The sequence below is a fragment of the Hymenobacter seoulensis genome (assembly GCF_054780535.1).
In genome coordinates, this window is the sequence record NZ_BAAGWD010000005.1 from 1 (window position 1) to 56,592 (window position 56,592).

Genomic DNA, 56,592 nt, shown 5'->3' on the forward strand with positions numbered 1-56,592 from the left:
GGTAGTCCTCAATGGGAAAGGGTTCGCCGTCTACGTTGGGAAAATGGGCATGCATGTCGTACAGTCCGGGCATGACGAATTTGCCTGGCGCATCAATCACTACCGTGCCCTTGGGAAACTTTTGCTTGGTGCGCCCAACGGCCACGATCTTACCATTGCTGATCAGGACATTGGTGTTGGATACGATTGATCCCGATTGTACATCCACCACGTTCACACCCCGGAAGGCATAGCTTCTTTCCGCCTTTTTCAAGGATTGGCTATTGCCCACCATGGAAAAAAGGCAGAGCAATAGCAAATAACAGTACTTCATTGTCAAAGCGCGTTTGGGGAGTAGGATGGAGCTTAAATAAAAATGAGTCAGTGAGTTGCAGTCGGAGTTTCTAGGCTCCAGGCTACCGTATGGTTGATGGCTATCAACCTCTCACTGACTCGCAGGGGCAAGGTATTCAGTTGCTGCTGCCGGTGCAACGGCGTCGGCGCTTGTAGTTTGCGGTACGTCTTCCATGCCTTACGCTACGTCTGCCGTAGGGCTATCAGGGGCCAGTCCGGCCCCCGCAGCGCTGGGTCGTCGAGCGTACCATTGCCTGGCTGGCCTGTTTTCGCCGCTTAGCCGTCGACTACACCCCTTGCAGTCATGTCACTTGGCTGCTAGTCGCCACCATAGCCTTGGGTTTACATCTCCGCCCCTAATTCCCCCATACGCTCTTAGGGGCGGGGCCCCCGCCTTTTTGCCGGGACCGCTGGTTCTTTCAAAGTAGTGGCCTTAACAGTCCTGGTCTGCGCTGGCGCTGCCTGCTTGTTTTCGGGCACCTGCCGCTGCTGCCGCTCGTGGGCCGCGGGTCGGATCTCAATGCAGGCCCTGGCCGCGTTGACCTGCGCCGTGCCGTCAAACGGCCGGCCGTCGTGGCCGCTGACCATGCCCGCCAGCGCCACGGCTTTGCCCTCGCGCAGGTCGTGGCTTTGCTCGGGGCTGAGCGGCACGCCGGCAATGGTGTCGCGCAGGCTCACCTTGCTTTCCGGGAGCACTACTACCTGGTTCATGGCCGGGTCCACGGCCACGAAACCATTATACGCCCGGCCCTGCGCATCTTTCAGGCCGCGGACCAGCCCCGCGTTGCCTGCCCGCTCCAGGTTTTCGCGCTGCTCCGGCGTCAGCCGGCGGCCCCCGATCTCGTTGGGGATGATTAAGTTAGCCTGGGGTAGCTCCAGCTGAAGGGTAACTGAGGTATCCGCCTCGCGGTGCAGCACCATCTTGGCGGCAAACCGGACCGGCTCCTGCCCCGGGGCTCCGGCCACCTCCAAGGGGAGCAGGTTTGTTTTCTGGCCTGAGAGCAGCTTTGTCAGCTGGCCGCTTTTCTCCAGGTGCTCGGCCGTCAGCCCGAGCGAGCCCAGCACCTGCTGGGGCAGGTCAGCTACGGCAAACGGTGGGGCCCCGGCAGCAGGTGGGGGCGCCAGGGGCGCAGCTATCCCGGGGGCGACGGCCGGCTTGCGGTCCTGCTTCTGCCCGGACGGCGGGGAGACGGCAGGGCTGGCCGGCTGGAGCAGGCGGGCCTGCAATTCCCGCCGGGTTTTCTCGTAGTCCACCTCCAGGCTCTGCCGCGTTTTAGGGCCGCCGTGGAGGTGGGCGTAGAAGTTTTTCAGAAAGGCCGAGGCCGGGTTGCCGCTGGACTCGATGTCGAACAGGCTTTTGCCCTCGCGCAGCACGTGCTCGCTGACCTGGCCCTGCAACTGGGCGAGCTGCCGCACCCGCTGCTGCGCGGCCGTCTGCTGCCCCTGCTCGGGCAGGGTGAGCGCGTGCTTGGGTACGGCGGCGAGCTGGGCGCTGAGGGCATCCCACTGCTTTACGCCGAAGGCTTGGGTTACGTGGGCGGCCGCCGGCACCACCCGGGCCTGCTGGTCGGGGCCGAGGCGGTCCCAGCGGCGGATCGTCTGCTCGTGCTGCTCCACCACTTCCAGGCCGTTACGCACTTGCTTGAGGCCCTGGAGGATGCTTTCCAGCTCCAGCAGCCGGTCACTGCCCGGGTCATAGCTTACAGGAAAGCGGCCCCGGAGCTGCCCCTCCCCTACCGACTCCCAGGTCAACGCCCCGACGGCGACGCCCGCATCTTTCAGCTCGCTCAGGTAGGCGCGCATCTCCAGCAGGGGAGCCACCTCCTCACCCCGCTGCTGCCAGCGGATTTCTACCTGCCCCACTTCGCCGGCCGCTGTGGCGACCGGCCCCACCCCTTCCAGCGGGGGCGCTACAGCCGTGGGGACCTGGTTGACGGATGGGATATCATCTTGCTTGGCCATGGAAAAAGAAGGGTTAGAAAGAACGCAAACCGAAAGTCGACGCGGCAAACCTATTCGCGGCCCCAATCCGACCAGCTGAAAGTTGACGGACGGTTGAAAACAACGGCTGAGTTACGCGCAGGCTACACGAACGGCCTCCCGACAAGCGCCGGCCCTCCCCGCCCGGGTCCGCCTTACTTTTCGGCCTTTTCCCGAATCAGGTGCTGCAGCAGGGGATCCTGCTTGATGCGCCGCAGCTCCCGCTGGCATAGCTCCTTGACGTCGGCTTTGATCTGGTTGAAGTTGGCTTTGATCAGCTGCTCGGCCTCATCCTGGACCGTGGCCGGGTTGATAAAGCTGGTGATGTCGGGAATGGGCAGCAGGGCGCCGGCCTCAGTAGCCACCCGCTGCCCATCTACCTGGATGCGGGCGTGAAACACCTTCTGGCTGATTTCCTCCCCGAAGTTGTCGGCCACCGCCCCCACGAAGGTGCCCTGGGTCAGGTTGGCAATCGTGCTGGGGGGGATCATGCTGTCCATCTGGGTGGAGAGGCCGGTGCTGGTCTCGCGCATGTTCATCGTCAGGCTCTGGCGCTGCTGCAGAATTTTGCCGAACCGCTCGCTTAGCCACTTGCCGCTGGTGCCGGCCACCTGCCCGCTGAAGACGTTGCCCACCGTGTTTTTAATGACTTCGGCTTCCCGCGGCCCGTAGTCGCGCTCGAGCTGGGAGAAGTCCTGAAAGCCCAGGCAGGTGGAGACCTTGTTGCTGCGGGCCGTGGCAATGAGGTTGTCCAGGCCCTTGAAATAGATGGTGGGCAGCTCGTCGATGATCAGCGAGCTTTTGCGCTTGCCCTTCTGGTTGACCAGCTTGACCAGGCGGGCGTTGTAGAGGCCCAGGGCGGCCCCGTAGATGGCCTGGCGCTCGGGGTTGTTGCCCACGCACAGGACCTTGGGCTCGGCGGGGTTGTTGATGTCCAGGGTAAAGTCGTTGCCCGACATCACCCAGTAGAGCTGGGGCGAGGCCAGGCGCGAGAGCGGGATGCGGGCCGAGGCAATCTGCCCCTCCAGCTGCTCGATGGCATCTTTCTGGTACGCCGATACGAAGGGCTTGACCAGGTTTTCAATCTCGGGGTAGGAGGCCAAGACCGGGAAAATCTCCTCGTAGTCCCGGCTCAGAAACTCAATCACGTGGGGGAAGGTGCAGTAGCGGCCCTTTTCAAACAGCTTAAGAAACCAGATGATGGCGGCTACGAAGTTGATGGGCGACTCCACGAAAAAGTCCCCCTGCTTTTGGATCCAGCTTTTATTGAGGTTGAGCATAATGGTGGAGGCCGACTCGTAGGCGTCCACGATGTCGGTCATCAGCTCCGGCAGCAGGGGGTTGCAGCGGTGGCTTTTGCGGGGGTTGTCGAAGTTGATGACGTAAAAGCCCACGGGCTGGTCAAACTTGTCCTGGTGGCGCAGCAAGGTGTTGTAGCAGATGCGGCTCAGGTCGTCAAACTTGTAGTCGTAGATGTACATGCAGAAGCCCTTCTGCAGGTGCTGGCGGATAAACTCAGTGATGATGGCAAACGATTTGCCCGAGCCGGGGGTGCCCAGCACCATGGTGGCCCGGAAGGGATTCACCACGTTCAGCCACCCTTGCCGTTTTTTGCCCCGCAGCCAGTACTCCGTGCGCAGGTTTACCGAAAACTCGTTTTCCAGCCGGCGCTCCTCCTGGGGAAAGCTCTCGTTGCCTTTGTTGAAAATATCCTCCAGCAGGGTGTGGTTGAACAGCCGGCTCAGCCAGGCGCCCGCGCTCAGCAGCAGCAGAAAGCCCGCCGTCAGCAGTCCGGCGTAGAGGGCCGTGGCCAGCCCGGCGGGCAGGGCCACGCGGCGCACCAGGTCCGCCCCGTACAGCACCGCCAGGCCCAGCCCGGCCGAGACCGCCACGGAGATGCCTTTTACCGTTTCATCTTTACGGCCCCGGGTGCCCAGGCAGCTCAATAGCAAAAAAACGACGGCCAGGGTTTTGCTGACCCAGCTGGCTTGAAACAGGAAAGTGTTCCTGGTGAAGCTTTCGAGCAGGCCCTGCACCACGGCCGGAGCCCAGCCCTGGGCCTTAAAATAGCCGAAGCAGTAGTAGTAGAGGTTCAGGGCCAGCAGCCCGATGGCCAGCAGGCGCATGAGCTCCATGATTTTACGGAGTCCCTTTTCGTCTTCCATTAGTTACAGCGCACGTTAGGTTGGGATTGCATCCGGCAACCTACCTGGGGCAGCGGACACCGCTGGGCACTTCTTGACCAGCAGCCGAAAGTCGGGGACGAGTGGCTGCCCCGGCACACGAGCGGGCCAACCCCCTCTCGCCGCCCGCTTAGTGCCGCGGCCCCTGCAGCAGCCAAGTCAGGCAGCCCGGGTGTGCCAAGCTATAAGCCCCCAAAATGTGGCGGGAAAAGCAGGGAGAATGTGGCTTCCGTCGCTATTTTGCGGTGTCATGCCAGCGTACCTTATTCGTTTTACTTCTTGATCAGCTATTCCGAAGACCAAGCCCAGGCTTTCGTCGCGGACGCGGGCACCTTGCAGCGCGGCAAGCAGTTGGCTCAACCCACCAAGTGGGCGAATCTGGGCCGTACGCAAGCGGCTACCTGGGGTGAGTGCGCCGGCAGCGGCTCCAAACCCTATTTGACCGGCATTGACCTGCGGGAGCCGGCGTTTAAGTGCTCCTGCCCGAGTCGGGTGTTTCCCTGCAAGCACGGAGCAGGGTTGCTGCTGTTGCTGGCCCGCCAGCCGGCCCTGTTTGCCGGCACCCAGCCACCCCCCTGGCTGGAAGAGTGGCTGGCTAAGCGGGTGCAGACGCAGGAAAAAAAGGCGGTAAAAGTAGCGTCTACTCCACCCGTTGCAGCGGAAAATCCGCGTAGCGCTGCCCCTGAGAACTTCGAGGGCAAGGTCAGTGAAGAGTCGGGCAGCGGGGTGTCGCCCGCCCGGCTAGCTCGGATGGAGCAAGGTATAAACGAGTTGGACACCTGGCTGCTCGACCTGGTGCGCCACGGGCTGGCGACGCTTGATCAGCAGCCCGCTAAATTTTGGGCAAACCAGGCGGCCCGTTTAGTTGACAACCAGCTGCCTGGTATAGCCGGCATTATCCGGGAGCTCGGCCTGCTGCGGCACGCGCACGCGGACTGGCCGCGCCGCCTGCTGGCCCGGCTCGGCGAGCTGTACTGGCTGGTGCGGGCCTTTCAGAATCGGGACCAGGTACCGGCTGCCACCCGCCATGAGCTTTTGCAGCAGGTAGGGGTAACGATCAAAAAAGAGGAGCTGGCCGCCTACTCCCCTCCCCAAACTGACCGCTGGCAGGTCCTAGGTCAGGTAACCTGGGAAGAGGACCGGCTCACGGCCCGGCGCAGCTGGCTGCACGGGCTGGCCAGTGGCCGCTACGCCCTGGTGCTGGAGTTTGCCTTCGGCAGCCAACCCTTTGCTACGCCCCTGGTGCCCAATGGCGTCTACAGCGGGCAGGTCCTGTATTACCCTGGCCCCCTTCCCCTCCGGGCCGCCCCGGTAACCTTGACTTTCGAAGCATCCGGCCCGGAAAGGGATGCTCCCCCGGCTCAGCGGATACCTCAGCTCCTGGATGACTACGCGGGCGCCCTGGCCCGCCAACCCTGGCTGCGTGAGTGGCCGGCCGCCCTCAGCCAGGTGGCGCCCGTACGGCAGCCCGATGGCAGCTGGGTGCTTCAGCACCCCAACGAAGCAGCGGCCCTCCCCCTGCGTTTTCTTCGGGAAGAGGCCCCCTGGGAGCTGTTGGCCCAAAGTGGAGGTCATGCCCTTACGCTGTTTGGTGAATGGGACGGCCAAGCCTTCCGTCCGCTGGGAAGCTGGCCGTGGAAGGCCAGCAGCGATGCGGCAGGGCAAGCGCTTGCCCCACCCACCGCTCTGGTCTCTGCTGCTTTCTCCTCCGCCGAGCAGCAAGGGCCTACTACAGAAGCCAGCCCGACAAGCGAAGCCCTGCCAGAAATCAGGTATCCGGCCTTTTCTCAGCTACTGCGCATTGGGCTGCTGGGCACTCGCCAGAGTGGGGAATCCGTTCCTTTACTTCCGGGAATAACTTCGCCAGCGGACAGCCCAGAGCAGCAGCTGCTGCTGGTAGCCGGAACCCTTGCTCTCCTGCACAAGGCCGGCTTTCAGCCCCCGCAGACGGCGGTATCAGTACCAGCTCCGGCCCCAGCCGAGAGCTGGGAGCCCCTGGGCCCCCTGGGCACCGAGCTATTCCGCACATTGCTGGAAACCAACCGCTACGGGGCGTTTCGCACCGACTATTGGACCCGGATGGGGCAGCACCAGCGCCTGGTTCCGCCGAGCTTGTTGGTGGCCGCGTTGAACACGGAAAGCTTTCGCCTGCATCTGCCCGGACCCCTGCTGGCGATCCTGGGGGAGCGGGGACGTTGGCTGGCCCAGCAAAATCCCGAATGGCAAGCTAGGCTAGCCACGGAGCACCCTGCAGAAGATCCGACCACCTGGGAAACGGGCACCCTTCCCCAGCGCCGGTTTCTACTTCAGAACCTGCGCAAATCCAACCCGGAGTTGGCCCGCCAACTAGTAGCGGCAGCCTTACCAACTGAGCCGGCCGCTACCCAGGCCGCGTTGTTAGCAGAACTGGAGCATGCACTGACGGCCGCGGACGCGCCCCTGCTGACATCTTATTTGTCATCTAAAAGCAAAGAAGTGCGCCAAACAGTGGTGCCCCTGCTGGTGCGCCTGCCAGAATCGGGGTTGGTCGAGCGCCTGTGGCACCGGGCCATTCCTCTGCTTACGGTGAAGCGCCCGTTAGTGGGGCGTAACAAGCTAGTGGTAGCCTTACCTGAGCAGTGGGACAAAACGTGGCTTACGGATGGTATTGAGTTGAAAACGGCCAGCTTTGAGGGCGGCGAGCGGGCGGGTCAGCTGGGCCAGCTGCTAGCCTTGATTCCTCCCAGCCGTTGGGTTGCCCACCTGCAGGTTTCCGCGGAGGAGCTGCTGACGCTGGCCGAGGCCACGGACTGGCGGCCGCTGCTGCTGACGGCTTGGGCCCGGGCCGCCGTTGTGCATCAGGATCAAGTGTTTGCCCTGCCCCTGCTGCTGCGTCACTTCAGCCGGCAGCAGGTGCTGCCTCCCCAAACCGCCACCCACCTGCTGGGGCTGCTGACCCAGGCGGAGATGGTAGCCTGGGTGCGCCGCCTGCTGCCCCCTAACCGCCCCAAGGCCCCCGAGTTTTTGCCGGAGCTCCTGGCCTACCTGCCCGGCCCGTGGCCCGCCGACATCGTCCGGGCCACGCTGCGTCACCTGGCTGATGTGCTGGCCCCCCGAGTGGCTAACCACTACGCCGAGCCCTACCAGCGCCTGTCGGCGCTTTTAACCCGGCTGGCCAGCAGCCTGCCCGACGACCAGGTGCCGGCCTGCCCCCCTGTGCTCGAGCCCCTGGCCGAAAGATACCCCGCCGTGGCCCCCCTGGTCGAGCAGTTTTTGGACTCCGTGCGCTTTCGTCAGCAGCTGACCGCCAGCCTTACCGAACCGTCAACCCCCCTCTTCTACTAAGCCCGCTGTATGGCGACTACCCTTCCCCCTGACCTGCTGCGTCCCCACGCCGAAGACCTCTACGCCGAGGAGCTGGCGGCCCTGAAAGCGGCCGACGACCGGCCTAAACCTCCTAACTGGCTGCTCTCCCCCTGGGCCGTGGTTACCTACCTGCTCGGCGGCACGCTCGACAACGGCTTCGAGATTGAGCCCAAGTACATCGGGCAGCGGCGGCTGATGGAGATTGCCGTGGCTACCCTGGCCACCGACCGGGCCCTGCTGCTGCTGGGCGTGCCGGGCACGGCTAAAAGCTGGGTTTCCGAGCACCTGACCGCCGCCATCAGCGGGCACACCAACCTGCTGGTGCAGGGTACGGCGGGCACGGCCGAAGACAGTCTGCGCTACTCCTGGAACTACGCCCGCCTGCTGGCCGAAGGGCCTTCCCTGGGCGCGCTGGTGCCCAGCCCCCTGTACAAGGGCATGCAGGCCGGGCAGCTGGTGCGCATTGAGGAGCTGACCCGGATTCCGTCGGACGTGCAGGACACGCTGCTGACCATGCTCTCGGAGAAGGTGCTGCCCATTCCCGAGCTAAGCACCGAGATTCAAGCCACCCAGGGCTTCAACGTGATTGCCACGGCCAACGACCGGGACCGGGGCGTAAACGAGTTGAGCAGCGCCCTGCGCCGGCGCTTCAACGCCGTGGTGCTGCCCCTGCCCGCCACCCTGGCCGAGGAGGTGCACATCGTGCAAACCCGGGTTGCCAAGCAGGGCAAGGCCCTGCAGCTGCCCGTCGAGGCGCCGGCCCTGGAGCAGATTAGCCGCCTGGTAACCATCTTCCGCGAGCTGCGGGCCGGGGTGACCGACAACGGTAAAACCAAGCTGAAATCGCCCACCGGCACCTTGAGCACGGGGGAGGCCATTTCCGTCATGAACTCCGGCCTGGCCCTGGCCGCCTACTTCGGCGACGGCACCCTGCGCGCCCACGACCTGGCCGCGGGCCTGACCGGAGCCGTGATTAAAGACCCCGCTCCCGACCGCGTCGTGTGGCTGGAATACCTGGAAACAGTGGTCAAGGAGCGGGACGGGTGGAAGGACCTGTACCGCGCCTGCCGGGAGGTAGTGGAGTAAAGCAAGTACGGGCGGCCCGCCGGCCCCCGATTTTGCTTTCCCTGCCACCAGAGTTGAATGCTAGTTGCCGATCGGGTTCCCCCGTGCCCCCGGGTCTTTAGCTTATTTCCTATGCCTGCCGACCTTCGCTTATTCGGAATACGCCACCACGGCCCCGGCAGCGCGGCCAGCCTCCTGGCCGCGCTCGATGATTTCCAGCCCGATATCGTGCTGCTGGAGTGCCCGGCCGATGCCGAAGCGGCCCTGGCCACGGCCACCCACCCGGAGCTGCTGCCGCCGGTGGCTTTGCTGGTCTACAACCCCAAGCAGCAGGGCCAGGCTACGTTTCTGCCGTTTGCCGAGTTCTCGCCGGAGTGGCAGGCCATTCAGTGGTGCGCCCGCCACCAGGCCCACCTGCGGGGCATGGATTTGCCGATGTCCCTGCGGTTTGGAATGCGGGACGCGGCTGCGTTAGCCGCCCCGGCGCCCCCCTCCCCTACCCTGCCAGCACCCGAGTCCGCGGGCCAGGAACAGCCAAGCCCGGAAGATCCCTCGGCCGGGGCCGTGGCCCAGGACAGTAGCGCGGCCCCGGAGGCCGACCCCGTGGCCTACATTGCCCGGCTGGCGGGCTACACCGATTCCGAGCAGTGGTGGGAAACGCACCTGGAGCACGCTCCCGGCAACGCCGACACCTTTGCCGTGGTGCTGGAGCTGATGACGGCCCTGCGCGAGGAGCTGGCCCGCCCCGAAACCGAAGAAACCCTGCTGCGCGAGGCCTTTATGCGGGAGACGCTGCGGGCCACGCTCGCCCAGGGCTACCAACGGGTGGCAGTCGTGTGCGGGGCCTGGCACGCGCCGGTGCTGCGCGCCGAGCTGCTAAAGAAAGAAGACAAGGCCCGGCTCAAGGGCTTGAAAAAGGTACCTACGGAAACTACTTGGATTCCCTGGACCTACGAGCGGCTGTCGTTTAGCTCGGGCTACGGGGCGGGGGTGCTTTCCCCCGCCTGGTACGAGGTGCTCTTTACCGTGCCGCGGGCCCAGGTGCTCACGTACTGGATGGTGCAGGCCACCCGCCTGCTGCGCGGGCAGGATGTAGAGGCCTCCTCCGCCCATGCCATTGAAGGGGTGCGGCTGGCCGGGGCGCTGGCGGCCGTGCGCGGGCTGGCGCTGCCGGGCATCGAGGAGCTGCAGGAGGCGGCCGTGGCCATTTTAGGGGGCGGCTATGCCGAGCCGCTGGCCCTGGTGCACCGAACCCTGGTGATTGGCGACAAGTTAGGCGAGGTGCCCGCCGGGCTGCCGGCCACCCCCCTGCAGCAGGATCTCACCCAGCAGCAGAAAACCCTGCGCCTCAAGCCCGAAGCCCTGCCCAAGCCCCTGGATCTGGACCTGCGCCAGCCCACCCAGCTTGAGCGCAGCCACTTGCTGCACCGCCTGCGCCTGCTGGACATCACCTGGGGTGAACCCGAGCAGGCCAGCGGCAAAAGCGGCACTTTCCACGAAATCTGGCACCTGGCCTGGAAGCCGGAGCTGGCCCTGGCCGTCATTGAAGCCGGTCGCTGGGGCAATACGGTGCTCAGCGCCGCCGCGGCCCGGGCGACCGCCCGCGCCCAGGAAGCTACCAGCCTGGAAGTGGTCAGCCAGCTGCTGGAAGAAGCGCTGCGCGCCGACCTGGGCCCGGCCATTCCGGCGCTGGTTGCCCGGCTGGCAGCGATTGGGGCCAGTACGCGCGACGTAACCCACCTGCTGGCGGCCCTGCCCCCGCTGGTGCAGGTGCTGCGCTACGGCAACGTGCGCCGCACCGACACGGCCCAGGTAACCCTGGTGGTGCAGCAGCTCGTGCCCCGCCTCTGCATTGGCTTGCCCGCGGCCTGTGCGGGCCTGGACTATGATGCGGCCCGCCCCCTGCTTGCTTTGCTGGAAGGCACCCACCAGGCTATTCGGCTGCTGCTGCAGCCCGAGCAGGAGGCGGACTGGTACGGGGCCCTGGGCGCTGTGCACCGCAACGCCGCCAGCAACGGCCTCTTGGCCGGGGCGGCGGCCCGCTTTCTCTTTGACGCCCAGCAGGCCGATGCGGCCACGACGGCGACCTCGCTGGGCCTGGCGCTGGCCCCGGCGCAACCCACGGACTACGCCACGGCCTGGATCGAGGGATTCCTGCGCGGCAGCGGCCTGCTGCTGATTTACCACCGCGAGCTGTTTGGGCTGCTGGACAGTTGGCTGGGCAGCTTGCCCGAGCCCACCTTCCGCGAGATAGTGCCCTTGCTGCGCCGCGCATTCACCGACTTCTCCGTGCCCGAGCGGCGCCAAATCCTGGAGCTGGCCGGGCAGGATACGGCGGCCCCCCTGGCGGCGTCCGAGCAGGTGGAATTTAACTTAGCCCGCGGAGCGCGGGTGCTGCCGGGGTTGCGGGCTCTGCTGGGGGCGGCTTCCTTCTCAGCGGCCTGACATCATGGCCATGCCCTCTCCGCCCTCCTTTTACTCTCCAGTTGCCCTTGCCTATGCCTGCGGCCCGCTAAAGTCCCGGGCTCCCTATCCCCGGGCTTTGCCTGGGGGCACCCTTGCCTCCACGTCGACGCCACCGATTTTCTATCCTGCCACCACCAGCCTAACCGTTTTTTCCTACCGCCATGAATACCACCCGCTGGAAGCTTGTTCTGGGTAGCGCGGCCGATGCGGCCAATGCCGTACCCCTGCCGCCCGACTATGGCCGCATGGACGACGTGCTCACGGCCCTCTACGATGGCGACAAAGCCGAGCGCAAGGGCGGCCTGGGCGGGTCGGCCCCGCGGGTAAGCCGCTGGCTGGGGGACATCCGCGAGTACTTTCCCACGGAAGTAGTGGCCGTGATGCAGCAAGACGCTATGACGCGCCTGGGGCTGAATCAGCTGCTGCTGGAACCGGAAATCCTGCGCACCGTGCAGGCGGATGTGCATCTGGTAGGCACGCTCATGTCGCTCAGCCGCGTGATGCCCCAGAAGGCCAAAGCCACGGCCCGCGAAGTGATCACCAAGGTGGTGCGGGAGCTGGAGAAAAAGCTGGCCAACCCCCTGCGCCAGGCCGTGCAGGGCGCCCTGAGCCGGGCCGTGCGCAACCCGCGCCCCCGCTTCCACGAAATTGACTGGGGCGCCACTATCAAAGCCAACCTGCGGCACTACCAGGCGGCCCACAAAACCGTCATTCCGGAACGCTTAGTGGGCTTTGGCCGCCGCGGGCAGGCCCTAAAAGAGATTGTGCTCTGCGTGGACCAGAGCGGATCCATGGCCTCCTCGGTGGTCTACGCCGGCGTGTTTGGAGCGGTCTTAGCCTCGCTGAAAGCGGTAAAAACCCACATGGTCGTCTTCGACACGGCCGTGGTAAACCTAAGCGAAACCCTGCGCGACCCGGTGGATTTGCTGTTCGGCGTGCAGCTCGGTGGCGGCACGGATATCAACCTGGCCCTCACCTACTGTCAGCAGCTCATCACCCGCCCTACCGACACCATTCTGGTGTTGGTGACGGATTTGTACGAGGGCGGCAATGAACGGGAAATGATCAAGCGGGCGGCCGCCCTGAAGGCGGCAGGAGTCAACCTGGTGGTGCTGCTGGCCCTTAGCGATGAGGGAGCCCCGAGCTTTGACCGCCGGGTGGCCGAGCAGCTGGCGGCCCTGGGGATTCCCAGCTTTGCCTGCACGCCGGAGCGGTTTCCGGAGCTGATGGCTGCCGCCATCCAGGGTCACCCCCTAAAAGCGCAGGCCTAAACCAGGGCCTTAATACGGGGCATTCAACCCCTCTGGTCGGCTAACTCAGGCGCGGCTTACCCGGCAAGGCGGGTAGGACGGCACGGGCATCGCCCGGGCTGAACGTGTACTCCCCCCTCCCTTTCCGAGTGCTTTGCCCCTGCGCAGACTTTTCCCGGCGTACGGCCCCGCCGCACCCAGGCGGGCCGTTGTGGTAGATGGTGTGCCAAACCAGAAAGTTATTGTCAGCGCCCCTTAACTCATGTCTGGCCAAGAAGCTTCATCTTGCCCGGTACTGCAGGCCGTATTCCGTCAGCATCTTAATCCCCTGCCATCATGCCCTCACCAGTCCTTTCCATCCGTGCCTTTATCGGAGCCAAAGACTTTGCCGTGTCACGGCGTTTCTACTGCGCCTTCGGTTTCACCGAACTGGTTATCTCCCCAGCTATGTCGTATTTCTCCCTCCAGGGCGTAGGCTTTTACCTGCAGGATTACTACCTGCAAGACTGGGTTGATAACACGATGCTGTTTTTGGAAGTAGCGGATGTTGAGCAGTATTGGGCGCAACTAACCGCCCTGGACTTACCTAGTCAGTACGAGGGCGTACGCCTTCTACCGGTCCGTCAGGAAGCTTGGGGCAAGGAGGGCTTCGTGCAGGACCCCTCCGGCATTCTGTGGCACATCGGCGAATTTCGCCCGGGATAAACCGGTTTCCTGCAGCAGGGACCCTAAGTACTGCCTCCAACCGAGGTGGCTCGCCCCTGGGCACCCCGGACCAGGGCTAGGGCGCCCGTCGCGAAGGGCAAGGCCGCGCAGATCTTTAAGGCAACCAAAGCAGCCCTAGGTTTTAAGAAAACGTGCCTGCCCACCCGAGCATTTTACCCCCTTTCCCCAGGCCTTTACGTTCTGAGACAAGGGGCAACCGCCCGCTGCCTGCCGCCCACCAAAAACACCGCGCATGAAATACCGTTTGATGTTCACCCTGGCCGCTTCGCTTACCTGGCTTTCGTGCTCCCGCCCGGGGGATACCGCTCCCGACTCTACCCCTGCTCCCCCTGCTCCCCCTACCACCGGGAAACCGGTTGAAACCAAGGCCCCCAATGCTTCTTATCGCCCGGCCGTTGCGGGGCAGACTCGGGTGGGCGGGGTAACGACCACCACCCGCTACCGGGCCGCGGCCATCACTTCATCCTTAGCCAACCCCTGGGGCATCACGGCGCTGCCCGATGGCCGCCTGCTGGTTACCGAGAAAGCCGGCCGCCTGCGCCTGGTTTCTGCCTCCGGTACGGTAAGTGAGCCCATTACGGGCTTGCCCCCGGTAAACGCCGCCGGGCAGGGCGGGCTGCTGGACCTGTGCCTGGACCCGGACTTTGCCACCAACCGGCTGGTGTACTGGTCCTTTTCCGAGGCCCGCCCGGGGGGCAACCTGACGGCCATCGCCAAGGGCCGCCTGGCCGACAACGACCGTACCATGGAGCAGGTAAGGGTTATCTACCGGGCGGAGCCCGCCTACGAGGGAACCCTTCACTACGGGGGGCGCGTCGTGTTTGACCGCATGGGTCACCTGCTGGTGAGCACCGGCGAACGGTCTGATCTGGTTACCCGGCCCCAGGCCCAGGCCGTTGCGTCCGGCCTGGGCAAGATCCTGCGCATCACCCGGGAGGGGCAGCCGGCGCCCGGCAACCCGGTATTTACCCAGGCCGGGGCCCGCCCCGAGCTTTTTTCCCTGGGCCACCGCAATCCCCAGGGGCTGGCCCTGCACCCCGTCACCGGGGAGGCCTGGCAAAGTGAGCACGGCCCCCGGGGCGGGGACGAAATCAACCGCTTGCGGGCGGGGGCCAACTACGGCTGGCCTACTATTACCTACGGCCTGGAATACAGCGGCCAGGCGGTGGGCAGTGGCCTCCAGGAAAGCCCGGGCCTGGAGCAGCCCGTTTACTACTGGGACCCGGTGGTGTCGCCCAGCGGCATGACCTTCTACACGGGCAGCCGCGTGCCCGAATGGCAAAACAACCTGTTTATCGGCGCCCTCAGCGGCCAGCACATCGTGCGCCTGGTGATCAGCAACAACCGGGTAGTGGGCGAAGAGCGCCTGCTGGCCGGGGAAGGGCAGCGCTTCCGCGACCTCACCCAGGGCCCGGATGGGGCCTTGTATGCCATCACCGACCAGGGGCGCCTCTACCGTATCGACCGCGACTAGCCACCGGGGCCTGGCGCTCGGCAGCCGACACCAGCCAACAAAGCCTCCCGCTCCCGGCGGGGGCTTTGTTGGTTATAACCGCGGCCCTTTTCTGCGGTTCTGCGCCAAGGGCTTGAGCGAAGGGGTGGTCCCGGCCGGCGGGGCCACTGCCCGCTCTCGGGCGGCCGCTGGCCGTAACACTTCCCGCAGCCGGGCGGCTGGGAAGCCCACCTCCTGCCCCCTGACGCGTACTCCCTCCACCTCAAAGCTGACCCCGCGCAGGATCCCGCCCCGGTCATGGCGGAAGCGTGCCTGCACCCGGCGCGGGTGCAGCTGGGCTTTCAGCCACTGCTCCCCTCCCCTCTCGGGCCGGCTGAAAATCTCCCCTAGCATCTGCCGTACCTGTTCGCGCAACGCGGCTTTTTTGGGGTCCAGCTCCTGGCGGCGGCGGCGCTCCGGCAAGGGCTGCAGGCCCAGCTCCTGACTTATTTGCCGGACAATACCCGGTTGCCGGTAGTAATTATTGTTGGTCCGCAGGGCCGGCCCACCGTCAACGGGCACCCGGTTAAGGTAGATGTGAATGTGGGCGTGTTGCTTGTCCCGGTGCTCGTATACGACTACCTGGTGGCGGTCAATGGGGGCGCCAATCAGCTCGCAGTACCGGCGGGCGGCCGTTACTTTTTGCGCCTGGCTGATCACCTCCCCTGCCTTCCAGGAGAGCACGGTGTGCCACACGGGCTTGCGTATTTTTCTGCTCAGGCCCGCGATCGATTGCATCTCCCGCGCCATCTCCTGGGGGCTGCCGGGAATAACATTGGCTACCACCAGGAGGGGCGCTTCCCCAGGTGTTTTCTCCCTCCCCGACCGTAGGCCGGCTCCGTAGGTGAGGGCGCCTTCAAAGTCTTTGCCCGTTACCGTTTTGGCGATCATACTAGGCAGCGTCGAATCAAGGAAAGGGCTTGGCGCAGCTCGGCTTCGTGGGCGCGGAAGGCCTGACCGGTCTGGGCCAGGTGGGCTAGTTGATGAAGGCTGGTCCCCAGGCCCACCAGCTGGCGGCGCAGCTCCGCCGGCATGGCTTCCTTGACCGGGGCTCCCATTCCCAGCTCCCGGAGATAATCGGATACTTTCCGGTAGCCGGCCGCGGCCGCCCTGGCCGAAATGGCTTTCTTTTCAGCTGCAGTTACCCGGAAGTGGATCTGCTGGTCGCGGTTTACTTCTACCGTTTCAGGCTTAGCTTCGACGCTCATATCAGTTACGTGGGTTCACGCCGCTACCCTACGGAAAAATCCGTTAAAAGGCTGCTTTGCCCCATTTCTCCCTCTGGTAAGCGCTGGATAAAGCAAGCCATGTCCTTGTGTACACAACGACATGGCTTGCTTTATCCAGCGCTCACGGCTACGGCAGCTAACCATAGAAGCCATACAACCAGGTGTTCAACCTAGTAACATATGCTTCATTGCTTCAAAACTTCAATATATCACTGAAGATTAATTCGTGATATGTCCGAGTCGGTACTTTCAGTTTTTCAGGAGCGAAACCTTTAAGCCAAATTCGATGTGCTTCAGTGCTTCATTACTTCAATGCTACTAGTTAGTGGCATTGAATACAACTTGTCATTCGTGCTACCAGGTTAATTGGTGCTTCATCGGCTCTCTGCTTCAACGCTTCAGCTTATCACTGTTAGCGATTATTTGTATTCGAAATATATGTTTCATTGTTTCGATGTTGCTTTGCTTCATTGAAGCATTGACATAATGAATCTACATTACAATGCATCAATACTTCATTGGGTATATGCATCAATACTTCAACACTTCAATAAACCAACATATCATAAATCCTTTGTTTCATTGCTTCAAATAATCTATGCTTCAAAAAAACAGAGAAGTATCGTCTCATAAATTTGTTGAAACTTTGAAGCAACGCTTCATAGATGGTGTGAAGTATTGCTTCTAAAAAGACAATGAAGCAATGCTTCGTTATAACGTAGTTTCACAGTATCAACGGTGCGCTGAAGATCTGTATCCCTGCCTCATAATTATTCTGCTTCAACGCTTCATTTTGTTAATGCTTCACTATACATTTGAAGCATTATAGCGGTGCTTCAAAATATTATTGCAGCAAAGAAGCAGTAAAGCTATGCTTCTTTGCTTCGACACGATAGCGCTTCAATATTGCTTTGAAGCAATGCTTCAAATAGCACATTGCGTTATTACGGCTCGCATCATTTCTTTTGCTCTTCACCTTAGCTTCCGTATGAAACAACCCCGGGTTATTGCCTTCGCCACTCAGAAAGGAGGGGCGGGGAAGTCAACGATCGGCACGCACGTGGCCTCCGCGCTTTGCTACCTGTACGGCTACAAGGTCGCCATGCTGGACTGCGACTATCCCCAGAACACCCTGCACGCCTACCGCCACCACGAGCAGCAGCAGCTGCAGTCCGATGTGGCCTTCCAGGAGCGCCTTATCAAGCAGGGGGTTACCCCGTATCCCATCGCTATCTCCAGCATGGAGAAAGCGGTGGAAGCCATCGATACGCTGGCGGAAAAGGAGTTTGATTTTATCCTGGTCGATACCCCCGGCACCGTCAACGTGGCCGGCTTAAGCGAGCTCTTGGAGCGGGTGGAGTATATCTTCCTGCCCATGGAGCCGGACATGGGCACCATTGCCTCCACCATGTCCTACATGCACATCCTGGGCAACTTCACCCAGGCCCAGCGCCCCGAGTCCAACCTGGTGGGCTTCTATGCCTTCTGGAATAAATTCCTGAAGGCGGAGAAGCGCACGGTTTACACCAAGACGGCCGAGCTTTTCCGGGAAAAGGGCTACCCGCTGCTCAACAGCCGGGTGGAGTCTTTGGTCAGCATCAAGGACAAGCGCTCCACCATGTTCCCCATGCCGGAAAAGGAGCTCGGCAAGCTTGGGCTCGGCAGCCTGATAACGGAGATTCTGGACCTGGTGGAAGGTAAAGGCAGCGTCACGCCCTCCGGCAAGACCATCAACTTCACTCCGGTGGAATATGAGCAGCCCACTGCGGTAGCGGCGGATACCCTGGACGATAACGCGAAATAACTGTTCCCATGGCCAAGAAAACACCAGAATCGAAAGAGGCCGCGGCCGAGCGGCGCCAGCGCGAACTTGCCGCCCTTACCTCCGGGGTAGCGGCTTTCAGCCTGATGGGGGAGGCGCCCCGCCTGCCCACCCCAGAACCGGCCCCAGTACCGGCCCCGGTGGCCGTTGCCCCCCCGGCTGAGCCCGCCCCGGCGGCAGCAAGCCAGCCCGAGCCGAAAAAGCCGGCCCCCGCCCGGGTTTCGGGCAAAGCCGCGCCGGCGGCCAGGGGAGGGCAGGAGACCCCGGCTCCTGCGGCCGTAGCGGCCCCCGAGCCGGAGGACGAGGAGGAAGACGAGGACAAGGACGAGTTGGCGGAAGCCGAGGCCGCCCCGGCCGAGCCCCTGCTCCCGGTAACTCCGGGCGAGCTGGACCTGGCTTCCCTGTTCGTGCCCTCCACGGAAAAGAAGGGGACAACCCTGCGCATCACGGCTGACCACCAGCAGTTTTTTACCAACCTGGGCTTTATCCTGGGCAGTGGGGCTTCAGCCCCCGACATCATCCACAACATTCTCAACCGCTTCCGGGCCGAGCACGAGGCGCAGATCCTGAAGGCCATGAAAAAGCAGCTGCGCCAGATGATGGCGCCCAAGAAATAAGGCCCGGGAACCGCGCAAGCCGCCCGGGGCCCGCAGGGTAGGGGAGAGGGGCGCAAGCCGGGGTCTTCCTGGCTTTCTGCGGCGGCCCGGCCCCATTCGTGTCCGGCGGGGAAACGGCCCGCCAGCGCAAGCCTAAAAAATTGCAGCCCAACTCCTTGTGCGCCAGCGCCACCGGAGTTGGGCTGCTTTGTTTGGCGGCCACCCGGGCGGCAAAAAAGGGCCCTAGGGGGCTGCAAAGGAACTTTTCCGGCAACCGGAGGAAATCAGGCCGCGTATACGCCGCATCCCATGTTCTTTGCAATCTTCAATTGCCGTAGTGTGGTTTCCGGGTAATTCCGGGATTAAAAAGGAACCGTGTGTGATTCACGGACTGTCGCGCAACTGTAAGTGCCCCCCAGTTATAGTCAACTACCGCGCCATTGCCCTGAAGGGGTGAGAAGGCCGACTATAATGGCACAAGTCAGGATACTTGCCCGCTACGACTGGAGACGAATGCCCTCGCACGTAGGGGCAGATCTCTGGCACATTGACCCCAAGTGAAGTAGCCCCGCGCCCGCCCGGGACTTCCGTGCCCGCCGGTCGGCAGGGTATTCCGGCTCTCTTCCTGGCGGTCTGGCCACCCTGCCCCCGCTGTTAGAGCCGGCATTTGTTTGTTGCGAGAATGGTCCTTCCATTCCCCAAACGAAGTAGTATGCTCCTGCTTGCCTTCCCCAGCTTCCCGCGCTCTGGAAGTTTGTGTTTGCTTTTTCCAGCCACTTGCCCGCTGCCCCCTGGCCGGGCAGAAGCCGGCCCACCCGGGCCCGCCGGACTCCCGCTCACCTAGCCGGCCCCCGCTGCGTCCGGGCGCCGCCCGGCTCGCGTCCCCGGCTGCTCCAGCCCTCCACATCCCTAGCGCGCCGGCTTTCCGCCGCCGGCTTACCCCGGCGTGCCCCGGCCCCCTCACCGTGCAGCTGCCCGGAACCGGGCGCTGCAAAGCAAGCTCCTGCTCGGGGCGCCGCGGAGTGCTATAAATGAGGCCAGCGGGCGGGGAACAGCCGCCAGCCCCGGCACGGGCAGAAAAGTGCTTCGCGCCTGAATCCATTGCGTATCCTTTCCCCCACAACCCAACCATGTCTACCATCCTCATAGTTGAAGACGAGATTGTAACGGCCGACAAAATTACCCGCCTGCTAACCCGGCTGGGCTACCAGGCCCTGGAGCCGGTGACTCGTAATGAGGAAGCGCTCCAGGTGTTGTCCCGGCCGGCCGGTTCGCGCCCGGAGCTTCTCGCGGCGGCAGGGCCCGGGCCCCAGCTCCGGGACTATCTGTTCGTGCGCAAGGAGGCCGCCTACGTGAAGGTGCTGCTCCGAGAGATTCTGTACTTCGAGGCCCTGCAGAACTACGTGCGTCTGCACACGGTGCGGGAAAAGTTTGTGTTTGACTCCACCCTGAAAAAGCTGGCGGAGAAGCTGCCCGCCCAGTTTTTGAAAGTTCATCGCTCTTACATCGTCAACCTGGACCACGTGCAGGCCTACGAGGAAGGCTGCGTGGAGCTGGGCACCAGCTGCGTGCCGGTCAGCCGCTCCTGCCGGGAAGAGCTGAAAAGCCGGATCTACATGGTCGGGTAGGGGAGGGGAAGGCGCGATATGTGCTGCAGAAGCTGCGGTTTGTATACAAGTCCAGGGAAGCCAGCCGCCGACCTTTGCCAGCAGTTACGTTTTCTTTTTCACCTTCCCTTACAACAAGGATATGAGCAGCATCCATACCGTGGCCCTGGGCCGCCAGGGCCTCGTGGTTCCCATTCAAGGCCTGGGCTGCATGGGCATGACCACGCTAGCGGGCATGACCATCTACAGTCCGGCCGACGAAGCCGAGAGCATTGCCACCATTCACCGGGCCCGGGAGCTGGGCGTGAACTTCCTGGACACGGCCGACCTCTACGGCCCCCTGCTCAACGAGCAGTTGGTAGGCAAGGCCATAGCTGGCCAGCGGGCGCACTACCTGATTGCCACCAAGTTCGGCTATGAGATTGACGCGGCCGGGCAGCTTAGCCCCAGCCTGGCCATCAACGGCCAGCCCGCGTACATCCGCCAGGCGGTTGAGCGCTCCCTGCGCAACCTCAAAACCGACTACATCGACCTGTATTACATGCACCGGCCGGATCCTGGCGTGCCCATTGAGGACTCGGTGGGCGCCATGGCCGAGCTGGTGCAGGCCGGCAAGGTGCGCTACCTGGGTTTAAGCGAAGTACCGGTGGCGACCATCCGGCGGGCCCACGCCGTGCACCCCCTGACGGCCATTCAAACCGAATATTCGCTTTTTGACCGGGGCGTAGAAGCCGACGGGGTGCTGGCCCTAACCCGGGAGCTGGGCATTGGCTTCGTGGGCTATTCGCCCCTGGGTCGGGGCTTTCTGACCGGGGCCATCAAACGCCTGGACGACCTGGACGGCGGTGACTTCCGCCGCCACATGCCGCGCTACCAGCCCGAAAACTTTGCCCGGAACCGGCAGCTGGTGGATAAGCTGGAACACCTGGCCCGGGCCAAGGGGGTAACGCCCGCCCAGCTGGCGCTGGCCTGGGTACTGGCCCAGGGGGTGGTTGCCATCCCCGGCACCAAGCGCGTGTCCTACCTGGAAGCCAACGTGGCAGCGGCCAGCATTGGCCTAAGCCCGCAGGAGCTGGCGGAGATTGATGCCACCCTGCCCGTGGGCAGCACGGCCGGTGCCGCGTACTAAGCCCGCGCGCAAGGGTGCCAGGCCGGATGCTGCTCAATAGCGTACCTTCCACCTACTAGCGGCCGCCCCGGGCCTGGCGCCAGGCCCGGGGCGGCCATTTTTTTCATCCTCCCTGCCCGCACGAGCGTGCCCGTCCCATGAAAAAAGTATCCCAGGATATGCGGGTACTCCGCACCGTTACGGATTACACCCGGCTTTGTGGCCTGCCGGCGCCGGCCCATCCCCTGCTCACGCTCATCGACCTGGAGCAGACCCGGCACAACGTGCTACCCGCCGACCTGCCGCCCTTGCAGCAGCAGTTCTACACCGTATGGTTGAAAAAGAATTTTCAGGGTAAGGTGCGCTACGGGTATCAGTCCTACGACTTCGGCGAGGGCGTTATGGGCTTTATGGCTCCCGGGCAGGTAAGCGCCCTGGATGCCAGCCTGGATATTTCCCGGCTTAGCGGCTGGATGCTGGTGTTTCATCCCGACCTGCTGCGCAAGTACCCCCTGGGGCAGAAGATCAACGGGTACGGGTTCTTTTCCTACCACGTACACGAGGCCCTGCACGTCTCGGCCCAGGAAGAAGCCCTGCTCGACAGCTTGCTGCTCGTAATTCAGCGGGAATACGAGCGGCCCATTGACGCCTTCAGCCAGGACGTGCTGGTAGCGCAGCTGGAGGTGTTGCTCAGCTACGCCAACCGCTTCTACCACCGGCAGTTTTTAACCCGGCGCACGGCCGAGCACGACCTGCTCAGCCGTTTCGAGGCGGAGTTAACTGCCTACTTCCGGCGGGAGGGTGAGCCGTCCCTGCCCACGGTGCAGTATTTCGCCGACGCCCTGCTCGTGTCCCCCGCTTACCTGGGCGACATGCTGCGCGCTCTTACCGGGGAAAGCACCCAGCAGCACCTGCAGCGGGCCCTGATTGAGCAAGCCAAACAGCTGCTGCTGACAACCTCCCTGTCCATCAACGAAACGGCGTTTCAGCTCGGCTTTGAGTATCCCCAGTATTTCTCGCGGCTCTTTAAAAGCAAAACCGGTCTTTCGCCCGCCGCATTTCGCTTTGCCGCCCAGTAAGGTTTCTGGGCTTGTTTAACGCCGGGAGCAGAGGCTTGCTTTCCCCTTGCGTCAGGCAAGCTCAGGGGGAAGCGAAGGTCAAGCCCCGCGCCCGTACGGGCGCGGGGCTTGACGGCTTTCAGGCCGCGGTAAACCGGTATTTCAACCAGACGACATCGTTATCGAGTTGCTGGACCTGCTGCAGGTGCAGCCGCGTAGCCGGGCCCTGGGGCAGGTAGTCGCTGACTTCAAAGGTGGTGGGGGAGTGGGGCGTGCCATCGGCAATGGGCAGCAACAGCAGGCTGAGCTCGTCGATTAGGCCGGCGTTCAGCAGGGAACCGTTCAGGTGGCCACCACCCTCGAGCATGAGGGTCTCAATGGGAAAGAGCGCCGCTAACTGGTGCAGGGCCGAGGCGAAATCAATGTCGGTTTTCCCGGCAAACAAGTAAGAGATCCCCCGGCGCTGCAAGTAGTACAGGTACTCGTCGCTGACCTGCTCGGTCAGCACTTCGACCAGGTGGTCGCCGTGGGTAGAATTGCTTTCCCAGCCCAGCTTGCCCTTCGCATCAACGGCAATGGCGAAGGAGGTGGCGTTGGCATCCCCGATAAAGGGTTCCCGGGCAATGGGATGCGGGGCCGGCAGCAGCTCTGGAGCCAGCCCGCCGGAGAAGTCGCGCTCCATGGTGATGCGCCCGCACATCCAGGCCTGGCTGGGAAAAGTAACGTGGTACTTTTCAAAGTAGCCGGCAAAGGTTTGGGTGAGCTCTTCGTCCCGCCAGTTGGCCGAGAGGATCTTCCCGTCCACGGAGGACATCATGTGACAGATGATATAAGGTCGTTTCATGGGCCCTTATACGGTCAGGTTGGTGCTGGGGAGAAGGGCAAGCGGCAAGTAGGGGCGCGCGCCGGGGAGGGCCCGCCGCAGCGACCCTGCCACAAAGCAAGCTAAGCGGTCCGGCCGTTGGTGTAGGGGTGCTGCACCTCGCCGGCCATTTCCGGCCGCTCGTCAACTTTCTGCTGACCGGGTAAGGGCCTCTGATAGGTTTGCACCAGTTAACCCCTGATCTGACACGTTCACGCTCGGGTCGGCTGACCCGGGGTGCCACGCTTGTTTCCTGCCCATGCTCAGCGCGTACTCCTGGAGCCAGTTTGGCTTGTTTATCCTGGTTCTGCTCCTGCTCTACTACGGGGTAGTCGGCTTGCTGTACTACCGGGCGGAGCTCACCTCCCTGCGGAATTTCGGTAATCGCGGGCGCCGCCCCCCGACTTACCCGCCGGCGCCACTCCCGCTGGTGCGCCCGACTTCGGCCTTTGCCCCGGCCGCCCCGGATGCCGGGGAACCCCCGGTTGCTGCGGGGATGGCCTCAGTAAGAGAGCAGGGCGCGGCCGAAAACCTGCCCGCGGTTACCGAGCCAGTTGTAGCCGGTGAGCTGCCCCCTTCAACTGCGATGGCTACCGATTACGAGGAAGGGGCCAGCGCGGCCGAGAACTTGGAGGCCTCGGCAGCCGCCAGCGCTGGCCAACCGGACGCGCCGATGGGGGACGAACCTCCCCGGGAAGAAGCCGACCAGGTTGATGAACGGCTAGCTGATCTAGTCCGAAAACCAGTGGTCGAGTTGCCCGAGGAAGTGAATCCCGCGCCCGCCGTCTTGGAAACCGCCCGGAGCCGGTATGAGCCGCTGGCCTCGTTTGATGAGCCGGTGGCCTCGCCCCGGGATATTATCGCGGTGGAGCCGGCGCCCCAGCTGATAGCCGCCGAGTCAGTCCGCGACTACATCGCCCTGCTGCAGGCGGGCCAGCACCCGCCGATGCCGCCGGCCCTGCAAGGCACCTGCCTGGCGGCGCAGATGGCCCAGCACCTGGATCAGTACCAGGCCGAACTGGCGGCCCTCTTCGGGGCGGACGAGCTCTAGCCCCGGCCTTATTGCTTTCCCCTACCATCCTTTCCGCTCGATATGAACAAGAAGCCTCTTATCGCCTCACTGGCCCTCCTGGCCCTGGTTTTCAGCTCCCAGCTGCTCTACGCCCAAACCGGCGGCGGCAACGGCACGGCCGGTATTCAGGATGCCACCACCCAGGTGACCAGCTACTTCGATCCGCTCACCCGCCTGATGTACGCCATCGGGGCCGTGCTGGGGCTGGTGGGCGCCATCAAGGTGTACAGCAAGTGGAACTCCGGCGACCAGGACACCCAGAAAACGGCCGTGTCGTGGTTTGGGTCCATGATTTTCCTGGTGATCGTGGCCACGGTGGTGCGCTCGTTTTTTCTGTAAGCGCCTCGGTTATGCCCGTCTACGATCTAAACCGGGGCATCAACAAGCCCGTGGAGTTCAAGGGGCTGGTAGCCGGCAACATCTACCTGCTGGTGGCCGGCATCGGGCTGGGGTTTGCCCTGCTGGTGACCGGCTACCTGGCGGGCGTGCCCCTGCTGCTGATCACGCTGCTCACCCTGCTGGCCGGGGGCGCCCTCTGGGCCGGGGTGTATGCCCTGAACCGCCGCTTTGGCGAGCACGGGCTGATGAAGGCGGCGGCCCGGCGCGCCGCGCCCCGCTACATCACCAACCGCCGCAGCCGCCTGTTTCAACGCCTCAACCAGGACCCGGCCGGCCGCGCCTAGTGGCCGGGGTGGGTGCTTTCATTTGCTTATGCGCACCAAGGTTCTGCCCTCCGCTTCCCTGGAGTCCAAGCAGCCCATCTACAAGGTGGAAAAGGACTGCCTCATCTCGAAGAATGCCGACGTGACCGTGGCCTTCCAGCTGGAGCTGCCGGAAATCTTCACCCTCTCACGGGACGACTACGCCCTGCTGCAGTCGGCCCTGGTCAAGGCCGTGCGCCTGCTGCCCGACCACTGCGTGGTGCACAAGCAGGACTGGTTTGTGGAGGACAAGTATGCCCCGGGCTGCGAGGGCGAACGCACGCTGCTCTCCGCGGCCTACGAGCGCCACTTCCACGAGCGGCCCTTCCTCAACCACTGCTGCTACCTGCTGATCACCAAGTGCTCGTCGGAGCGGCCCACCTGGCGCAGCACCTCGGGCTTACTGGCCCGCCGCCACATTGTGCCCCGGGACATGCTCGATCCGAAGGTGCTGGAAAGCTTTTTTGACTCTGTTGGCCAGTTCGTGCGGACGCTGGAAGGAGCGGGGCCCGCCAACGCCCCCTTTATCCGGGCCCGCCGGCTTACCTCGGATGAGCTGGCCGGCACGGCGGAAAAGGCCGGGCTGCTGGAAAAGTACCTGTCCCTGGATTTTTCCGACCAGGCCCGGCAGGTGGACCTGGATTTAACTTCGGGCCTGAAGGTGGGGGCGGAGTACTGCCAGCTGTTCTCCGTAGCCAACCTCGATGACTTGCCCCCATCGGTGGAAACTGACGTGCGCTACGAGCCCTACAGCACCGAGCACTCCGACTTTCCCATCTCCTTTGCCGCGCCCCTGGGGCTGCTGCTGGGCTGTAACCACATCCTGAACCAGTACCTGTTTTTGGATAACACCCAGAAGACGGTCAGGACCTTTGAGCAGAAAAAGGACCGGCTGCGCTCCCTTTCCCTGTACTCCCGGCAGAACGCCCTCAATTATGAGTACTACAACGCGTACTTACAGGAGCTCCTGGCCCAGCAGCGCCGCCCGGTGCGGGTGCACTGCAACGTGCTCACCTGGTCCCCCAGGGAGGACGCGCTCGGCGAGGTGCGCAAGCTGGTTAGTGCCGCCTTTAACGCCATGAACTGCAAGCCCCGGCAAAACACAGTGGACATCGCCGCGCTCTACTGGGGCGGCATCCCGGGCAACGCCGGCGACTTTCCCGCCGAGGAAACCTTCTACACCTTTATCGAGCAGGCTGTCTGCTTCTGGGCCTGCGAAACCAACTACCGCAGCACGGCAGCCACCAAGGGCATCAAGCTTTCCGACCGCCTGACCGGCCGGCCCGTGCTGGTGGACCTCTCGGATGAGCCCATGAAGCGGCAGGTGATCTTTAACCGCAACAAGTTTGTGCTAGGCCCCTCGGGCTCGGGCAAGTCCTTTTTTACCAACCACATGGTGCGCCAGTACTACGAGCAGGGCGCCCACGTGCTGCTGGTGGACACCGGCAATTCCTACCAGGGTTTGTGTGAGCTCGTGGGCGGGGTGTACTTCACCTACGAGGAGGATAAGCCCATTGCCTTTAACCCCTTCCTGATCTCGGGCCAGCTGGACGTAGAGAAAAAGGAAAGCATCAAGACCCTGCTGCAGGCGCTCTGGAAAAAGGATGAGGAGACGGTCAGCCAGTCGGAGTACGTGTCCCTGTCCACGGCCGTGAGTTTGTACTATGTAATGCTTGAAGCAAACCCGCATATCCGGCCCAGTTTCAACACGTTCTACGAGTTTGTCCGAAGCTCTTATCGAAGGGTGCTGGAAGAGGAGCGGGTACGCGAGAAGGACTTCGACCTCGACAACTTCCTTTACGTGCTCAGTCCCTACTACCGGGGCGGAGAGTACGACTACCTGCTCAACTCGGAGCGGGAGCTGGATCTGGTGCAGGCCCCCTTCATCGTCTTTGAGCTGGATAACATCAAGGATCACCCCATCCTGTTTCCGGTGGTCACCCTTATCATCATGGAAACCTTTATCTCCAAGATGCGCAAGCTCCAGGGGGTGCGCAAGATGATTCTGATTGAGGAGGCCTGGAAGGCGCTGACCACGGCCGGCATGGCCGCCTACATCAAGTACCTGTTCAAGACGGTGCGCAAGTTTTTCGGGGAGGCCATTGTGGTAACCCAGGAGATTGACGACCTGATCGGCAACGAGATCGTCAAGGACGCCATCCTCAACAACTCGGACTGCAAGATCCTGCTCGACCAGCGCAAGTTTCAGGGCCGCTTCGACGAGATCCAGGCCCTGCTCTCGCTTACGCCCAAGGAAAAGGACCTGGTCTTGAGCATCAACCGCGACAACAAGGCCGCGCGGGGCCGCTACACGGAAGTGTTCATCTCTTTAGGCGGGGTCGTGTCGAAAGTGTACGCCCTGGAGGTGTCCAAGGAAGAGTACGTGACCTACACCACCGAGGAAACCGAAAAAGTGCGGCGGCTGGAAAAGTTCAGGCAGACCGGGGACATGGCTACGGCCATCAAGCTATTTGCCGCCGAGCTGCGGGAGAGCTGAATCTGCTGATTACAACCACAGTGCCAACATGAAAGCAAAAATCACCCTCCTGGCCCTGGCTATCCTGGCGCTTACTACCTCCAATGCCTCGGCCCAGTTGGTCGTAAGCGCTCCCGTGCTGGAGATGCAGTCGGGCGTGCAGACCAGCCTGCAGAACACCATGAAGGGTCTTTCCAAAGCCGCCAACGAGCTGGTGAAAGCCGGCGTGAAGGAGCAGGAGCTGACCAGGATCTACTCAGAAAAAAACCTGCAGCTATCCCAGACCTGGTACCAGGGGCTATTACAGGTCAGCTCCGCCGTGCGGACCTACCGGCGCGTGCAGTCCGTGTTTGAAAAGCAGGGACGCATCATCCAAACCTACTCCACGGCCATCGAAACGCTGCGCCAGTCCCCCTACGTCAGGCCGGAGCAGCTTTCGCGAATGACGGTCGTGTACACCAACCTGCTGGCAGAAAGCGCCACCACGCTGCAGGACCTACAGACCATTGTCAGCCCCGCCCTGCTTAAAATGACGGATGCGGAACGGATGCGCTTCATCGACAAGCTGGACGCCAGAATATCCGACCAGTTGGGCTTAATCAACTACTACACCCAGCGCAACTTCGTGCAGATGCACCTGGCCGAACAGAAGGCGCAGGACGCCCAGGCCCTTAACGCCCTGATGGGGGCCCGCTAATTCTGCCGCGCACGTATTCCCCTCTTCGCCATGAAAGCAAGCACCAAGATTCTTGCGTTGGGTCTGGCCCTGTCCGCTGCTCCGGCTTATGCCCAGTCGGTTATCTCGGCTCCGATTGCGGAAAGCCAGGCCCGCAAGCAGGTTATGCATCAGGGCGTTTCTACCACGCTGCTGGGACAAGGCAAGAAGCTGGCCGGCGACATGAAAGTCGTCAGCGGCCAGATTAAGGGTATTATGGACAAAACCCAGCAGCTGCATGACCAGTGGTACAGCAGCCTGCTGCAAATCAGCAGCGGGGTGCGCCACTACCGCCGGGTGCGTGAGATTTACGCCCACCAGAGCCAGATGATCAGCGAGTTCTCAACTGTCCTTCCGGAGCTGCGCGCCCAACAGCTCTCGCCGGCCCAGCTCCGCGAAGCCTCGACAGTGTACCAAGGCATTCTGCAGGAAAACATCGGCTTGCTGAGTGAGCTGGCCGGGGTGCTCAGCGCGGGCAACGCCAAGATGACCGACCCGGAGCGCATCGAGTTCATCGACAACATCGCTGACCGCATCGCTGATCAGCACCACCTGCTGAACTACTTCAGCAACAAGTGCCGGGCCATTGCCCAGCAGCGGGCCCAGCAGGTGCAGGACAGGGAAGCCATGCGTGCCCTTATGACGGCCCGGTAACTTATTCACTCTAGCGTTTACGACCTATGAAAACTACCATTTTTCTAGCCCTCAGTATTCTACTAGCTGGCTGTAATTCGGCATCTGTGAAGCCTGATCCTCGGGTGGCAGTCATCCGCCAACAGCATGAGCAGTTGCTGGCCCATCAGAAAGAATACAATGCCCTGCTTAGCGCCCTCACTGGGTCTGAGAAGTTGAGCCCATCCCACATAAGGGATTCCCAGCAGCGCTTCGCCGATTTCGTGCAGCAGAGCCAAAGTAATCTGCAGGTGTTGGACCAACTCGATGAGGCCAGATCCCAAGACCCTGCGCAGCTGAAAATGGTAGGGGAATTAGCTGCCAAGGAAACCAACATTTTGGAGCGAGCTAAACGGCGCTTGTCCAATGTCCACAACGAACACTATGTACCCTAGACCTCGCAGCTTTTATGTCCTTCTTACTCATCTAGTCGACCATTCATGGACCCCACCGCTATTGATTTGAACATGGCTGTATATGAGCAGAAGCTCGAAGCCATTTACACGGAAATGCTCACGTTTACGGCGCAGTTTATTAACCTAGGCCGTGCCATTGGGGGTATTGGGGCCCTGCTGTTCATTAGCAGCAAGGTGTGGGGCAACATTGCCCGGGCCGAACCCATAGACCTGTTTCCGCTTCTCAGGCCTTTTGCCATCGGATTAGCCATTCTGTTGTTTGTACCTCTCTGCTCTGGACTGCGCGGCATTACAATGGCAGTGGCTCAGGGTACCGATGCTATTCGACTCGGGCAATTGGGGGAAGTCAATCGACTTACCATAGAGCGAGACCGCTTGGCAGCAGAATCCAAAGCCAAGTCTGATATGCAGATCAACCAGAAGTACGAGGAAGACTTAGCGAACCTTGGTGCACTTGATTTAGATCGCAAGGCCAGTCTGGCTATGAATCAGGTGCAGTACTCGGTAGGCCAAAACTTCCGGGAGTGGACCAAATCCATTCTGGAGTTGGGCGCCCTGGCGGCCAAGCTGGCCATCAGCCTTATCTCCACCTTCCTGCTGGTGCTGCTCAGCGTCGCCGGTCCGCTGGCCTTCGGCATTGCCATCATCCCGGGCTTTGGAGGAGGAATAAGAAAGTGGTTCAGCTACTTCCTCACGATTTCGCTGTGGGTACCCGTAGCCAACATCTACGCCGCGGTGCTGGCTCATGTGCAGGTAACCATGCTCCACGAAAACATCCGGCAGCTGCAGGCCGGTGGCAGTGTGGAATCGGCCGATATCGCCTACCTGTGCATGTTGGTGCTGGCCATTGCGGGCTACCTGTTTGTGCCCAAGGCAGCGGATATGCTCATTGACGGCTCCGACATTGGGCGGGCCGCCACGCGGTTTATTTCCTCAACCACCGTCAGCACGGCCGGCTTCACCGGGGCCCTAAGCGGAGCGGGAGTGCGGACGGGGGGTGATGTCTTGGGAAGCGCAGTAGGGGTGGGGCATGGCCTGGCCGGAATGGGCGGCCCCAGCAACATGACCCGGGGCGAGTACCTGGGTTACCGGGCCGGCACGGCCGTGCGGGAGCGCCTTAACCGCCGGCGGGGCTAAGCAGCTCTCGCTTCTATCCTCTCACTTATCCCAACGGGCATGTTTGCGTCCTTGAAAACTATTGATTCCGCCTTTCAGCAGGTTAAAACCCTGGCCTTGGTCTTCATTGGGGCCGTGCTGCTGCTGGCCGGCGCGATTGCCTATTTCGCCTTTCAAACCATGAATGCCGCGGCCCAGCGCATCTACGTCCTGGAAGGAGGGCAGCTGCTCACCGCCGGCGCCCGGGATGCCCGGGCCAACCGGCCGGTCGAGGCCCGCAGCCACGTCACGCGCTTCCACGAGCTGTTTTTCACCCTCGACCCCGACCAGAAAGCGATAGACAGCAACGTAGACAAGGCTTTATACCTGGCCGATAACTCCGCCCGGCGGCAGTACGAGAACTTCCGGGAGAAAGGCTTTTACAACGACCTGATTGCCGCCAACATCAGCTTGGAAATGATTGTGGACAGCGTGGTAATAACCAACTCCCGCCCCCTGGTAGCCCGGTGCTACGGCCATCAGCGCGTTATCCGGGCAACTTCCGTCACCACCCGCAACTTCGTGTCCGAGTGCTCCCTGCGCGACGTGACGCGCTCGGAAAACAACCCTCACGGCTTCCTGATGGAAAACTGGCGGGTGCTCAACAACGCCGACCTCAGCACCCAGCCCCGCTAAGCCCCGTCCGATGGAAATCAAACCGCACGACGCGCACTTTCTGCGCCGCCGCAAGATGGCCACTTTTTTACCGGTGGTGGGCGTCCCCTTTTTAGCCGTCATGTTCTACCTGGGTGGGGGCGGCCAGGGGGCACCCGCCGAGGCCCAGAACGGGCCCTCCGGCTTTAATACCAACCTGCCTACCGCCGAAAACGGCTCGATCACCACCAGCAAGCTCGAAGCCTACGCCAGCCCGCTTGACACGCTGCGCAACCGGGGCTTGGTCCACGCGCGCATCGATACCGCTTCGGGCTTAGGCCTCTCCTACGCAATCAGCGCCGACGGTGAGCCCGGCCCCAACGGCTCCGCGGTTAAGTCGGTGGTGGAGGCCCAGCAACAGCTGATTGCCGCCCAGCAGGCCCAGCTCACCGGGGGAAGCGCCCCCGGCCCGGCCGGGCCAGCGCAGCGCCCGCCCGGCGCGCTGACTGCGCAGGAGCAGCTGGAGCTGCTGCGCAGCCAGCACGAGCGGGAGCTGGCCGAGAAAGATGCGCAGCTGCAGCTGGCCCAGCTGCTGGCGCAAAGCCCGAGCGGTGGGGGAGAAGCCGCCCGGCCGGCCGCGCCGGCGGTGGCCGCGCCGGCGGTGGCCGCGCCAAAGAAAAAAGTTCGCACCCGAGTTAAGGTGGTCGACGAGGACGCCGTCGTGTCGCGCCTGGGCTCGAACGGGGCCGGCCACGGGCGGACAGCTTCGTTTTCGGGCCTCGACGACAACCGGGCAGACCCAAAGGATGCCAACACGCTGCCGGCCGTCATTCACGAATCGCAGGAAGTAGTCAGCGGCTCGCTGGTGAAAATGCGCCTGACGGAACCAGCCGTCGTCAACGGGCACCCCCTACCGGCCAACACCTTTATCTACGGCAAGTGCAGCCTGGCCGGGGAGCGGCTCAGCATCAGCATTGAAACGCTGAAAACCGGTAACCGCGTCTTTCCCGCGGCGCTGGAAGTCTACGACATGGATGGCCTGGCGGGGCTTTATATCCCGGGCGCGATTACCCGGGACGCGGCCAAGCAGGCCGGCGCGGAGGGCCTGAATGCCGCCGATGCCCTGACTATAAGCGCCGACCCCACCATGGCGGCGGCCGGCCTCGCGGTCAGCGCGGTGAAGGGGCTGGGGCAAAAGAAAATCCGCCTGGTTAAAGTGCGCCTGAAAGCCGGCTACCGCCTCCTGTTAAAGATCGATAACTAAGTTCCTGATGAAACGTGTTTTTGCCCTCTGGGTGCTGCCCCTGAGCCTGGCTTTGGCTTCGGCCCGGGCCCAGTCTACAACCCTGGCCGCTTCCCGGTCCGGGGCCGGGACGGCCGTCTCGACGCTGCCGACCTACCCGCTCTTTGTCTCGGATCAGAAAACGACCCATCTGGTTTTTCCCGCGCCCGTAACCTACGTTGACCTGGGCAGCGAGGGGCTGATAGCCGCCAAGGCCACGGGCTCCGAAAACATCGTGCGCGTCAAGGCGGCGGGCCGGGGCCTAAGCGAAACCAACATGACGGTGCTGACGGCCGGCGGCCAGCTGTACTCGTTTGTGGTGGGCTACCAGCGCAACCCGCAGTGGCTGGGTCTGGATCTGGGCGCCCCCGGCGCGGGCACCGGGCCCGGCCATCTCCCAGTATTGCCCCTGGCCGTCTCCGACCAGAAAACCACCCACCTCGTGTTTCCCTACCCGGTTACGTATGTGGACCTGGGCCATGCGGGCGTGCTCGCGGCCAAAGCCACCGGGGCGGACAACATCGTGCGCGTGAAAGCGGCCCGCAGCCAGCTGACAGAAACCAACATGACCGTGCTAACCTCCGGGGGGCAGCTGTATATGTTCGGGATAAGCTACCAGCGCGACCCTCAAGTGCTGAGCCTGGATCTGAGTGCGGCAACCAATCCGGCGGCCCGGGCCGGGGGCAGCAGCGCGGCCATTTTGTCGAACACGCCCATCCCCCAGGGCAACCTGGAAGCCTACGCCCGGCAGGCGCTGGCCCGCGGCGGCGCGGCGGCCCGGGAAACAAAAAACCAGCTTCGCGTGCGCGTCGGCAGCGTCCGCTACGAGCAGGAAACCTTGTTTTTCCCCCTGCACCTGGCTAACCGCTCGAACGTGACCTATGACGTGGACTTCGTAAAGTTCTACATTCAGGACAGGAAGGTTGCTAAGCGCACGGCCGAGCAGGCGATTGAAGTCGCGCCAACCTACGTCCACCGGGGCCACCTTACGAAGATTGAGGCCCGGGGCAAGCTGGACCAGGTGTACGTGTTCCGGAAGTTCACCATTCCCGACCAGAAAAACCTGATCGTGGAGGTATACGAAAAGGGGGGCGGGCGTCACGTCAAGCTCCGGCTCTCAAACGCGGACCTGCTCCGGGCCCGGGGCTTCCGGTAGCCTTGATGGCGCTCTTTCCACATCGTCTTATCCTTAATTGCCGCAACTCCATCCGCAACCGGGCACCGCGTACCGGTACCCGTGCTCCTCGGGCGGTACTTACCCGTCTTTCTATCGGCCTTATCAGCCTTCCTACTTAGGCAGCGGTAACGGATCAAGTAGTCATTGGAAGGGATTCTGGCGACTTTAGCCGGCGGCAACCATCCGCATAGGAAGGCGATCCCTGCCCGGTGAAATTCATACCCGTTCAGGGATAGAGGACGTGCGCTGCGGAAGCTTTCTGCCCTGCTATGTACCAATCGCCGAGCGCCACCTGCGAAAGGAGCTCTAGGCCTGGTGGCTCGGGTGCTGGTGCTGGTAAAGCAGCCGCGCGGCCGCTTCCAGCAGGGGCTGATCGGTGGTGCGCTCCTGGCAGCGCTGCAAATCGTAGTGGCAGAGCGTGCCGTAGGCTTTGCCCTGCTGGTCGCGGATAAGTACCCCGCAGTAGGAGATAACTGGCGTCTCGATGCCCAGCGCCAGCGGGTCCAGGGCGGCATCCAGAATTTCCACCGGGGCCTCCTGCCGGCCCACCAGCGAGCAGTACGTTTCCGCCAGGGGGGCGTCAGCGCCCAGGCGCACGTCGGGACTCAGGCGGTCAAACAGCGCCTCGCTGCGCAGTATGTCCCCGTCGAGGCGGTAGATGCCCGTGTAGCGGTGCGGGGTGCGCCCGTTCAGGTAGCCCAGGGCGGCGTGCACGCCCTGGCGGGCGAGCAAAGCCGAAAACGCGGCTATTTCAGCCGACAGCGCCAGGTCAGCAGTGCGGTTGTCCAACGGAGTAGTCAGTAGGAGGTCGAGTGGTAGTCGAGCGGTAAGCAGGAAGCCGCGCGCCAAAAGTACTGCCTACTGTCGAGCTTTACAACGCATCCCCGCCTGCCGTACGGGAAGGAAACCAACTGCGGGGCATGTTGTTTCCGCTTATCCGGGTTTCCAATGGCTTGGTCGGCGGCCTGCCAGCAGCAGGTACTTCTTATTTCCGCTGCCTGAAGCAGGTCCACGGCAGTCGTGGCGGACCCTGGGAGAAGTGAAGCGTGGCTCCGGGTGGACCGGTTGCCCGTGGGGCGGACTTAGATGCGGCGCCAGGGGGCGAGTAGTTACCAGCCAATCCAGCACTTTAGCGGTTAGTGACGTACAGGCTATTCTACTGGCTTTATCTTTTTATTCATGGCCGATTCCTTGGGTCAGATCTTACCCGCTTCCTGCTCTGCCGCCCCGGCCCCGCTTGATCTGCTGCCGGTCTTCAACGCCCAGCCCGGGGCCGCGCTGCTGCTCTCGCCGGCGTGGGTGATTGTGGCCGCCAGCGACGACTACCTGGCGGCGACCCTCACCGAGCGGTCGGCAATCGTGGGGCAGCACATTTTCGACGCCTTCCCCGACAACCCCGACGCCCCCGAGGCCAACGGCGTGGCCAACGTGCGCGCCTCCCTGGAGCAGGTGCTGGCCACCAAACGGCCCCACGACATGGCCCCGCAGCACTACGACGTGCCCGACCGGGCCCACCCCGGCCGGTTTGTCGAGCGCCACTGGCTGCCGCGCCACACGCCCGTGCTCGACGCCACGGGGCAGGTGCTGTTCATCATTCAGTCCGTGCAGGACATCACCGCCCGCCGCCTGGCCGAGCGGCTGTTGCGCGAAAGCCAGGCCAGCGAGGAAACCGCCCGCGCTGAGGCCGAGCGGCAGCGGCACCGTTTCCAGGAGGTTCTGATGCAGCTGCCCGCCTACGTAGCCGCCTACCACGGCCCCGACCACGTGTATCAGTTCGTCAACCCGCCCTACCAGCGCCTGTTTCCGCACCGCACCTTTCTGGGCCGGCCGTTTCGCGAGGGCACCCCGGAGGCCGAGGCGCTGGGGGTGGTGGCCTTGTTTGACCGGGTCTACCAGACCGGCGAGCCGTTCTACGCCCACGAAATGGAAGGCTGGTTTGACTTCCGCGGCACCGGCGATAAGGAGCAGGTGTTTCTCAACCTTTCCCTGCACCCCTTGCGCAACGCCCAGGGTGAGGTCGACGGCGTCCTGGACTTCTCCTACGATGTCACCGAGCAGGTGCTCGCCCGCCGGCAGCTGGAGCAGCTTAACCAGGAGCTGGAAGCCCGCGTGCAGGAGCACACCCGGGCCGCGCTGGCCACCCAGGCTGAGGCCCTGACGACGGCGCAGGGCTTGGCCCACGAGCGCGAAGCCTTCTACTACGTGTTCGAGCAAACCCCGGCCCTGGTGGCCTTGCTGCGGGCCCCCGAGCACCGCTTCGAGTACGTGAACCCCGCCTACCAGCAGCTGTTTCCCGGCCGCCAGCTGGTGGGATTGACGATGGCCGAAGCCGTGCCCGAAACCGTGGAACAGGGATTTGTGCGCCTGCTCGACCGCGTGTACCAAACGGGGGATACCCACTACGGCACGGAGGTTCCGTTCGCCGTGGTGCCCCCGGACGGGCAACCGTCCCGTACCGTGTACTTCAACTTTACCTACCAGGCCTACCGCGAACAGGGCTGCCTGGCCGGCGTGACCATCTTTGCCTACGACGTGACGGACCAGGTGCTGGCCCGCCAGGAGCGCGAAGCCGAGCGCCAGCAGCTGCATAAGCTCTTTATGGAAGCGCCGGCCCCCATTGTCATCCTTGACGGACCCGAGCTGGTGTACCAGCTCGTCAACCCCGCCTACCAGCGCATCTTCCCCGGTCGCGCCCTGCTCGGCAAGCCCCTGTTGGAAGCCCTGCCCGAAATGGCCGGCATCGCCCTGCTGGACGACCTGCAGCGCGTGTACGACACGGGCGACTCCCTCGTGGCCCAGGAATTGCCCCTGATGCTGGCCCGCCACGAGGGAGGTCCCCTGGAAGAAATTTACTGGTCCTTTACCTACCAGGCCCGGCGCAACGGGCAGGGCGCCGTGGACGGGGTACTGATTTTCGCCCACGAAGTTACCGACCAGGTGCTGGCCCGGCGCGTGGTCGAAGCCCGCGAAACTTCCTTTCGCCTGTTGGCCGACCACGTGCCCGGTACGCTGTGGGTAACCAACCCCGCGGGCGAGTGCACCTACCTCAGCGCGCGCTGGTACGCCATTACGGGCCAAACCCTAACCGAGGGCCTGGGTTTGGGCTGGACCAATGCCGTGCACCCGGAGGACGCGGCCGGCGCCGGCGCCGCTTTTCTGGACGCCAACCGCCGGCGCGAGCCCTTCACCTGCTTGTTTCGCCTGCGGCACCACGACGGCGGCTACCGCTGGGTAACCGACCAGGGCCTGCCCCGCTTCAGCGCCGCCGGGGAGTACGAGGGCATGGTGGGGGCCGTGGTGGACGTGCACGAGCAAAAGCTGGCGGAGCTGGCCCTGCAGCGCCTGACCACCGAGCTGGGTGCCACCAACGCCCAGCTTACGCGCACCAACCTGGACCTGGACAATTTTGTGTACACGGCCTCCCACGACCTGAAGGCTCCCATCTCCAACATCGAGGGCCTGCTCTTTTTACTGCAGGAGGACCTGCCCCCGGCCGTAGCCCAGGACGCGGAGATTGGGCCCACCCTGTCCCGCATGCTGGACGCGGTAGAGCGCTTTAAGCGCACCATTGCCCACCTAACGGAGGTCTCCAAGCTGCAAAAGGAGCATGAACCGGTGACGACGCTGGTCAACCTGGCCACCGTGGTCGAGGACGTGCGCCTGGACCTGCTGCCCCAGCTGCAGGAGGCCGGCGTGCGGCTCGGCGTGGACGTGTCGGACCAGCCGCCCGTGCAGTTTTCGGAAAAGAACCTGCGCAGCATCGTCTACAACCTGCTCAGCAATGCAGTTAAGTACCGGCATCCCGCCCGCACGCCCCACGTGGATGTGCGCGCGCACGTGCGCCCGGGCCACACGGTGCTGGAAGTGCACGACAACGGCCTGGGCCTGGAAGCCCAGCACCTGCCGCGCCTGTTCACCATGTTCCAGCGCTTCCATGACCACGTCGAGGGCACCGGTATCGGCCTGTACATGGTCAAGCGCATGGTCGAGAATGCCGGCGGCCGCATTGAGGTCCACAGCCAACTGGGGGCCGGCACCGAGTTTTTCGTATTCCTGCCCCACGCCGAGGGTGCGGGCGAACAGCCCTTTCCCCCTTTCCTTGCTTCCTGATTTTCTGACTACATGGCCACTATTCCGTGCACCCTGCTCGTCGACGACGACGACACAACCAACTACCTTAACCAGACCCTGCTCCGGCGCATGGCCGTCACCGACACCGTACTGGTGGCCGGCAACGGGCAGGAAGCCCTGGATTTGCTGCACACGCACTGCGCGCCGGCGGCAGCCCCCACCTGCCCGGCGCTGATTCTGCTGGACATGAAAATGCCGCTGATGAACGGCTTTGATTTCCTGCAGGCCTACGCCCGGCGCCCACCAGCTGAGAATCCGGCCGTCGTCATCATCATGCTCACCACCTCCCTCAATCCCCGGGACGTGGAGCTGATGCAAGGCCTGCCCATCCACGGCTACCTGACCAAGCCCCTCACCCGCGACAAAGTCAACCAGGTGCTGCAAGAGCATTTCGGCCCGGCTGCTGACTAGTAGCGGCGGCTTACCGAAATCAATCAAGTGAGTGGGGGATGTGCCGAGCAGGCAGCGAGGGGCAGCAGGCTTTCTCGGGGCCTTTTACGTATTCCGTACCCCCGCTGCCGGCTGCATTTTTCCCGCTCCCAATACCCTGCTTATCCCGCCGCCTGAACCCCTCAACCTGTGCTTGGGGCCGGGCCCGGTATGCGCCAAGCCAGGCCCGTCCCGGCAGGGAATCCGAGAATTCCCCGCTGGGTTAGAAAATAATTACCCCCGACTTACTTATTCGCCCGGTTAACCCGGCCATGGTGGTCAGGCTGAACTTTATGCGCCACCTAAGCGGCTGGGCCGCGAATCCAACGAGTGTGTCCATCCCGACGATGGGGCAGGCTGGTTGCGGAGCGGGCCCCGGCGGTGAGCCAGGATGGATCCTATCCTTTCAACGGTATGCTGACTGTTGCGTAAGAAAAGCAGGCACCGCCCCAGTCGCGGTGCTTTTTTATATCATAACGCGCAGCCCTTACTATGCATCGCACGCTAGAACTGACGGTCCCGCCCGCCATAACGGATGGATTACAACAACAGCTGGTCGGCCTGGACTCGGTGATTGGCTTAACGGTGCTGCGCGGGGCTTCCGTGAAGCCGGCCGGCGACATACTCACCGTGCACGTGCTCAACCGCGGGGCCGACGAAGTTCTGCGCCGGGCGCGCGCCGCCGTTGCTGACCCCCGGGACCTGAGCGTGGTGACAAGCGAGGCAGCCAGCTTTATTGCCCCGGCCGTGCACGAGGCCGTGGACGATGACCGCGACGAGGCCATCTGGGAAGAAATGGAAAGCGGCCTGCGCCACCAGGGCCGGATTACCGTGAACTACCTGCTGCTGATGGGCCTGGGTGGTATCGTAGCGGCCATCGGCCTGGTATCCGAGCCCGTACCCCAGGCCGTCGCCTTCGTGGCCTCAGCCATCATTGCTCCCGGCTTTGATCCCATGACCAAAGTGCCGCTGGGCCTGGTGCTCCGGCACTGGTCTCTGGTGCGGCGCGGCCTGGAGTCGGCCCTGGCGGGGTATGCCGTACTGGTGGCGGCCGCGGCGCTAACCATGGCAGCGCTGGTGGGGGCCGGGGAAACCACGGCCGCTGAGCTGGCCGGTAATTCGGAAGTGCAGCACCTAGCCCACCCCAAGCTGATGGAGCTGCTGCTGGCGGCCACTGGGGCCGTGGCCGGCGTAGTGATTTTGGCGGCCTTTCGCCGCAGCTTTCAGGCGGGGCCCCTTATTGCCATGGCCTTTGTGCCGGCGGCCGCGCTGGTTGGGGCCGGGCTGGCCGTGGGCCGCTGGGACCTGGCGCTGGAGGGGCTGGAACGGTTTGCTGCCGACTGGGGCTTTATCCTGGGGCTGGGTATTCCGGTATTATGGTTTAAGCAACAACGCGTACACCGGCGCCAGCCCCTGGTTTAGCTACCAGTTACCCGGCTGGCTGCTTTTAACCAACGGGCCGCTCAGAAAATCAAGCTGGCTGGCCCGGCCGACCCCGGGGGATGGTTCGGAAAAGGCGCGCACTGCCTATATTAGACCGGCCCGATCAAGACGACCCCTGTCCCGAGCTTCCGCCTCCCCGTGCCTGCCTACCAGGGGACTAGCCCGGCCTGCCGCACGGGGGTGGGGTCAAGATAGTGTGGTGCCGAGCTTGAAGTGCAACCCTATGTTTGTTCACCTTGATTTTGGCGTTGCCTGCCAGCTGTTCTGCATCGTGCAGGGGCTCACAACGGCGGCCTACCTGCTCGGGACCTCGCGGCGGCGCCCGGCTAACACGTGGTTGGGCTTGCTGCTGCTGGGCCTCACGCTGCAGGTGGTGGATTACTTCCTGAGCCGGTCCGGCACCTATTTCCGCCACCGCTGGCTTTACTTTACGCCCTTGTTTTTCTCCTGGAGCTTCGGGCCCTTGCTGCTCAGCTACCTGCGTGTGCGCGGCGGCTTACCGCCCCTGCGCTGGGGGCACTTTGTGCCGGGGATGGTGCAGGCCGTCTTCTACGGGGTGCTGAGCCTGCAATCGTTTGACACCAAAACCTGGTTTTGGCTTAGTGTGCATAAGCCCCTCGCGCGCTACGTGGAGCACTACGGAGCGGTGCTTTCGGTGCTGGCCTACGTGGGTGCGGCCTGGCGCCTGCTGCGGCAAGCACCCCGACCCTCCCCGTGGTGGCCGCGCGGCCTGCTGGCCGTGGGGGTGTTGTACGTCGCCGCCGCCCTGGACCCGCTCGTCAACCACTGGTACTTACCGGCGGGCGCGCCCAAGTTCTACCTGGCCAGCGTGGTGCTGCCGGGGGTGGCGTATGTGCTGGCCCTGCTGGGCTGGCTGAAAAGCCGGCCGCCGGGCGAAGTGGTGGCGGGGGTGCCCGCCGCAGATGTTCCCAAAAAACCAGCCGGGCCGGTTGATGCCCACGACCTGCGGCGCCTGGTCAGCGCCCTGGAACAGGAGCAGCTGTTCAAGGACCCCGACCTGACCCTGACCAGCCTGGCCCGGCACCTGCAGCTAACGCCCGCGGTGGTCTCCCAGTTAATTAATGCGGGATTGGGCCAGTCCTTCTCGGACCTGGTTAATGGCTACCGGCTGGAGGAAGTGAAGCGGCGCCTGCTCACGGCGGACGCGCAGCGGCTTACCTTGCTGGCCCTGGCCCTGGAGGCGGGCTTTAACTCCAAGGCCACTTTCAACCGGGTGTTCAAGGAAAAAGTGGGGATAACGCCCAAAGAGTACCAAAAGAGGTCTCAAATAACATCTTGAGACGACCCGGGGTGGGCCGGGCCGTACTATTGCCGCCGTATCCTTTACCCCAACCCCATGCACCGGTTCCTGATTTTCCTGTTGCTGCTGCCGGGCCTGAGCCCGCTTTCTGCCCCCGCTCAAACCGGCCCCGCGCCGGCCCCCCCCGCCGCCCTGGCTGCCCGCATCGCGCAGGTGGAAAACAGCCTGCTGCCTTACGTGCCCGTGCGGGGCCTGCCCGGCTGGAACCTGCAGGAGCGCATGCGATTTCACCGGGTGCCGGGCCTGAGCATCGCCGTTATCCGCAACTACCGAGTGGAGTGGGCCAAGGCCTACGGCTGGGCCGACACCACGGCCCGCATCCCGGCCACGCCGGCCACGCTGTTCTCGGCGGGCTCCATCTCCAAGCTTGTTACCGGCGCGGCGGCGCTGGCACTGGTGCAGCAAGGCAAGCTGAGCCTGGATGCGCCCATCAATTCATACTTGCGCTCCTGGCAGCTGGCGGAAAACGAATTGTCGCGCAAGCGCCCTGTTACCCTGCGCCTGCTGCTCAGCCACCAGGCCGGCACCAGCCAGGCATCCTACTTTGGTTTCGTGCCGGACCAGAAGCCCCTGCCCTCCGTGGTCGACATTCTCAGCGGCCAACCGGCGGCGGGCAGCCGGACTGTCGTCGTCAACCGGGAGCCCGGCACGGGCTTTCAGTACTCGGGCGGGGGCTACCTGGTCGCCCAGCTGGCAATGATGGACGTTACCGGCCAGTCGTTTGAGGCGCTAACCGAGTCGTTGCTGTTTCAACCCTTGAAGATGCCCAGCACCACCTTTACTCAGCCCCTGCCGCCCGCGCTCTCCGCCCGCGCCGCGTGGGCCTACTCGGAAAACAGCTGGTTTAAGGGCATGCCCTACGTGTACCCCCAACAGGCCGCCGCCGGGCTCTACGCCACCCCCACCGACCTGGCCTGCTTGCTGATCGAAGTCCAGCATGCCTACCGGGGCCGGGGTCGGGTGCTCTCCCAGGCGTCGGCGCGGGCCATGCTCACGCCCCAAGTCGAGGTGTCAACCGGAACGTACCGCGAGCAACTGGGGCTGGGCGCCTTCCTGCTGCAGCGGGCGGATAAATCCGACGAGAACAGCCGCTACTTCGAGCACACCGGCGTTAACGCGGGCTTTCTGGCCTACGCACTGGGCAGCGTGACGGGCGGTAACGGGGTGGTCATCATGATGAACAACAACAACGGGGCCGACGAGCTGGGCAAGGAGCTGCGCCGGGCCGTGGCGACGGTTTACGGCTGGCCCGACTTTCTGCCCCCGGTCCTTCAGCCCCGGCCGGTTCCGGCGGCAGCCCTCGACGCCTTTGCCGGCCGCTACCAGCGGGGCCCCGACGAGGTGGTGACCTTTCAGCGGGACGCCGATCACTTGGTCGAGCGCATCAACGCCGGCAACCCCATCCTGACCTATCCCGTGGGCGGGGACACGGTGGCGTTTACCGACTACCCGATGCGCGGCCGCTTTGAGCGCGACGCCGCCGGCCGGGTGGTCGGCTTCCGCATGCTGGACGCGGAGAAAGCCTGGCCCCGCCTGCGGGCCGACCAGCTGCTGCCCCATGAACTGCTGCGCCTGGGACGGGTGCCGGAGGCCGTGGCGGGCTACCGCCAGTTCAAGCTCAACGAGTACCAGCTCACGTACATGGCCTACGACCTGCTCTACCAGCGGCCCCGCAATCCCGCGGCGGCCCAGGGGCTGTTGGAACTGGCCCTGGAGCAGTTTCCGCAGTCGGCCATCGTGCACGCCCGCTGGGGGGACCTGTACCTGAGCCGGGGCGACAAGCCCCGGGCGATCGCCTCGTACGAGACGGCCCTGCGCCTAAACCCCAGCGACCAGGACCTGCAGGAAAGACTGCTGGCCCTGAAGCGCTAAGCGCAGCCGGCAGGGCAGCTTACCCTTCGGCCCGCGGCGGAACGGGGGCAAACAGCGTTAGGCAGGGGGGAGAGTGCCGCGCTGCCGGCACTATCGTCGCACATGGTCAGGCAACCGGCTGGGGCCGGCACGGTACAGCTTACCGGCCCTCTTAAGAAGACGGCGCTAGCGCTTAACGCACCAAGGGGGATTACAGGCAGTCAAGGATTCGCTGCAGTTCTTCCGAATCTATGAGCTGCTGCGGGAGCACGTACAGCTCACTGTTTAAATCCAGCATACAGTTAAATATATCCTGCCAGCTCATGGTGCGAGGAAGCAGATCCCCGTAGTCGACATGCACCGCGATGGCGGCGTTCACTTGTTGGTCTACCGGTAGCCGATCAAAGAATATAGCCATGCAAAGAAGAGTATCGTAGCGCTTTTATCACCCAGTCTCTACGAAGGATGCCCAACAAGGGTCTAATTAAAAAGGTCTTGAATTAGGTTTCAAGGGCTATTTGGGCCGACGCTTCTCGTGTCAGCAACCCGTTTTCTTTTTGGCTGCCCTTACCAATCACAATATCTGTTAAGTCTAATGCACCCCTAGTATCGGGAGGAGTTAAAAGCACCCGGAACAGGAAACAGGTTTGTTAGGGTGTTTACGGGAGGAAGTATTGGACGGGTCTTCTACGCAGACGTTGTGAGAACCCTGATTAAAATCCATCTTCCCCAGCACGAGCTACTACCCTTGCGCATCGTACAACTGCCCTGGTTTATTCCGCTATTCCTAAAATGGCAAACCGAACGCGTAACCGTGGGTCTGCTGCTCAAAGATTACCAGACTGCCTCGCACGCGGATCGAGAATCAACTGGCGCGGACGAAAAAGCGTTACTGGATATAACGGCACTACTCGGACAGGGTACGTGGCGGGAACGGCCCAGCTACTGTACTGGCTCACGCACCCTAGTTATTCCAAGTTGGGCGAATCGCGTTAATCACCCAGTGGTCGTGGTCGGGCACTAAACTAAACGTTAGGTTGGGGCCCTCGCTCATCTGGCTTTCCTGCCACTGATACAGCACTTGCGCGCTATCCTGGCTGACGAGGACGTGTGTAGGCCGAGTACCTAAGAGGAGCGCTACCTGTGCCTCCGCATCCTGGGTGAACAGTACGCGGTCGTAGTCTAAGCCAACTACTAGGCCATCCGTTTGCGGATGCGCTTGCAGCGTATCCTGGGCGTGTTCAAAGTGCCGGCGCTGCGTCTGCAAGTAGGTGGGCGTTACCTGGTCACTGCTGTGCAACAGGGCCAGGTAGCCCTCGACTGCCTGAAAGTCTACCCGGTAGACGTTTGCAGTGTCGCCATCTCCCGCTGCCGGAACGGTCGGCATAGTGTTCAACTGCTCTACATGAAGCTGATACCAGCGCAGAAAAGCCTCCACCGTCTTAAGTGGAGAAGCTGCTATGTGGCGTGCAGGAGAAGGGGGCGGTTGTACTTGGGGAGGAGTGGTAGTCGTGGACTCGGTAGAACAGGCCCCCAGCAGCAGAATGCTGATCCAACCCACGTAGTAGAGAAACTTCATGCCGCCAAAAATAGGAGAGTGGGCAAGGAGAGCAAACAGCACAATTATAAGTATAGGCTTTGACTACACCGCCTTTTGGCTCGTGCCCGCGATTCTGGAAGACCCCAAGCACCTGGGCCAGCTGTTCAAGTTTACCTACCAGCTGAAAACGGAAAAGGTCAAGGCCACCAAGAACGCCGGCAGGCTGTTCCTGAAAATCTACCGCTGGCACTAGCCCAGGAACAGTAAAGACTTATTTTACTAGCCTTGGTGGTCAACTGCGCTTTGTGAAGTCAGCAGCTGTTACGGGTACGTGGAGCTGCTGCTCCTCTTTGGGTGGGCTTGCTTCGTTGGGACGCCTGCTTTACTTTTTCACCTGCCCCCATGCCCGACGGCAACGTTCACCTACAACGGTCGGCCACTCCCAGCCGCGCATATCATTTGCGCCTAACGCGAATTTCGGTTCCTACTATTGGGCTACGTCCATTGTTTCCCTTTCTAAACCATTCCCAATAAACCGGGGAGTGGCAGCGGTCATATTATACCTGTAAGGGTATAATATGACCGGTATTGCTTAATTTTATACCCGTTCGGGTATTGCCCCGCTTTTGTTTGTGGAATTAGCCCCCAAAGGGTATAGCCTATGCCTACTCCCCTGGCCGTCTTTGTCAAGCAACGCCGCAAGCTGTTGCAGCTCTCCCAGCCCGACTTAGCTGCGAAAGCAGGGGTGGGGCTGCGGTTTGTGCGCGAGCTGGAGCAGGGCAAGGCCACCCTGCGCCTGGACAAGGTCAACCTGGTGCTGCGCCTGTTTGGTCACGAGCTGGCGCCCGCCCCGCTGGACCGCACCCAACTACTGGATTCGCAGTCATGAGAAAAGCCGAAGTATACCGGCACGAGCAGCTGGCCGGGCGCCTGACTCAGGACGAGCAGGGCTACACCTTCGCCTACTCCCCGGACTACCTGGCCACCGCTGGCGCGGAGCCCGTCAGCTTGACGCTGCCGCTCCAGGCGGCGCCCTACGTGGAGCGGGTGCTGTTTCCATTTTTCGATGGCCTTATTCCCGAGGGCTGGCTGCTGGAAGTGGCCGAAAAAAACTGGAAGCTCAACGCCCGCGACCGGATGGGCCTGCTGCTGGCCTGCTGCCGGGACTGTATCGGGGCCGTGAGCATTGTTCCCCTGGAAGCTCAGGACCAGCCATGAGCCGCTGCCTGTCCTGTTACCAGCCGCTGCCCGAAGGCCAAACGGACTATCATCCGGCCTGCAGCCGCCGCCTGTTCGGCAAGCCCGTGCCGCCGGCGTTTCCTTACACGGAGGCCCAGATGCTGGGCCTGGCGGAGGCGGCCGTACGCCAGCACATCACCGTGACGGGCGTGCAGCCCAAGCTCACGCTCACGCTGGCCCCCGCCGTCGCGGCCGGTCAGCCCGCGCGCCTGACCATCGTCGGCGCCCTGAGTGGCGAGTACATCCTCAAGCCCCCGACGCCCCGCTACCCGCACCTGCCCGAAGTGGAGGACCTGACCATGCACCTGGCCGCGCTGGCCCGCTTGCCTACCGTGCCCCACGGCCTGCTGCGGCTGGAAGGCGGCGCCCTGGCGTACGTCACGCGCCGCATTGACCGGGTAAAGGGCCAGAAGCTGGCCATGGAGGACATGTGCCAGCTCACCGAGCGCCTGACGGAAAACAAGTACGACGGCTCCCACGAGCAGGTCGCCAAGGCCATCCTCCGGTACTCCGCGAATCCCGGTCTGGACGTAGTCAACTTCTACGAGCTGGTGCTGCTGAGCTTCTTGACGGGCAACGCCGACATGCACCTGAAGAACTTTTCGCTGCTGCAGTCCCCCGGCCTGGGCTACGGGCTGGCCCCCGCCTACGACCTGGTGGCCACGGCCCTGGTCAATCCGGCCGATACGGAGGAGCTGGCCTTGACGCTCAATGGCAAAAAGAAACGGCTGCGGCAGGCCGATTTCCGGCAGGCCGCCGGGCGGGCCGGCATCGACGACAAGGTGGTTACGGGCATGTTTACGCGCTTGGTGAAAGCCTGGCCGGCCTGGCAGGCCTTCATTGACCATAGCTTTTTGCCCACCGCCCTGCAGAAGCAGTTCCACGCCTTGCTCTCGCAGCGGTTTGCTCAACTGGACCTGTCGTAGAGGGGGAGGGGCCCGCCGGGCTTGCGAGAGGCCCCGCAGCCCCGGGCTGCTTCATTCCGCCGACCGGGCCTTTTCGGCTAAGCATCTAAATTTCCATCCCTAGCTAATCCTTTCCTTCTATGGCCGTTGTTGACCCTTCCACTGTTTTTCCGCTCCTTAACTATGAGAGGTTATGCTTCCTGAAAAATGTGGTCACGCATCCCCAAATAACCGTCGGCGAGTACACCTACTACGATGATTTTGAGAACGTGGAGAATTTCCAAAAAAACGTTCGGTATCTGTTCGACTTCACAGGCGACAGGTTGACCATTGGGAAGTTTTGCATGATTGCCTCGGGCGTGGAGTTTCTGATGAATGGGGCCAATCACCTTACCGAGGCCGTTAGCGCGTACCCGTTCGCCATCTTCGGCGGGGAGTGGGGCGGGGCAATGGAAGGCAAAGCGTACCCCAGCAAGGGCGATACCACGGTGGGCAACGACGTCTGGATTGGCTACCGGGCGACCATTTTGCCCGGCGTCACCATTGGCCATGGGGCCGTGATTGGCGCCTACGCGGTCGTGACCCGCGACGTGGCTCCCTACACCATTGTCGGCGGCAATCCAGCTCACTGTATCCGGCAGCGATTCGATGAGACCACTACCGCGCAGTTACTAGCGGTGGCGTGGTGGGACTGGCCCATCGACAAAATAACGCGGTATGCTTCCTTGCTCACCGGAGAACCTGCCAACTTCTTAGCGCAAGTAACCCGAGAGCCCGCAGGGGAAGGAGGAGAAACAGTTGGCCCAACCAGGTAAAATGCCACTTACCCTGCCTTCCCAAGCAAACCCAAAGTAAGATGACTTTTTCAGGTCGGTCCGAGAGCCGCCATTATATCAAGGGACGAAAACAAGAAGAGGTAGGGGAATTTGTGAAAGCGCTCAGCACAGGAAAAGTCTACTTTACTTCCGTAGAAGTTACTAGTCATTCTGGATGTATTCCCGCGTAGAAGCGCAACTCGTTGGCTTCGGCAGCGGGCAGGGCCTTTGGGAGGCAGCCTCCTGCCTGGCCTGCCAAAAGCGCTACGATGACCAGCAGATGATACGTTAGTACCCCGTGACGATGCGCCTGGAGTAAAACGCTGAGGCCGCGTGGCCCGTTATACCCGGAAACTCCCGTATACCTCCTTCCCATGCCGGCCCTCCTTGGCACTCTGCGCACTGGCACCAGCGGCATCGTCGTGCCCGGCCCGAAAGCCACCTTTCCGGCGGCCTACCAGGCCACGAGCCGCCTCACCTACTATGCCACTCTGTTTAACTCAGTGGAGATTAACAGCACCTTCTACCGCATCCCCCAGCCCAAAACGTTTGCGGCCTGGGCCGCGGAAACCGGCCCGGCGTTTGACTTTACCCTCAAGCTGTGGCGTGATATTACCCATACCAGCGCGCTGGCCGAGGACCTTTCCGGCCTGGTCCGCTTTCTAGAGGCAGCCCGGGAGTTGGGCCCCAAAAAGGGCTGCCTGCTCCTGCAGTTTCCCCCCAGCAACACCATTCGTCAGCTACCCGCGGTCGGTGCCCTATTGGATGCTATTGCCGCGGCAGACCCCGCCCACGAGTGGCGCCAAGCGGTGGAGTTTCGCCACCCCAGCTGGTATGCAGAGGATACGTTTGAGCTGCTGGACCACCACGGCGCCAGCCTGGTGCTGCACGACAAAGGCCCCGGCCGAAACGCCCACCTCAACGAGGGGGCCGACTTTGTGTATCTGCGCTTCCACGGCCCGCAGGGTAACTACCGAGAGTCCTACGAGCGCGACTTTCTGCACGACCAGGCCGAGCAGATCCACGACTACCTCCACGAGGGGAAAGACGTGTATGCGTATTTCAACAATACCATGGGCGCCGCTTTTGACAATGCCCAAGACCTGCAGCGGCTGGTAGCAGAGCGGGCGTGAGCCGTAAGACTCGCATCCGGGGGCAGGGTGGCGCTGGTTTCCAGGGTCAGCTCGTGGTAAACCTCGGCGCGGGCCTGGCTGGGTAAACCCTCGTTTCAGGTATCATGCGGTTTAATCACCACCTCAGAATATGGGCGGTTTTTCGCCCCCCGGCCCCTACGCTTGAATTGTGGTACTTTGCCGGGGACTGGTTGCCGTCTTGCGCGTTTACGAAATTCATTCCCTCGGCACGTTTCGTAAAAGCTGAATAGTAGACAAGTTTCGTACACTCGAAAGCCAGGCGCCAAAGTTATCTAACCATTAGGTGTCAGGCAGCTGGTAGCGGTTCAGGAAGAGGACCCTGTACTTTGCCCGCATAAAGCATATACTCGGGTATCTTGTGCCATGAATGTTCCCGTTCGGGCTTTGGTGGCTTGGTTCTGGCTGGCGTGTATGGTCTTGACCGGGTTGAACGCCACCCTGCGAAACCTAGAGTTTTCCTCTATTGCCCTCCGCAGCGCCGTACACTGCGCCGCGTGGCTGCTGGCCTTTAGTGCCACGGAGTATTTTGCGCAACGCACCCCGTGGCGAGCTTTTAAGCGGCTGTGGCGCGGGGTGCTGTGGGTACAATGGGGGGCGCTGGCCCTAGCTGTTGTGACGGTGTATCCGGTAGTGTACGGCGCCGTTCCCCTCTTTTTCTTCGCTACGCGGGAACACGGCTACCCCGACGACTACGGGCGGCCCGTGCTTTGTAGAGGAAGAGAAGCAGTGTATTATCGGCACCTTGATTGGGATAATCACCCCACCTTTTGGAAGCAAGCCGTTCAAATCCAACCTCTCGCCCCGGGGCTGAACTGGGTAACTCCGTTGGGAGAAAACCCGCTACTCGACTCAACCTGGACCGCACTGGATTCCGTCGGAGTTGAATTACTTGCTCCGCGCTATCGGAACGCCGCCCAAGCTTCCTTGGCCAACAAGTTTTTCAATGGCAAACCGCTGATCTACACTACCTCACTGCCCGACTCTGCGCCGACCATACAAACTGACACGCTTGCTCCGATTGATGAATGGCCTGCGGACTAGCAACAGGTAGACGGCCCACGATAACTATCCTCTTATTCCTATTCCACCACTTCGGCTGTGCTGCTGCCCGGCCTGGCGCACGAATTGCTGGGCCACCTGGCGCTGCTCCTCCTGCTCCAGTTGCGGGTTTTGCTGCGGCATTCTGGTACGTGGGCAGGGCCGCTCGCTCCGCCGGCGCCAGGAAGCGCTGCAGCCGCTTGTCCGTCACGTCGTTCCCAAACAGCCCCAGCCCCGCCTTGCAGCTCTTTTGCTCGGCCTCCCTGCGGTAGATGCCGGGCATGCTCTGGTGCTCCCAGGCGGTGGCAGGATCGTATGCCGTTGACAAAACCAGCCGCTGGTAGTGGCCCTACTGGCCCGCGCCTGGATCACCGGCGTTACTTGTGTTCAGCCCTCCCCTCAACCAAGCCGGCACCAACTCGTGCACGCCGTTGGGCCGGGCCCCAATGCCGAGGGAACCTCGCCCTACCACTTGGTGCAGCACGTGCAGGCGAACCTGAAACGCCTCGGCACCGACCTGGTCCAGCTTCAGGGCTGGGACCCAGCCACCCCAGCTGTCGCAACCACAGTGTAATCCATCAGGCGGCGCTTTCCCGTCGCCTAGCGGCAGCCGAAGCGCGCTTCGGCGCGGGCTAACGCGGCGCTATCGGCAAGGAGGGTGGGTCCGAAAGCAGTCAGGGCCGCCCGAAGAGTCCGCCCGTGCTGGTCGGGCAGGCAAGGGTTCAGGCCGGCTTGCAGTAGCAGGCGAAGCACGGGCGTTCTGAGGTGGGCCCGCTGGTATCCGGCCAGGGCAAAGGACACCGGCTGAATGAGGGTGCCATCCTCGCGCAGCCAGCGGCCATTGGGGTCGGCCTCGTGCCGGAGGAGCAGGGCCACGATTGCCGCGTCCGGGTCGGCCGCAGACAAGGCTTCGCACAACACGGGCTGCCCCCGGCTGACGGAGGTTGTTTGTAGTTCATTGGCATCGGAGCCAGTCAGCAGCAGCGTCTGCGCCCAGAGGGCATCCTGCGTGCGTACTGCCTTAAATAAATCACCGGAGCGCAGCCCCAGCCAGGCCACCACCAGCCACACTCCCAGGACCGCGCCCGCCCGCAGCTCCCCGCCCCGCCCCCGCCGGTACCGCTGCCACGCCAGCACCAGCACCAGTTCCCCCCCGCACACCAGCGCCGATTTCAGGTAGCCACCTTGCAGCATCCAGGCCATTACCAAATGGGCAGCAAGTGCGCTCAGCGCCACCCGCGCCCACTCCCAGCCCGAGAGCCGGCGCGAAGGCCAGCCGGCCACGTAGGCCATCCAGCTCACGTACAGACAGCAGGGCACGAGAAAAGGCGCCAGCAGCCCCACCCCGGGCAGGAAGGCGAGCGCAGTTAGCCCCAGCCCCGCGTAAAGCAGCCGGTCGGCCCAGCGAAACCACTGATTCGGTGAGGCAGGCAGGGGGATCATAGGCCAGGGGTAGGAGAGAGGATGTTGGGGGAATGTTAGCCAGGTTAACTAAAGCCAAGTCAGTAAGATGCGATTGGGGTTCTTCGGCTTCCCTTGCCTAAGGGTTCATGGCTGCCCTTCCCTTCCTGACTGGCAGTACGAAAGGACACCCACGGGTACAGCCGATAAACACTGAAACCCAACGCCCGATACTCGGAAACGCACCCCGATTCCGAGGCGGGAGGTGATTTAAAATCAGGTTTAGAAATTTTTGCAAGATGCGCAAGGGAGCGCTGGTGCTCCTGCATCGTACCAAATATTCTGCTACGATAGAACAAGAAAGACTGGAACGCTAAACTAGTCTATCTGGCCCGGCCCTAACGCCAACTACTTGGTTGATGGTAAATATTCCATAACCCGGGTAACAGCCCCGGGAAGAGTGGATAAAACGGATTTCCAGACGGTGGTTTCTTTCGCCATTACGGATTGCGAATACGCTGCGGTGAGCCGCCACTTCCCCGCAAAGGCTACTCCTTTACCAGTAATCGGCGGTGGTAGTTGATTTGCCCCAAATGGTAGGCCAAGTGGGTGGTCAGGTGCACCAGTAGGTAGCCCAGGGAGGTTGGTGCCTCCCACACCAGCACCGGGTACGGGGAGGCGAGCTGGGCCTCGGTTAGGGGCGTGAGGGCGGCGTCCACCACGCGTCGGGTTTCGGCGATGCCGGCCAGCAACTCAATGCGGGGGATGTCCCGGGCGGAAAACTCCCGGTCGCGGTCGCGGCGGTAGCCGGTGTGGCCTAGCTCCGTGCCAATGTAGGTATTAAGGTTGCCAAGCAAGTGCAGGCACAAGTTGCCGGCCGAGTTGCGGATGCCGGGTGCCAGGTGCCACAGGGCTTGTTCGTTTGGATAGGCTTCGATTTCCTGCTGCAGCTTTTGCAGGTCACGGTCGAAGAGGATCCTTAGGGTTTCTACGAGCATGGAAAGGGAATAGTATGTTATTGACTCGGGGTTGGCCGGCAGGAGGCCGTCGAGAAAGAGGTCGGCCTGCCCGGATTAGCTGGTAGCTCCACCAGCATGGAGCTGGTGCAACGGGAGGCTTGAAAGGCTTGCATCACCCGCTTGTCAAGCCAGGTGACCCAGTGCTTGGCCGGAAATGTTTGCACGCCGCCGGTGATGGGGACACTCAGCGGTGCCAGCCCCGGGCCAACATACCGGTAGTCGTATTCTCCTTGGTTGGCCGACGGTATGAACACGCCGTTGAGGCCAGCAGGAGAAAGCAGCAGCGCCTGAAAGTAGGGCTTAAATGCAGCAAGCACCTGGTCGTCGGCTTTTTTCAGCAACAGAAGCTCAATTTTAAGGCTGAACCCGGTGTTGACAACTAGTGGTAACCCCAAGGCGGCCAGCCGCCGCGCCGGCGCAGGGGCCGGCACGGTTTCATAGAGTGGAAATGCCATGGTAATGTCCTCGCCCGGCTGGTAATACCTAGCTCGACCAGCTTGGGGTACTGAAGTAAGTTACCGTGTGGGGCGTTTGGGTAAACAGCAGGCTGGCCACGGCCAGGATGGTGGGGCCGCAGCAGGCAATCTGCTGCTTGAGGGGGAAGTAGCGGATTGCGTAAATGCCGTCCCAATTCGTTTTCCAGATTACGGCTGCCTTTGAAAGTCCAACTTCCTGCGCAATTTTCCGCATAGCCGCTACGCCTGGTTTCTGCCTGGAAAAGCATACCCCGGCTGGGTTGCCCTTGGGTAGCGCGAGGGTAAAGGAACCCGTGCTATACGGTGCCAGTGAGTATTTTGCCCGGAATTAAAAGCAGAAGTGCCCTAACGACAAGCGGCTTTTCTTCCAGTCGCGGGCAGGATTCGTTTAGGGAGGTAGAAGAGGTAGAAAAAGGGTTCCGCCGGGCCCGCTTGGCAAACCGGCCGCGCGCGCTAAACTCACCTATTTCGGCATCTGTAGCAGGAGGGCAGCCGCGGCCATCCTATCTTGGGCCGTGAGCCAGCGAGTTGGCTCCTTTTTAGCGTTACCGGATGCTAGTAACCATTACCACCACCCATCACCCCGCGACCGACTTAGGCTACCTGCTGCACAAGAACCCGGCCCGGCTGCAGTCCCTGGACATTGCGGCGGGCCAGGCCCATATCTTTTACCCGGAGGCCACCGAGGATCGTTGCACGGTAGCTTTGCTCCTCGACATCGACCCCGTAGCCCTGGTGCGTAACTCCCGCGGCCCGGCCGGGGATGGCTTTGCCCTGGAGCAGTACGTAAACGACCGGCCCTACGTGGCTTCCTCGTTTCTGAGCACGGCCCTGTCGAAGGCGTTCAACACCGCCATGAACGGCAGCTGCAAGGACCGCCCCGATCTGCCCGGGACGCTGCTACCCCTGGAAGCCACGGTGGCCGTGATGCCCGCCGCCAATGCCGAGCAATTGCAGCGTTTGTTTAGCCCCCTGGGCTACGAGGTCGCCACCGAGTCCCACGCCCTGGACCCCACGGTGTCGGAATGGGGCGACAGCCGTTATTTCACCCTGCATTTGCGCCACCCTGCCCTGCGCCTGCAGGATTTGCTGTCCCATCTGTACGTGCTGATTCCGGTACTGGATAACGACAAGCACTACTGGGTAAATGCCAGCGAGGCTGATAAGCTGCTGCATCGAGGCGCCGCCTGGCTGCCTCAGCACCCCGACCGGGAGTTCATCACCCGCCGCTACCTGCGCAACCTAGCCCAATACGTAAACCCTACCCTGGAGCGACTGCTCGAAGGCGACGAGCCCGTGAGCGAAGAAGCCACTGATTTTGACCCGCTAGAATCCGCCACCTCGGGTACCGAGACGACGCACAACCCAGAACAGCCAGCTGCCCGCGAGAAGCAAAGCCTGCACGATGTGCGCCTGGACCGGGTGGCCGAGGAAATCCGGCGCCTGGGTGCTAAGCGCGTCCTGGATTTGGGCTGCGGTGAGGGTAAGCTGGTGCGCCGGCTGCTGGATATACCTCACGTAGAGCACGTGCTGGGCATGGACGTTTCGCACCGGGAGCTGCAGCGGGCGCAGGAGCGCCTGCACGTAGCCGAAATGCCTCCGCGCCAGCGCGAGCGGCTAAGCCTCACCCAGGGCTCCCTGCTCTACCACGACCCGCGCCTGAGCGGCTACGATGCCGCCGCCGTGGTGGAAGTGATTGAGCACCTGGATGAAAGCCGGTTGACCTCCTTCGAGCAGGTAGTGTTTGCCCGGGCCCGCCCGGGCGCGGTGCTGGTTACTACCCCCAACGCCGACTATAACCAGCGCTACGAAACCCTGTCCGCCGGCCAGTTCCGGCACACCGATCACCGCTTCGAATGGACGCAGGCGCAGTTTCGGGAGTGGGCCGCCGGCGTGGCCGAGCGCAACGGCTACCGAGTGCGGGTAGAAGCACTGGGGCCGGAAACGCCCGAAGTAGGGGCACCTTCGCAGCTCGCGGTGTTCGAGCGGTAATCTTACCGCTCGTATATCTGGTAGTAACCTGACTTCAGGTATTCCTGGTCCCGGGTGCTGAGCTCTTTTCCTCTGAACTCAGCCAGAATGGAATTTGCCTCTTCCAGATCAGCCACCCCAAGCTCCCGCACGGCATGGCCCCATTTGTACAAAGCCACGTGCCCGAGGGTTGAGAATAGGCCGGGCCGAATCTGGACACCGTCCATTTCGCGGCCTTTGATGGGGGTGAAAAAGTCAAGCTTCTTACCCAGTTGAGTGTCCTTCAGAATTCTTTTCCGCAGTTTAAGCTGCGCCGCGGTAGCTCCGGTATTGCCAGTAGTTTTAACTGCTGCAGAATCCAGGTACTGCGCCTGCCCCGCACTCACGGTCAGGAAAAGCACGACACAAGCACTAATGACAAATCTACTCATGGCGATAACGGGGCGATAATCATGCAAACATAAGCGGCCATCTTAGCTAATTCGCCACTTTTCATACCCCCTTTCAGAATAGTTGCTCTGTTAGTGGCTCTATTGGGTAATGCCCTTCTTGTCAGTGCACTACTGCTATACAACTCATCTGATTTTACTTTCCATCAATGCCCTACGATACACTTAAGCTCCCCGAACTGTCCCTGGTGTTGCTGATCGGCACCTCCGGAGCGGGAAAAAGCACGTTTGCCCGCCGCTTGTTTCGCGCTTCCGAAATCGTCTCCTCTGACCAATGCCGGGAGTTGGTAGCCGATGATGAAAACGACCAGTCGGCCACGCCGGATGCCTTTGCCCTGCTGCACTACCTAGTGGGGCTGCGCCTGAAGCGCGGCCTACTCACGGTGGTGGATGCCACCAACGTGCAGCCCGAGGCCCGCAAAACGCTCCTGCAGCTGGCCCGCGACTACCACGTCCTGCCCACGGCCATTGTGCTCGATGTACCAGACCGCGTGGCGGAGGACCGTAACCAGGCGCGCGAAGAGCGCATGCATATGGGCCGCCATGTAATTCCGCAGCAGCGGCAGCAATTGCGCCGGAGCCTGAAAACCCTGAAGCCGGAAGGCTTCCGGCACATCTATCACCTGCGTGGCACTGAGGAAATTGACGCCGTGCAAGCCATAGTGCGCGACCCACTCTACAACAACCGCAAGCACGACACCGGGCCCTTCGACATCATCGGCGACGTGCATGGCTGCTACGACGAGCTAGTGCAGCTGCTCACTAAGCTAGGCTACTCCGTGGAAACCGAACCCATGGCGGATGTGCGCGACCTAGGCGTGCGCGTGCAGGCACCAGAAGGCCGTCGCGCTCTGTTCTTGGGGGACTTGGTGGACCGCGGCCCAGCCTCGCCGCAGGTGCTGCGCCTGGTTATGCGCATGATGCAGGACGGCACGGCACTGTGCGTACCCGGCAACCACGACATCAAGCTGTTGCGTCACCTCAACGGCAAGCAGGTCAACGACAAGCACGGCTTTGCCGAAACCCTGCAGCAGCTGGCTGCTGAGTCGGATACGTTTAAAAACCAGGTGCGCCAGTTTCTCGATGGATTGGTCAGCCACTATGTGCTCGATGGCGGCAAACTGGTGGTGGCCCACGCCGGACTTCGGGAAGATATGCAGGGTAGGGGCTCCGGGGCCGTACGCGCCTTTGCTTTGTTCGGAGAAACGACGGGCGAAATCGACGAGTTTGGCTTGCCCGTGCGCTACAATTGGGCCTCCGAGTACCGCGGCCGCGCCATGGTGGTATACGGCCACACACCCGTACCGGAACCCGAGTGGCTCAACAACACCATTGATATCGACACCGGTTGCGTGTTCGGGGGGAGGCTGACTGCCTTGCGCTACCCCGAGCGGGAGCTGGTAACGGTGCCGGCCGCGCAGGTGTACTGCGAGCCGGTGCGGCCCCTGCGGCCGGCCGAGCTAGCCCAGGACGCGGCTCAACTCACCGCCCAGCAGCAGCACGACGACTTGCTCGATATCCGCGATGTAACTGGCAAGCAGATTATTCGCACCCGGTTGTTGCCTTCCGTTACCATCCGGGAAGAAAATGGCGTGGCCGCTCTGGAAGTTATGAGCCGCTTCGCTTTGAACCCCAAGTGGCTGCTTTACCTGCCGCCCACCATGTCGCCCTCCGAAACCAGCGCCCTGCCCGATCTGCTGGAGCACCCCGCCGAAGCCTTTGACTACTTCCGCCGTCAGGACGTGCAGCGGGTAGTGTGCGAGGAAAAGCACATGGGCAGCCGCGTGGTCGTGGTGCTGGCCAAAGACGAGGATGCCGCCCGCCGCCGCTTTGGAGTGGTAGGCGAGGGGCCGGGCAAATGCTACACCCGCACCGGCCGCAACTTCTTCAATGATCCGGCCTTGGAAGCGGCTTTCCTGACCCGTTTGCAGGAGGCGCTGACTACTGCGGGCTTCTGGGACAAGTTCAGTACCGACTGGCTGTGCCTGGATGCTGAACTACTGCCGTGGTCAGCCAAAGCCCAGGAGC

The 56,592-nt window shown here is 62.6% G+C and carries 51 protein-coding genes and 1 riboswitch (1 of these 52 only partly in view); of the genes, 37 read left to right on the forward strand and 14 right to left on the reverse strand.

Going from position 1 to position 56,592, the window contains the following annotated elements:
* From ACYVHC_RS17975 to mobC, 3 genes are all read right to left on the reverse strand, one after another.
* Positions 1-313 (reverse strand): amidohydrolase family protein (locus ACYVHC_RS17975; RefSeq protein WP_460615176.1); only part of this gene is annotated, 313 nt, incomplete at its 3' end.
* A 395-nt stretch (positions 314-708) separates the two neighbouring features.
* Positions 709-2,295, reverse strand: coding sequence for a DUF3945 domain-containing protein (locus ACYVHC_RS17980; RefSeq protein ID WP_460615177.1), 1,587 nt, complete (start codon positions 2,293-2,295; stop codon positions 709-711).
* Between the two features lie 173 nt (positions 2,296-2,468).
* Positions 2,469-4,478, reverse strand: a complete 2,010-nt coding sequence (gene mobC / locus ACYVHC_RS17985; protein WP_460615178.1) for a conjugal transfer protein MobC — start codon at positions 4,476-4,478, stop codon at positions 2,469-2,471.
* Positions 4,479-4,775: 297 nt separating this feature from the next.
* Here mobC and ACYVHC_RS17990 point away from each other — a divergent pair, with 297 nt between their 5' ends.
* From ACYVHC_RS17990 to ACYVHC_RS18015, 6 genes are all read left to right on the forward strand, one after another.
* Positions 4,776-7,820 carry an SWIM zinc finger family protein gene (locus ACYVHC_RS17990; RefSeq protein WP_460615179.1) on the forward strand — a complete coding sequence of 1,015 codons (3,045 nt, stop codon included), beginning with the start codon at positions 4,776-4,778 and terminating at the stop codon, positions 7,818-7,820.
* 9 nt (positions 7,821-7,829) lie between these two features.
* Entirely contained in the window at positions 7,830-8,927 is a 1,098-nt protein-coding gene (locus ACYVHC_RS17995) for an ATP-binding protein (protein ID WP_460615180.1), read from the forward strand.
* Between the two features lie 111 nt (positions 8,928-9,038).
* Positions 9,039-11,351 (forward strand): DUF5682 family protein, encoded by a 2,313-nt coding sequence (locus tag ACYVHC_RS18000; RefSeq protein ID WP_460615181.1) that lies wholly within the window; start codon positions 9,039-9,041, stop codon positions 11,349-11,351.
* A 182-nt stretch (positions 11,352-11,533) separates the two neighbouring features.
* Positions 11,534-12,643 (forward strand): vWA domain-containing protein, encoded by a 1,110-nt coding sequence (locus ACYVHC_RS18005; protein ID WP_460615182.1) that lies wholly within the window; start codon positions 11,534-11,536, stop codon positions 12,641-12,643.
* Positions 12,644-12,958: 315 nt separating this feature from the next.
* Positions 12,959-13,327, forward strand: a complete 369-nt coding sequence (locus tag ACYVHC_RS18010; protein WP_460615183.1) for a VOC family protein — start codon at positions 12,959-12,961, stop codon at positions 13,325-13,327.
* 253 nt (positions 13,328-13,580) lie between these two features.
* Entirely contained in the window at positions 13,581-14,822 is a 1,242-nt protein-coding gene (locus ACYVHC_RS18015) for a PQQ-dependent sugar dehydrogenase (protein ID WP_460615184.1), read from the forward strand.
* Positions 14,823-14,894: 72 nt separating this feature from the next.
* Here the strand turns inward: ACYVHC_RS18015 and ACYVHC_RS18020 are convergent, their stop codons facing one another.
* Positions 14,895-15,731, reverse strand: coding sequence for a relaxase family protein (locus tag ACYVHC_RS18020; RefSeq protein ID WP_460615185.1), 837 nt, complete (start codon positions 15,729-15,731; stop codon positions 14,895-14,897).
* Positions 15,728-16,048, reverse strand: a complete 321-nt coding sequence (locus tag ACYVHC_RS18025) for a MobC domain-containing protein (protein ID WP_460615186.1) — start codon at positions 16,046-16,048, stop codon at positions 15,728-15,730. Before ACYVHC_RS18025 ends, ACYVHC_RS18020 begins: the two co-directional genes overlap by 4 nt.
* A gap of 1,009 nt (positions 16,049-17,057) precedes the next feature.
* Between ACYVHC_RS18025 and ACYVHC_RS18030 the strand changes: the two genes are divergently transcribed.
* From ACYVHC_RS18030 to ACYVHC_RS18050, 5 genes are all read left to right on the forward strand, one after another.
* Complete coding sequence (locus tag ACYVHC_RS18030; RefSeq protein ID WP_460615187.1) at positions 17,058-17,873, forward strand: ParA family protein; 816 nt, start codon at positions 17,058-17,060, stop codon at positions 17,871-17,873.
* An 8-nt stretch (positions 17,874-17,881) separates the two neighbouring features.
* Positions 17,882-18,508, forward strand: coding sequence for a hypothetical protein (locus ACYVHC_RS18035; protein WP_460615188.1), 627 nt, complete (start codon positions 17,882-17,884; stop codon positions 18,506-18,508).
* Positions 18,509-18,809: 301 nt separating this feature from the next.
* Positions 18,810-18,999, forward strand: a riboswitch (cobalamin riboswitch).
* Between the two features lie 618 nt (positions 19,000-19,617).
* The gene (locus ACYVHC_RS18040) at positions 19,618-20,115 is read left to right on the forward strand and encodes a response regulator transcription factor (RefSeq protein ID WP_460615189.1); all 498 of its coding nucleotides are present in this window, start codon (positions 19,618-19,620) and stop codon (positions 20,113-20,115) included.
* Positions 20,116-20,236: 121 nt separating this feature from the next.
* A complete protein-coding gene (locus tag ACYVHC_RS18045; RefSeq protein ID WP_460615190.1) occupies positions 20,237-21,223 on the forward strand; it encodes an aldo/keto reductase in 987 nt (328 codons plus the stop codon).
* 137 nt (positions 21,224-21,360) lie between these two features.
* Positions 21,361-22,281, forward strand: a complete 921-nt coding sequence (locus ACYVHC_RS18050) for a helix-turn-helix domain-containing protein (RefSeq protein WP_460615191.1) — start codon at positions 21,361-21,363, stop codon at positions 22,279-22,281.
* Positions 22,282-22,399: 118 nt separating this feature from the next.
* Here ACYVHC_RS18050 and ACYVHC_RS18055 read toward each other — a convergent pair whose 3' ends face one another.
* Entirely contained in the window at positions 22,400-23,104 is a 705-nt protein-coding gene (locus ACYVHC_RS18055; protein ID WP_460615192.1) for a dihydrofolate reductase family protein, read from the reverse strand.
* Positions 23,105-23,381: 277 nt separating this feature from the next.
* On the opposite strand from ACYVHC_RS18055, the gene ACYVHC_RS18060 reads away from it, so the two are divergent.
* From ACYVHC_RS18060 to traN, 11 genes are read left to right on the forward strand one after another with little or no spacing between them, the layout of a single operon-like run.
* Positions 23,382-24,173 (forward strand): hypothetical protein, encoded by a 792-nt coding sequence (locus ACYVHC_RS18060; protein ID WP_460615193.1) that lies wholly within the window; start codon positions 23,382-23,384, stop codon positions 24,171-24,173.
* 42 nt (positions 24,174-24,215) lie between these two features.
* Entirely contained in the window at positions 24,216-24,533 is a 318-nt protein-coding gene (locus ACYVHC_RS18065) for a DUF4134 domain-containing protein (RefSeq protein ID WP_460615194.1), read from the forward strand.
* 11 nt (positions 24,534-24,544) lie between these two features.
* Entirely contained in the window at positions 24,545-24,877 is a 333-nt protein-coding gene (locus ACYVHC_RS18070; protein WP_460615195.1) for a DUF4133 domain-containing protein, read from the forward strand.
* Between the two features lie 28 nt (positions 24,878-24,905).
* Positions 24,906-27,392, forward strand: a complete 2,487-nt coding sequence (locus ACYVHC_RS18075; protein ID WP_460615196.1) for a TraG family conjugative transposon ATPase — start codon at positions 24,906-24,908, stop codon at positions 27,390-27,392.
* Between the two features lie 28 nt (positions 27,393-27,420).
* Positions 27,421-28,068, forward strand: a complete 648-nt coding sequence (locus ACYVHC_RS18080) for a hypothetical protein (RefSeq protein WP_460615197.1) — start codon at positions 27,421-27,423, stop codon at positions 28,066-28,068.
* A gap of 30 nt (positions 28,069-28,098) precedes the next feature.
* Positions 28,099-28,740 (forward strand): hypothetical protein, encoded by a 642-nt coding sequence (locus ACYVHC_RS18085; RefSeq protein WP_460615198.1) that lies wholly within the window; start codon positions 28,099-28,101, stop codon positions 28,738-28,740.
* 26 nt (positions 28,741-28,766) lie between these two features.
* On the forward strand, positions 28,767-29,153 hold the full coding sequence (locus ACYVHC_RS18090; protein ID WP_460615199.1) for a hypothetical protein: 387 nt from the start codon (positions 28,767-28,769) through the stop codon (positions 29,151-29,153).
* A 45-nt stretch (positions 29,154-29,198) separates the two neighbouring features.
* Positions 29,199-30,311 (forward strand): hypothetical protein, encoded by a 1,113-nt coding sequence (locus ACYVHC_RS18095; protein WP_460615200.1) that lies wholly within the window; start codon positions 29,199-29,201, stop codon positions 30,309-30,311.
* A 51-nt stretch (positions 30,312-30,362) separates the two neighbouring features.
* Positions 30,363-30,965 carry a conjugative transposon protein TraK gene (gene traK / locus ACYVHC_RS18100; protein WP_460615201.1) on the forward strand — a complete coding sequence of 201 codons (603 nt, stop codon included), beginning with the start codon at positions 30,363-30,365 and terminating at the stop codon, positions 30,963-30,965.
* A 10-nt stretch (positions 30,966-30,975) separates the two neighbouring features.
* Positions 30,976-32,187: a conjugative transposon protein TraM gene (gene traM, locus ACYVHC_RS18105; protein WP_460615202.1), complete on the forward strand. Its 1,212-nt coding sequence runs from the start codon at positions 30,976-30,978 to the stop codon at positions 32,185-32,187.
* A gap of 7 nt (positions 32,188-32,194) precedes the next feature.
* The gene (traN, locus tag ACYVHC_RS18110) at positions 32,195-33,361 is read left to right on the forward strand and encodes a conjugative transposon protein TraN (protein ID WP_460615203.1); all 1,167 of its coding nucleotides are present in this window, start codon (positions 32,195-32,197) and stop codon (positions 33,359-33,361) included.
* Positions 33,362-33,688: 327 nt separating this feature from the next.
* Here traN and ACYVHC_RS18115 read toward each other — a convergent pair whose 3' ends face one another.
* The gene (locus ACYVHC_RS18115) at positions 33,689-34,171 is read right to left on the reverse strand and encodes a hypothetical protein (protein ID WP_460615204.1); all 483 of its coding nucleotides are present in this window, start codon (positions 34,169-34,171) and stop codon (positions 33,689-33,691) included.
* A 390-nt stretch (positions 34,172-34,561) separates the two neighbouring features.
* Between ACYVHC_RS18115 and ACYVHC_RS18120 the strand changes: the two genes are divergently transcribed.
* The 5 genes from ACYVHC_RS18120 (at position 34,562) to ACYVHC_RS18140 (ending at position 42,578) form a co-directional block, all read left to right on the forward strand.
* The gene (locus ACYVHC_RS18120; protein ID WP_460615205.1) at positions 34,562-37,492 is read left to right on the forward strand and encodes a PAS domain-containing sensor histidine kinase; all 2,931 of its coding nucleotides are present in this window, start codon (positions 34,562-34,564) and stop codon (positions 37,490-37,492) included.
* Between the two features lie 12 nt (positions 37,493-37,504).
* On the forward strand, positions 37,505-37,924 hold the full coding sequence (locus ACYVHC_RS18125; RefSeq protein WP_460615206.1) for a response regulator: 420 nt from the start codon (positions 37,505-37,507) through the stop codon (positions 37,922-37,924).
* A gap of 510 nt (positions 37,925-38,434) precedes the next feature.
* Positions 38,435-39,364, forward strand: coding sequence for a DUF389 domain-containing protein (locus ACYVHC_RS18130; protein ID WP_460615207.1), 930 nt, complete (start codon positions 38,435-38,437; stop codon positions 39,362-39,364).
* Between the two features lie 244 nt (positions 39,365-39,608).
* The gene (locus ACYVHC_RS18135) at positions 39,609-40,685 is read left to right on the forward strand and encodes a helix-turn-helix domain-containing protein (protein ID WP_460615208.1); all 1,077 of its coding nucleotides are present in this window, start codon (positions 39,609-39,611) and stop codon (positions 40,683-40,685) included.
* 57 nt (positions 40,686-40,742) lie between these two features.
* Positions 40,743-42,578, forward strand: a complete 1,836-nt coding sequence (locus tag ACYVHC_RS18140; RefSeq protein WP_460615209.1) for a serine hydrolase domain-containing protein — start codon at positions 40,743-40,745, stop codon at positions 42,576-42,578.
* A gap of 190 nt (positions 42,579-42,768) precedes the next feature.
* Here ACYVHC_RS18140 and ACYVHC_RS18145 read toward each other — a convergent pair whose 3' ends face one another.
* Both ACYVHC_RS18145 and ACYVHC_RS18150 read right to left on the reverse strand, forming a co-directional pair.
* A complete protein-coding gene (locus ACYVHC_RS18145; protein ID WP_460615210.1) occupies positions 42,769-42,975 on the reverse strand; it encodes a hypothetical protein in 207 nt (68 codons plus the stop codon).
* 546 nt (positions 42,976-43,521) lie between these two features.
* Positions 43,522-44,136, reverse strand: coding sequence for a hypothetical protein (locus ACYVHC_RS18150; RefSeq protein WP_460615211.1), 615 nt, complete (start codon positions 44,134-44,136; stop codon positions 43,522-43,524).
* A gap of 82 nt (positions 44,137-44,218) precedes the next feature.
* Between ACYVHC_RS18150 and ACYVHC_RS18155 the strand changes: the two genes are divergently transcribed.
* From ACYVHC_RS18155 to ACYVHC_RS18190, 8 genes are all read left to right on the forward strand, one after another.
* A complete protein-coding gene (locus tag ACYVHC_RS18155; protein WP_460615212.1) occupies positions 44,219-44,350 on the forward strand; it encodes a hypothetical protein in 132 nt (43 codons plus the stop codon).
* Positions 44,351-44,758: 408 nt separating this feature from the next.
* Positions 44,759-44,986 carry a helix-turn-helix transcriptional regulator gene (locus tag ACYVHC_RS18160; RefSeq protein WP_460615213.1) on the forward strand — a complete coding sequence of 76 codons (228 nt, stop codon included), beginning with the start codon at positions 44,759-44,761 and terminating at the stop codon, positions 44,984-44,986.
* The gene (locus ACYVHC_RS18165; RefSeq protein ID WP_460615214.1) at positions 44,983-45,315 is read left to right on the forward strand and encodes a HipA N-terminal domain-containing protein; all 333 of its coding nucleotides are present in this window, start codon (positions 44,983-44,985) and stop codon (positions 45,313-45,315) included. Before ACYVHC_RS18160 ends, ACYVHC_RS18165 begins: the two co-directional genes overlap by 4 nt.
* A complete protein-coding gene (locus ACYVHC_RS18170) occupies positions 45,312-46,262 on the forward strand; it encodes a HipA domain-containing protein (protein WP_460615215.1) in 951 nt (316 codons plus the stop codon). The genes ACYVHC_RS18165 and ACYVHC_RS18170 overlap by 4 nt, the downstream gene beginning before the upstream one ends.
* 119 nt (positions 46,263-46,381) lie before the next feature.
* Positions 46,382-47,056, forward strand: a complete 675-nt coding sequence (locus tag ACYVHC_RS18175; RefSeq protein WP_460615216.1) for a CatB-related O-acetyltransferase — start codon at positions 46,382-46,384, stop codon at positions 47,054-47,056.
* Between the two features lie 374 nt (positions 47,057-47,430).
* Positions 47,431-48,189 (forward strand): DUF72 domain-containing protein, encoded by a 759-nt coding sequence (locus ACYVHC_RS18180; protein WP_460615217.1) that lies wholly within the window; start codon positions 47,431-47,433, stop codon positions 48,187-48,189.
* 384 nt (positions 48,190-48,573) lie between these two features.
* A complete protein-coding gene (locus tag ACYVHC_RS18185) occupies positions 48,574-49,251 on the forward strand; it encodes a hypothetical protein (RefSeq protein WP_460615218.1) in 678 nt (225 codons plus the stop codon).
* A gap of 418 nt (positions 49,252-49,669) precedes the next feature.
* Positions 49,670-49,822, forward strand: coding sequence for a hypothetical protein (locus ACYVHC_RS18190; protein ID WP_460615219.1), 153 nt, complete (start codon positions 49,670-49,672; stop codon positions 49,820-49,822).
* A gap of 26 nt (positions 49,823-49,848) precedes the next feature.
* Here ACYVHC_RS18190 and ACYVHC_RS18195 read toward each other — a convergent pair whose 3' ends face one another.
* The 4 genes from ACYVHC_RS18195 to ACYVHC_RS18210 all read right to left on the reverse strand — a co-directional run bounded on the left by ACYVHC_RS18195 (position 49,849) and on the right by ACYVHC_RS18210 (position 52,454).
* The gene (locus tag ACYVHC_RS18195; protein WP_460615220.1) at positions 49,849-50,691 is read right to left on the reverse strand and encodes a hypothetical protein; all 843 of its coding nucleotides are present in this window, start codon (positions 50,689-50,691) and stop codon (positions 49,849-49,851) included.
* A gap of 506 nt (positions 50,692-51,197) precedes the next feature.
* Positions 51,198-51,647 carry a DinB family protein gene (locus ACYVHC_RS18200; RefSeq protein WP_460615221.1) on the reverse strand — a complete coding sequence of 150 codons (450 nt, stop codon included), beginning with the start codon at positions 51,645-51,647 and terminating at the stop codon, positions 51,198-51,200.
* 17 nt (positions 51,648-51,664) lie between these two features.
* Positions 51,665-52,123, reverse strand: coding sequence for a hypothetical protein (locus ACYVHC_RS18205; RefSeq protein ID WP_460615222.1), 459 nt, complete (start codon positions 52,121-52,123; stop codon positions 51,665-51,667).
* Positions 52,124-52,151: 28 nt separating this feature from the next.
* Positions 52,152-52,454, reverse strand: coding sequence for a PhzF family phenazine biosynthesis protein (locus ACYVHC_RS18210; RefSeq protein WP_460615372.1), 303 nt, complete (start codon positions 52,452-52,454; stop codon positions 52,152-52,154).
* A gap of 242 nt (positions 52,455-52,696) precedes the next feature.
* Between ACYVHC_RS18210 and ACYVHC_RS18215 the strand changes: the two genes are divergently transcribed.
* Positions 52,697-54,136: a 3' terminal RNA ribose 2'-O-methyltransferase Hen1 gene (locus ACYVHC_RS18215; protein ID WP_460615223.1), complete on the forward strand. Its 1,440-nt coding sequence runs from the start codon at positions 52,697-52,699 to the stop codon at positions 54,134-54,136.
* 2 nt (positions 54,137-54,138) lie between these two features.
* On the opposite strand, the gene ACYVHC_RS18220 is transcribed toward ACYVHC_RS18215, so the two are convergent.
* On the reverse strand, positions 54,139-54,546 hold the full coding sequence (locus tag ACYVHC_RS18220) for a hypothetical protein (RefSeq protein ID WP_460615224.1): 408 nt from the start codon (positions 54,544-54,546) through the stop codon (positions 54,139-54,141).
* A 167-nt stretch (positions 54,547-54,713) separates the two neighbouring features.
* Between ACYVHC_RS18220 and ACYVHC_RS18225 the strand changes: the two genes are divergently transcribed.
* Positions 54,714-56,592, forward strand: the 5' portion of a protein-coding gene (locus ACYVHC_RS18225) for a polynucleotide kinase-phosphatase (protein WP_460615225.1). 722 nt of this gene lie beyond the right edge of the window; only the first 1,879 of its 2,601 coding nucleotides appear in the window; the start codon lies at positions 54,714-54,716; the stop codon falls past the right edge of the window.

What these genes read in the sequence shown, in the direction of transcription:
- ACYVHC_RS18040 (WP_460615189.1), top strand. Translation starts at nt 19,618, where the DNA reads ATGTCTACCATCCTCATAGTTGAAGACGAGATTGTAACGGCCGACAAA.
- ACYVHC_RS18050 (WP_460615191.1), top strand. Translation starts at nt 21,361, where the DNA reads ATGAAAAAAGTATCCCAGGATATGCGGGTACTCCGCACCGTTACGGAT.
- ACYVHC_RS18090 (WP_460615199.1), top strand. Translation starts at nt 28,767, where the DNA reads ATGAAAACTACCATTTTTCTAGCCCTCAGTATTCTACTAGCTGGCTGT.
- ACYVHC_RS18075 (WP_460615196.1), top strand. Translation starts at nt 24,906, where the DNA reads ATGCGCACCAAGGTTCTGCCCTCCGCTTCCCTGGAGTCCAAGCAGCCC.
- ACYVHC_RS18095 (WP_460615200.1), top strand. Translation starts at nt 29,199, where the DNA reads ATGGACCCCACCGCTATTGATTTGAACATGGCTGTATATGAGCAGAAG.
- ACYVHC_RS18195 (WP_460615220.1), bottom strand. Translation starts at nt 50,691, where the DNA reads ATGATCCCCCTGCCTGCCTCACCGAATCAGTGGTTTCGCTGGGCCGAC.
- ACYVHC_RS18145 (WP_460615210.1), bottom strand. Translation starts at nt 42,975, where the DNA reads ATGGCTATATTCTTTGATCGGCTACCGGTAGACCAACAAGTGAACGCC.
- ACYVHC_RS18140 (WP_460615209.1), top strand. Translation starts at nt 40,743, where the DNA reads ATGCACCGGTTCCTGATTTTCCTGTTGCTGCTGCCGGGCCTGAGCCCG.
- ACYVHC_RS18065 (WP_460615194.1), top strand. Translation starts at nt 24,216, where the DNA reads ATGAACAAGAAGCCTCTTATCGCCTCACTGGCCCTCCTGGCCCTGGTT.
- ACYVHC_RS18025 (WP_460615186.1), bottom strand. Translation starts at nt 16,048, where the DNA reads ATGAGCGTCGAAGCTAAGCCTGAAACGGTAGAAGTAAACCGCGACCAG.
- ACYVHC_RS18215 (WP_460615223.1), top strand. Translation starts at nt 52,697, where the DNA reads ATGCTAGTAACCATTACCACCACCCATCACCCCGCGACCGACTTAGGC.
- ACYVHC_RS18055 (WP_460615192.1), bottom strand. Translation starts at nt 23,104, where the DNA reads ATGAAACGACCTTATATCATCTGTCACATGATGTCCTCCGTGGACGGG.
- ACYVHC_RS18165 (WP_460615214.1), top strand. Translation starts at nt 44,983, where the DNA reads ATGAGAAAAGCCGAAGTATACCGGCACGAGCAGCTGGCCGGGCGCCTG.
- traN (WP_460615203.1), top strand. Translation starts at nt 32,195, where the DNA reads ATGAAACGTGTTTTTGCCCTCTGGGTGCTGCCCCTGAGCCTGGCTTTG.
- ACYVHC_RS18200 (WP_460615221.1), bottom strand. Translation starts at nt 51,647, where the DNA reads ATGCTCGTAGAAACCCTAAGGATCCTCTTCGACCGTGACCTGCAAAAG.
- ACYVHC_RS18060 (WP_460615193.1), top strand. Translation starts at nt 23,382, where the DNA reads ATGCTCAGCGCGTACTCCTGGAGCCAGTTTGGCTTGTTTATCCTGGTT.
- ACYVHC_RS18150 (WP_460615211.1), bottom strand. Translation starts at nt 44,136, where the DNA reads ATGAAGTTTCTCTACTACGTGGGTTGGATCAGCATTCTGCTGCTGGGG.
- ACYVHC_RS18220 (WP_460615224.1), bottom strand. Translation starts at nt 54,546, where the DNA reads ATGAGTAGATTTGTCATTAGTGCTTGTGTCGTGCTTTTCCTGACCGTG.
- ACYVHC_RS18045 (WP_460615190.1), top strand. Translation starts at nt 20,237, where the DNA reads ATGAGCAGCATCCATACCGTGGCCCTGGGCCGCCAGGGCCTCGTGGTT.
- ACYVHC_RS18005 (WP_460615182.1), top strand. Translation starts at nt 11,534, where the DNA reads ATGAATACCACCCGCTGGAAGCTTGTTCTGGGTAGCGCGGCCGATGCG.
- ACYVHC_RS18070 (WP_460615195.1), top strand. Translation starts at nt 24,545, where the DNA reads ATGCCCGTCTACGATCTAAACCGGGGCATCAACAAGCCCGTGGAGTTC.
- ACYVHC_RS17980 (WP_460615177.1), bottom strand. Translation starts at nt 2,295, where the DNA reads ATGGCCAAGCAAGATGATATCCCATCCGTCAACCAGGTCCCCACGGCT.
- ACYVHC_RS18080 (WP_460615197.1), top strand. Translation starts at nt 27,421, where the DNA reads ATGAAAGCAAAAATCACCCTCCTGGCCCTGGCTATCCTGGCGCTTACT.
- ACYVHC_RS18085 (WP_460615198.1), top strand. Translation starts at nt 28,099, where the DNA reads ATGAAAGCAAGCACCAAGATTCTTGCGTTGGGTCTGGCCCTGTCCGCT.
- ACYVHC_RS18170 (WP_460615215.1), top strand. Translation starts at nt 45,312, where the DNA reads ATGAGCCGCTGCCTGTCCTGTTACCAGCCGCTGCCCGAAGGCCAAACG.
- mobC (WP_460615178.1), bottom strand. Translation starts at nt 4,478, where the DNA reads ATGGAAGACGAAAAGGGACTCCGTAAAATCATGGAGCTCATGCGCCTG.
- ACYVHC_RS18030 (WP_460615187.1), top strand. Translation starts at nt 17,058, where the DNA reads ATGAAACAACCCCGGGTTATTGCCTTCGCCACTCAGAAAGGAGGGGCG.
- ACYVHC_RS18125 (WP_460615206.1), top strand. Translation starts at nt 37,505, where the DNA reads ATGGCCACTATTCCGTGCACCCTGCTCGTCGACGACGACGACACAACC.
- ACYVHC_RS18130 (WP_460615207.1), top strand. Translation starts at nt 38,435, where the DNA reads ATGCATCGCACGCTAGAACTGACGGTCCCGCCCGCCATAACGGATGGA.
- ACYVHC_RS18020 (WP_460615185.1), bottom strand. Translation starts at nt 15,731, where the DNA reads ATGATCGCCAAAACGGTAACGGGCAAAGACTTTGAAGGCGCCCTCACC.
- ACYVHC_RS18035 (WP_460615188.1), top strand. Translation starts at nt 17,882, where the DNA reads ATGGCCAAGAAAACACCAGAATCGAAAGAGGCCGCGGCCGAGCGGCGC.
- ACYVHC_RS18185 (WP_460615218.1), top strand. Translation starts at nt 48,574, where the DNA reads ATGAATGTTCCCGTTCGGGCTTTGGTGGCTTGGTTCTGGCTGGCGTGT.
- ACYVHC_RS18015 (WP_460615184.1), top strand. Translation starts at nt 13,581, where the DNA reads ATGAAATACCGTTTGATGTTCACCCTGGCCGCTTCGCTTACCTGGCTT.
- ACYVHC_RS18175 (WP_460615216.1), top strand. Translation starts at nt 46,382, where the DNA reads ATGGCCGTTGTTGACCCTTCCACTGTTTTTCCGCTCCTTAACTATGAG.
- ACYVHC_RS18000 (WP_460615181.1), top strand. Translation starts at nt 9,039, where the DNA reads ATGCCTGCCGACCTTCGCTTATTCGGAATACGCCACCACGGCCCCGGC.
- ACYVHC_RS18205 (WP_460615222.1), bottom strand. Translation starts at nt 52,123, where the DNA reads ATGGCATTTCCACTCTATGAAACCGTGCCGGCCCCTGCGCCGGCGCGG.
- traM (WP_460615202.1), top strand. Translation starts at nt 30,976, where the DNA reads ATGGAAATCAAACCGCACGACGCGCACTTTCTGCGCCGCCGCAAGATG.
- ACYVHC_RS17995 (WP_460615180.1), top strand. Translation starts at nt 7,830, where the DNA reads ATGGCGACTACCCTTCCCCCTGACCTGCTGCGTCCCCACGCCGAAGAC.
- ACYVHC_RS18160 (WP_460615213.1), top strand. Translation starts at nt 44,759, where the DNA reads ATGCCTACTCCCCTGGCCGTCTTTGTCAAGCAACGCCGCAAGCTGTTG.
- ACYVHC_RS18180 (WP_460615217.1), top strand. Translation starts at nt 47,431, where the DNA reads ATGCCGGCCCTCCTTGGCACTCTGCGCACTGGCACCAGCGGCATCGTC.
- ACYVHC_RS18010 (WP_460615183.1), top strand. Translation starts at nt 12,959, where the DNA reads ATGCCCTCACCAGTCCTTTCCATCCGTGCCTTTATCGGAGCCAAAGAC.
- ACYVHC_RS18135 (WP_460615208.1), top strand. Translation starts at nt 39,609, where the DNA reads ATGTTTGTTCACCTTGATTTTGGCGTTGCCTGCCAGCTGTTCTGCATC.
- ACYVHC_RS18120 (WP_460615205.1), top strand. Translation starts at nt 34,562, where the DNA reads ATGGCCGATTCCTTGGGTCAGATCTTACCCGCTTCCTGCTCTGCCGCC.